Source organism: Streptomyces griseus (genome assembly GCF_900460065.1).
GTDB lineage: Bacteria > Actinomycetota > Actinomycetes > Streptomycetales > Streptomycetaceae > Streptomyces > Streptomyces griseus.
In genome coordinates, this window is record NZ_UAVD01000036.1 from 114,899 (window position 1) to 160,285 (window position 45,387).

Here is a 45,387-nt window from a genome sequence, read left to right on the forward strand (position 1 = left end):
GCCTCCTGTCAGGGGTTGCAGCGGTGGGTGCGGGCGGCGAGTTCGGCGGCGGGACGGCCGTGGTAGTCGGCGGAGAAGTCGCAGCGGGGTGCGGTGCAGGCGGCGACGTGCTTGGTGCGGCCCCGGCCGTCGTAGTAGGTGCCGACCTGAACGGGGCCGAAGCGGACCACGTTCGTGAAGCGGTTCGGGCGCGGCATCGCATGAACCTCCTTGCGTGTTAGGCGAGTTGGGTGGTGATGGCGTCGGCGAGGGGTGCGGGGACGCCGAGGCGGGCGCGCAGGGTGGCCGAGTCGATTCGGGCACCGGTCGCGGTCCGGTGGGCGTCGGCCAGCTTCCGGGCGTGGTCGAGCAATGCCGGAGGAACCGCCGCCGAGGCAGGAGCCGGAACAGGCACTGGGGTGGGCTCGGCGGCCGGTGCTGGCGGAAGTTCCGGAGCCGGTTCGGGAGCCCGTTCCACCGTCACGTCCGGGACCGGATCAGTGGCCGGGGCAACCGGCGGTGCGGCAGCCGGGACGGGGGCCGGTTCGGCGGGTGCGGTGGTGGGGGTGTGGACGAGGAGGGTGCCGCCGAGGAAGGCGAGGGCGGGCCATCCGGCGACGAGGATGCGGAGCCAGGCGGGAACGTCGTTGAGGTCGAGGAGTCCGGCGGTGGCGACGTTCGCGCCGAGCGAGGCGGCGAGGGCGATGATGAACCAGGCCCAGGCGGCGCGGTTGTCGGCGGTCGTGCGCATGCGCCGCCAGGCCGCGACCAACAGGAGATCGACGCTGATCGGGTAGGCCCAGGCTTTCCAGCCGTCCTGCCCGGCGGCTTCGGCCAGGTCGTGCAGGTGGGCGAAGGACAGGGCACCGGCGATCACGGCCTGGATGAGTACGGCGTCGATGCGGATGCGGGACACAGGGGTTCACCTCCTTTCAGGGGTGGGCCGGTGCCGGGGCGGGGAATGGGCCGCCGCCGGGCACCGGGCGGGGAGGGGTGGTCAGGCGTCGGGGTTGGTGCCGGTGCCGAGGCAGTTGAGGCAGAGGCCGTCCTGCTGTCCGACCGGGCGGCGCTTGCGTCCGACCCGCACCGTGATCGCGACGTTCCCGGTCCCGCCGCACGGCTGACACAAGGCCGGTTCGACCGGGGCAGGGGCGGTTGTGGTCGGGGTTTTGGTGGTGGTCCGACGGGTTGCCATGGCGGTGGTTCCTTCCGGTTCCGGGCATGGGTGGGGTAAGGACCCGGCGCGAAGCAGTCACGCCAACTGGACTTGCAGGTGCGGGAGTTAGCCGGTTGCCGGGCTGGGCTTGAGGAGCGGTGAGCCCGGGGCCGGGGTGGCGGAGAGGGCCGGCCGGAAGGGTGCCAGAGCGGCAAGGTGCGGGGTGAGGTGCGCGTACTCGTGGCAGACGGCCACGGCTTGGGCGGGGGTCATGGCGGGGGTGCGGATGCGGGACCAGCCGCCGGAGGAGTCCCCGGCCACCGCGACCCCGGGACGGTCCGGCGGGATGGTGGTTGCGGCGAAGACCGCTTCGGGGGCGATGTCCCCGAGAGCCATCTCGGCGGTCTGCTTGTCGTTGACCCGGTGCACCACCCGCCCGGTGAGCTGAGCCCGCAGGGCGGTGGCTCCCTTGCCGAGGTCGGAGCCGAAGCGCTGCCCACAGACCTCCAGGAAGATCCCCACGGCGCGGGCCATCTGCGCGAGCCGGATCATCCGCATCACCATCCGGTCCCGGCGTTCCTCGTCCTTCTTCACGGCGACGAGGAACAGCTCGGCGACCTCGTCGACCAGGACGACCAGCGGCACCGGACGCACCTTCGCAGGCAGGGCCCACAGGTCCGAGACACCGTGGGAGCTGAGGAGGTCGAAGCGCTCTTCCATCTCGCCAACGAGGGCTTCCAGCAGGCCGTCCGCCTCGTCCGGTGTGATCGCGAGGGCGGAGAGGCGGGGTGCGTAGCCGTGCTGTTCCACCCCGCGTTTGCAGTCGATGCCGACCAGGCCGACCGGGAGCTTGGCGAGGCCGGAGATGAGGTTGCGCTGATACATCGACTTGCCCGACTGGTTCGCGCCGACCGTCAGGGCGTGCGGGACCTTCTGGTAGTCCCGGACGAACGCCGTGCCGTCCTCCCGCAGCGCCACCGGCACGACCAGCGGACCGGCGATGATGTTGCGGGGCAGGCAGCGGGGCATCTTCACGCGGCGCAGGACGTCGTAGCCGGTCATCCGCAGGTCCACGAACCCCGGCTTCACCTCGACCACGTGGACGGAGTGGACGCCCCAGGCGTGGCGGAGCCGTTCGGAGGCGGCGGCAACGTCGGCAGGCTCCAGACCGGCCGGGAGGCGAAGCGTCGCCTTCATGCCGGTGGTGGAGTAGCGGACGCGGCGGACCTGCGGGGGAACGGGCTGGACTTCCTGGCGGGCGACGTTGCGGACCATGAATGCCCGCAGGCGGGACGGCTGGACCGTCAGCCCGCACACGTCCATCGTCGCCCGGTACGTGACCGAGAAGCGGACCCGGGCGACGGGGGCACCGACCAGCGACCAGAACACCCGAGGAGACCGGGCCTTGGCGTAGCCGAGGCCCCCGGCGGCCGATAAGGCCCCCGCAACCTCGATCACCGTGGACAGGTCCGACATGATCAGGCCCCCAGCGGAGTCACAGCGACCGCGCGGAAGCTGATCCCGTGCCGGGTCTGGCCGTTGAACGTGTTCTCCCAGTCGCGGGCCTTGAGGCCGACGACCGTGACCGGTGTACCGGGGGCCAGGTTCTCCGGGACACCCGTGTTCGGCACGGTCACCTGGTACAGGTTGCCCTCACCCTCGTCCGCGACCAGCAGACCCACCGTCGCGAGCGGGGCACCGGTCTCCCGGTCGATCGCGATCTCACCGGTCTGCTTGCTCACGAGCTTCGGCGTCGGAGGCGTCGCCACGAACACGACAGCGGTCGAAACATCGATCTTGAAGGACGGCATGAGCGTCTCCCTCATCGCGTGGGGCAGCACGAGAAGCGCCAGCCCCAACTGGCTTGAGCCACTTACTGGCTTAAGCCAGTTGAGCACGTTGCCCGAGGCGCCGTCAAGCTTCTGGCTTGAGCCAGTTGCTACGCTGTCGGCATGACCTCGTCCGAGCCCTCTACTCAGCAGCCAGCAAGCAGACGCATCGCGGAAGAACTACGCCGACGGATCCGCGACGGAGAGATCCCGGCCGGTGAGAAGTTGCCTTCGGAGCGCGTCTTGGCCGAGGAGTACGGAGCCGCTCGCAACACGGCACGCGAGGCTGTGCGACTGCTTGCGGAGCAGGGTCTCGTGACTGCCAAGCACGGGCGGGGGGTATTCGTCCGCGAGCCGCAGAAGCTGTTCAGATTCGGGAGTGATCGGTACTCGATCAAGAACCGGGAGACCGGGCTAACCCCGTTCCGGCTGGAGGCACAGCGCCAAGGGAAGACGCCCAGGATCGACGTGCTGTACATCGAGCGCGAGACGCCGCCGCTTGACGTGGCGGAGCGCCTCGGTGTGGCCTCGGCCGAACAGAGCGTCGTGCACCGGGAAAACCACTACTTCGCAGACGACGAACCCGTTCAGATCGTCTCGACGTACCTCCGGTGGGACGAGGCGCAGGGCACCTTGCTCATGCAGCCGAAAACCGGCAAGGACGGAATCTACGGGCGGCTTGAGGACCTAGGTCACGTCATGACGCGGGTCCGTGACGAGATCAGCGCGCGGATGCCGACGCCGGAGGAAGCCCGGTTCCTCCAATTGCTGCCAGGCGTGCCGGTTCTGGAGGTGCTCCACACCAGCCTTGATCAGGACTTGCAGCCGTTCGAGGTGTCCAGGTACGTACACCGAGCCGACCAAACAGGACTGCTCTACGAACTGCCGGTTGAGTAGACCGCACTGGAGGGGGAAGCGCATGTCAGCAGCCACAGTTCGCCCGCGTGAGTCACGTGACCTTGCGGAGGCGGCAACGGTTCTCACCGCCGTACACGAAACAGACGGATACCCAGTCGAAGGGGTGAAGGACCCAGAAGCTTGGCTGTCTCCAGATGGACTTCTGGCGGCATGGGTCGCGGAACTCGATGGACATGTGGTGGGGCATGTCGCCATCAACAGCCCGCAGCCGGGGGAAGAGGTAGCTCGGCTCTGGAGGGAAGAGAGCGGTGACGACGACTCCCACATCGGGGTCCTGGCCCGACTCTTCGTGGCGCGTCAAGCACGAAAGGCGTCCGTCGGCAAACTCCTCATGGAAGCCGCTACGGCCTACGCCCGAGACAGGCACCTGCGCTTGGTGCTGGAGGTCTTGACGAAGGACGCAGCCGCGATCCGCCTCTATGAACGCCTCGGCTGGCAACGCATCGGCGAGGCCGTCCACACCTTCGGAGGCAAGCAGGTCGACGCCGTCTGCTTCGTGGCACCCGCCTGACGACGAGAGCTGTTACAGGTTTCTCTACCTCATCAAGGCACCCGGCTGCGCTCCGCTCCGCCGGGCGCGCTTCCCGGCTCTGGCTGCGCCCGCGCTCCTGCCTTCGGCCCGCTCGGCGCTGCCGCCGCCGACGCGCGCCCGCTGTGTAGGCCCGTTGGGCATGAGACGAGAACCAAGTCCGCGGCTTCACGACGATGCCTCCGGCGGGGGCGCTCAGACTCCGGGATGGACGGGGCACCGCTCGCGAGTGCCGGCCGGAGCGGGGCGAGCGTCGAGGGGGCTCCCATCCCGACCACCTTCGACCCAGGCAGAGCCGAGCAGTCGCGGCCCAGGGCGTCAAGGTCGTTCGTACAGTGGCGCGCTCCACCTTGACGCCCTGAACCACGACCGCTCCACGGTGTGTGGGTCGAAGGCGGACGGGATGGGAGCTGGGGTGAGTGGTGGGTCCTGGTGCGGAGTCCCTATAGCGCCGAGAGCACAGGCATGAACTGCTACCACGCATGCGTCCCGCCACTCGCAATGAGCAACGGGACGCTGGGGGTGTGTTGACCACGGGTCTGAGTCCGCCGGAAGCGTGTCCCAATTTAAGTCACGTATAGGCCACAAAGCAAGGCGCCTGAGGGACAGAATCAGTCGACCTGTGCTGCGACAGAACCAACGACCTTCTCCGCTAGCAGCGGCGGCACGCAGTTGCCTACCTGCGCTTGCACCGAGGTGCGCTTCCCCACGAACTCGAATTCATCGGGAAAAGTGAACAGACGCTTCAGCTCCGGTACCCGAAGGCGCCTGTTCTCCCAGTGAAACGGTCCGATATAAGGGCCAGGCTGAGCCTGGATAGTGGGAGCAGGGCGATTGGGATCCAACTTGAGCAGGAAGGACCAATACTTCGATCGCCACTTGAATTCAGGGTTCTGATGCCCACGCTCTTCGGTGTAATGGAGATAGTTTTCCCCTGGGGGAATATCGGGCAACAGGTGACCGTACTTTCCGGCGACGACTTCGCCCGGCTCCGGTTCTGCCATCAGCCCCTCGAGCGCCTGACTCGTCGTAACGTGAGGCTGCTCCGTTGTCCCGGTGGCGCGGCGCTCCCACTTTCCGCCATGAGTTGGATCTGGATGCTGGGGAACTTTTTTGCCTTTAGGCACCCCAATCAAAAAGAGCCTTGGCCTAGCCTGTGGAACACCAAAATCTGCCGCATTCAGAACTTTCGACTCACATGCGTAGCCAGCCTCGTCGATTTCCTTGAGCAAACGCTCATACGCAGGCCGCGACGCCTTATTGTTAAACGTTAGGGCGTAGACGTTTTCCAGGACGAAGGCACGCGGCTTTCCTTCGCGCAAGATTCGCGTATAGGACTGCAGCAGGGAAGCTCCGGGATCGAGACCCTTGCGCTTGTACTCAAGCCAGAAGCCAGACTTAGAAAATGGGGTGCAAGGAGGGCCGCCCACCAGTAGATCTGGACGCTCACGACCCTTGAGGCCAGCGGCGCCGAGAAGCTCCTTTGTGGGGACTTCCAAGATGTCTCGCTGGATCACTTCGGACTGGAGGTGGGAGAAGTTCTTCTCCATCGTGGCCACGGCGTCGGCGTTGTGCTCGACAGCGGCACGTACCTCGTAGCCCGCCGCTTCCACACCGAGGTCGAGTCCGCCGGCGCCGGAGAACAATGAGATTGCGATGCCATGACTTGTCACAGAGGACAGAGTGCCAGACGTGACTGACATCGAGGGCCGAGACCCTCGAATCTGCACGCTGCGTGTTGAGCTGCGGGCGCAGAGTACCTAGAGGAGGGCAGGTGTGCGACCCTGGGCGCCGTCACGCCAAGTCGACCATGACGCTCGGGGAGAAACATGCCGCAACACGGGGGCAAAAAGGTACTCAAGGTAAATAAGGGACAGGCGCAAGCCAAGTTCCTCGAAGCGCTTGCGCTTGCTCAGTCTGGAAGTGACGAACTTCCCAACGAGTGGATCGTACGTACTCGCCAGGTTGGGCACGCTAGCAACGCAACGAACACGCCCCTTCTGGGGACAGCACTGCTAGCCAAAGCAACCAACAAAGACATCAACGCTCTTGCCCTCCAAACCGCGGTTCACCGCGGTTACTCCGCCCGTGGCGTGGCCAAGGGCGTACTGGTGCCGATGTGTGTCGAGCATCAGATCGACCTCCGGACAACCGGGGCTGAACCGCTAAACAATCAGCCTTTCTTCTCCAAGGCGCAGGTGATTAAAGATCTAATTCCAGAAAGTAAGCCCACAGCCCGAAGTGAACTCGAGTTCTTGATTCAATGCCTCGAAGCTGCCGACTACCTGGAAGGAGAAAGCGCACTATACGCCCTTGCCGCCTTCCTACGGGTACGGATCGAGGACGGCAATAAGGCCACCGTTCTTACGCTGGCGGGAAGCATTCTGACGCTTCCCATACTGAGCGGGCTGACGCGAGATTTTATTAACAAAAACCGCGAGGGAGGTCGCCGGGGTCAAGCCTTGGTGGCAGCCTGCCTGGACCTCGTGCATCCAGGAATGGTTCGCGCTGACGCGATCAACGACCCTAGCCGAAAAATCCCAGGCGACGTGGCGATCGAGATCACAGAAGAACCTAACGGCGCGGACTTGCTAATTCCCTTCCCTGAAAAACATGAATCGACCAAGGAATCAAAAAACACAACTGTCGTATTGAGCGCAGAAGCAAAACAGAAAGTGGTCACGCAAAGCGAAATTCTGCAATTCGCTGAACGTCTAGCAGCGGCAGGGATCGGTAAAGGCTTGTACGTCGCAGTAGATCCTAACCAAGCAGACCTAGAAGTTGAGGAACTCACACAAAAGACGCAGGACCGTAACGGTGTCACTTTGAGGGTTATCACCGATCCAGAGCGACTACTAGAAGAGGCCATCCAGTGGTCACCCTTCCCGCTTGAGCAGTGCCTCCAGTCTTTTCCTCAGCTACTCGTTCAACGGCTGAAAGACTTCCATTGTGGAAAAGACAGTCAATACGAGTGGGCAGACTTGCTCTCCGCCGCTGCCTCGGAGGCCGATCTTGATCAGTGATCCCAGACTCAGAGTCAGGTAGGAGCCAGCGTCCCGATGAGTGTCTAACTGCGTGACAACGCAGGCAGCCGGCTGCGGACAACCACGGATGCCGGTGGATGATCAGCCCAGGCCAGAGGACCCCGGGCCCCAGGTCGAGCACTCCCCGAGTTGCTTCGGGACGAAGAGGTCGTGGGTTCAAATCCCGCCACCCCGACAGCTGAAATAGCAGGTCAGGGGCCTGATCCACTTAGTGGATCAGGCCCCTGACTCGTTTCTGGGGACGTCTTGGGAGCCATTTGGGAGCCGATCTCGGAACCCGGCTCCCAAACGGCTACTCCGCAGAATCCCCTACAAGGCCGCGCTGAGCGCTCAAAGCACGGCCGCCCTCGCCCCTGGCACCCTGTAGGCCGGTGGCCGCGCGGGCGTGTCCGCTGTCAGCCCAGCGCACCACAGCCACCGTGATTCGCGGCAGGCTGAAAGGCGGGGCGGCGACCGTTACCCGTGGTCACTGTCGGCGCCGGTAGCTGATCCGCATGGCGTAGCGCCGACTGGCATCAGTCACAGGGGACCGTGTAGGTGAGCTCGCGGCAGGAATGCTGGACATGGAGGGCGTGGCGCCCCCACCTGCAGGGCGCGGACGCGCAGCGCAGTCTTGACGACATCCACGCGATGGCCGGTGGGGCTGCCCCCATCGGGCGGCGTCTCGCTCGTAGGACCAGAGCATGGGGCCGTCACCGAAGAATTCGACGCAGCGGTCGAAGACAGCAGCGCGCATGCCTTTACCCTCCACGCCGGCGATCTCGTCGAACCAGACGCGACGATCCCTACGTCGCTCAGGTACTCGTCTCATCGGAGCACCGCGAGAGCGTTGACCACATAGTCCAAGGCCCGGCACGCCGCGCGAGTGAGGGTTCAGCGTCGGGGAGCGCACTACTCGGGCAGTTGTCGAGCCGTGGATGAGCAGCATGGCGCTGATGGCGATGGGCGCCTCACGCTGATCATGCCCGCTCACGCTGACCTACATTCCGTGTCACCGGAGGGTCGTCCCCGGACTGCCCCTTCCACCGTCACGGTTCCACATCAGGACTTCCCAACTCCATTATTAACTCAGTAAGCTACATAGTTATGGACTTCACAATTATCAAGCACGCGGTCGAGGTCGACCACGGCATCAAGCGCCTCTCCATGCACTTCATCAAGAAGCACGCTGCACCGGAACGAGCCCGGCTGAGCGCGGAGTTGTGTGCACAGATCGGTGAGGAGTTCGACAGGCTCGGGCTCTCCACGCTGCCGCGAACGCTGCCGACTTCTGAGAATGAGTTCGTATGGGTCATCCAGCGCGACAGCGTTCTGGGCGAAGTCGCGGATGTCGCCGCCGCCTTGGCGCATCTGGACAAGCTCGGGATGAATCCTCTCCCCCAGGTGTTTGACAACTACCCCAAAGCCAAGAGCAACCTGAGCTGAAGGGACGTACAAGCGCCACGTACAACTCCCACATGCCGCGTACAGCAACAAGCGTATCTATGTTTCCTGAGCTAAAAAGTGACCTCGTGTGCTCGCGACTGGCCCGTATGGTGGTCTCAACAGGCGTCACAGGCAACCTTGGTGACGCCACAACACCTAGCCTCTTAGGCAACGGCACCGTCAGGAGTCACAGATGAGCAACGCTGACGAGATACGCATCCCGCGTGACGAACCCATTTTCATCGTCGGTACCTCCGGACGGCTGCCACTTCGGACCATATGCGTGCTTGAACTGATGGGCTCAGAGGTTCCGTGGTACCGACATAGATGGATCACTCTTCTCGGTGACCGTCTACGAATTGCCACGACAGAGCCGATACCACATCCAAGCAGGATCGTCAACGGCAAGTATGGCGCCCGTACGAGGTCTGTCAACGTGAGAGCAGCGCAAGCGCTTGGCCAGCAGTGCGCCAGGCGATTCGCCGAGGCGCTGGATGAGTTCCCCAAACCTCTCATCGCCCACATGCCCAAGCAACACTCGCAGCAGGCCGAACAGCGCATGCTCAGGTGGCTGTGCACTCGGCTCGCCGGACGCCCTTCAGGGCTGGCCGTCATCCATACCAGTCAGGGGATTACGTGGTACCGCCTCACGACGGACGGTCCGGTTTTGGAACCGCTGCCTCCGGAATCACCTGCACTGATGGCTCTCCCCTGCCCTGCTGCTGAGGTGGAGCTACTCCTGACACCCGCAAAACTCGGGGCTTACGCCGCTTATCAACATCGGTGCTACCCACACGTGAGCTACAGGCCGACCTGGCTCCCCCTTGAGCTGCCTTGGGCAGATGAGGATATCGCACAAGAAATCTTGACATAGCGGCCCGGCGGCGAGTTCACGCGACTCGCCGCCCTCCGCTATGACCGCTGCAGACCAATTTGGACACAACATTGGAGATCTGTGCCCATGACCACTGGCAAACCCGCTTCCCTTTCCATCGACGTCCCCTGGGGGACGGACGCAATCCGGGTAACCAACATCTCGCCCCACCTCCCTGCCGACTCGACGGACAGCCATGGCGAGGTGGTGACCGCAGCAGGCCGGGCCAATCCGAGCACCTGGCTGCCGGACACTTCATGGGGAGCCATAGCGCGTGCAACAACTCGCCCCGACGCATTGGCGGTTCAGCTCCGCCCGACGGCGGACGAGCCCTCGGGTCTCCTGATGATCGAAAACGTCGAAGGAGCGACACTGCGGTCGGTTGTCACCCGTGTCCTGCTGAGCGAACTGTTCCCCGGTCCACAGCCCCGTACTGGCATGGAGGTATCGGAGGTTCCCGACCCGCAGGTACACGGGATCATCCATGAGGGCCGTCCCGGTGCGATCGTGCAGTACCGCTACGAGAGCCTCGCCCACCTTCGAAACCACGTGTGGCAGACCATCCACGCGACGCTGTCACTGAACAGCTACGCGACTTCCATCCTCACACGCTCCGTCACCCGCAACCTGATCACCCATCCTGTCGAGATCGTCTTCGAGGACGGTACGGAGGCGATCCACCTTCTCGTCGTCCGTGACGGCATCACGCGACTCGCCAGCGCCTGGGCGGTCCTAGCCGGGCATGGGGCCGACCCCGCCTCGGTAGCCACCCTGGCCACCGAGGCACTGCTCGGCAGCCCTTCTGCGGCAGGGACGTCTACAGGCCCCGGTCTCGGACAGCGTCTGGCAACCAGCCGGGCTCAGTGGCGGCAGGAACTGCGGGAAGAATTCCAAGATGAGATGAAGGGGGCCACGCCCGGGCTTCGGGCCGCTCAGATTGCCCAGTCCTACGTCGTTCCGGCGCAGATCGCCGTCGGGGTCGAGGGGCACGAGGGCCGCGTGCTGTCTCCCGAGGACATTTTTGACGACGCCATTCGTTCAGTACTGGCTTCTGTACACGTCGAGTTCAAGCAGTGGGACGCGGCGGCCCAAAATGTCGAGGTCGTCACCCGAGCCCTGAAGCGGATCATCCAGCAAGGCGACCCGCGATGGAACACAGCCGAACTCCAGGCGGTCTACGGGCTTGCCGTCGGCCGCATCCCCGTGGCCGAGCTCCCACAGCTATTCGGAGGTAACCCGGCTCCTCCCGGGACTGCTCTCTGGCGTGCCATCTACCTGGTCAGCGCCCTGACGCGGCCGGATCTCCTGGAGCTTCTCAAGGACCAGGCCAAGGCCATCAAGGGCGGCCAGCGAATGAGCATGAAGGGGTTCGGCGAGCTGCTCGGTCCGATCATCGATCTGCCCTGGCGCGCGAAGAAGAAGCTCGTCACCAAGCAGGCCCGAAATGCATGGAACAACGGTGGTGTGCTGTCGAAGGACGTCACCGAGGGTTGGACTCCGCAACCCACTGACGATTTCACCGAGCTGATCGCATTGGCCATGAACGGCGACGATGACGCCCGACGCACCCTGGCTGTGGCCGGCGGTGTCGCGCTGATCGCCGACAAGCTCCTGACCAGGAATGTCGGCTCATCGCTAGGGGCCAAGAAGGAGAAGGGCGGCGTCCCTTTCCGGTCGGACGTGAACAAGGTCATCGAGGGACTCTCGCGGCCAACGAACGAACTTGGCCTGTGGACCCTCGCGCTCGCCGCCAATGCGTTCCGCAGTGACGACCTGCCACAGAACTCCGTGCCCAAGCAGAGCCTGACCGGCAAGGAGTCGACAACGTCCGCTGAGCCTCCTTACGTGCACTTCAGGGCCGATCTCGATGCCCCGGACCGCATCGCCCGCGACGCCAATGGTGTGCCGATCCCCCTTTACGAGTGGGATGTCGTCGCGGCCTCGGCCCCGGAGCGTGCGGCACAGGCTGTACCACAGCCACTGATCACTGGTCCGGTGACGGTTCTCGTTCCGGCCACCCCCTCTTCGGACGATGAGACTGCACGGGCCGACGGCGACGCCACTACCAGTGGCCCTACCGACGAGGAGTCCGTCACAACGACAGACCCGGTGGCGGAGCAGGGGGCCGAGGGCGCTTTGTCCACCATCCCCGCCCAGCCTCACCCCGCAGAAGGCGCTCCACTGCCTCCCAGCCAGCGCGCCGCCACACATCGGGAGGCCCTACACCTCGGAGTGCAGGGCGCCCGGGACGCCCTCGACCATTTGCATGCCCTTGAGCCGGAAGTTGGGGACCACACGCCGATCGTCCCGGTGAACCAGCTGGACGAGTTGCACAACCTGCTGGTCGGCATTCTGACTGACGTAGAGAACCTACGGCGCAGGACGGTAGAGGCTCGTGCCTCAGAGGGGGACATCTCGGAATGTGACGATTCCGAGGAGATGGTCTTGGGCTGACCAGCAAACGCTCGTAGCTCAAGTTTCCCCGCGACAGCAAAACGGGTAAGGATCGGTGCTGGGATCACACCGTCCCTGACTCGCAACCGAAGGAATCGAGCGCCCCAAGTCCCCTCGGCGTGGTCAGGATCGCTGGGCGGTCCAGGCCCTTCGAGCGACGACGAAGCGCCTGTGCGCCTCTACCCCACGGGGTAGAGGCGCACAGCTGGTGCTATTCCAGGTCACGTGCTTGCCTGCGTGCGTACAGAAGGTCGCGGAGCACGCGCACCGATGACGTAGGACACATGGCCAGCCGCGAGTCGAGAGCTGCCTCCCACTGTCCGGACAGGCCGTGCATGAGCCGCTTTCGCATGCCCGGAGTGACGTGGGCGTAGCGCGCAGATACGGAGCCGTCGATATGGCCCATGCGCTGGTCCATGAGGACCTTCTCGGTACCGATCCATCACGGTTCTATGGGTGTGGCGCAGGCCGTGGGGTGTGAGGCCCTTGGCGATCGGGAGCCAGCAGGCGTCGGCCCGGTTGCCGGCGCCGCGCCCCCGCACTGGCACGCCGGGCCACGGCTCGCCGAGCAGGGGAACGGGGCGCGCTTCTTGCGGGGCCTTCTTCGGGTACCAGCCTGACACCGCCGGGGTGAACAGCCAGGTCCCGAAGCCGTTCCTGCGCCAGTGCGCCGCATGTTCCGCCACGACTCCGCCACGCACGAACCCGAGGTCGTTGACGGCCCTCTCCACCCGTGTGCGGGTGGCGTCGGCGACGCGGTCAGGGTGGTTGAGGACGTTGGAAATCCTGCTGGCCACCCGGCTCGACGGTCGCGGCCTCGATACGGCGGGCAGCCAGCTCGTGGTTCCCTCCGACCGCTGCGGGGCCAGGTACGTCAGTGCGATCACCCGCGTCTGGGCGGGCCCCTACGGGTCCCTGACGGCATGACACGGGTCGGCGACCGGGTGGAAACCCGGCGTCGCCGCCCTCACCCTTCCGGGTGAAATCGTCGCTGCGGCGAGGCGCCAACAGCCCCTTCCGCACCGCGCGCCGCCGTCCACCCGAACCCTTCCGGACGCACAGGATTTCCCCGAACTTCGGTGTTCCGGCACGGAGTTGAGGGTTTATCTACGCGCGGAGCACAGGACACCGAACGATCATTCGGGCATATCAGACGACTTCTCGCACGGGCATTACCGGCTGGTACCGCGAGCTGCTAGAAACTGCATCGCTCCCCCCAACCCCCCACCTGTCCCCCACAGCTCGTTCTTCCATCCCCTCATCCCCCCACGTTTCGAAGGGCTGGCAGCCATGTCAGTACGAAGAATTCGCGCGTCCGTCGTCACTCTCGCGCTGGCCGCCGCGGCCGCGCTCGGCGTCGCGGGGCCCGCCTCCGCGACCGACTCGGCCGCCGCGGGCGGCTATGCGGCACTCGGCGACTCCTACTCCTCGGGGGTCGGCGCCGGAAGCTACCTCTCCGACAGCGGCGACTGCCGACGCAGCACCAACGCCTACCCCTACCTGTGGCAGGCGGCGAACTCTCCCGCCTCGTTCGACTTCGTCGCCTGTTCGGGAGCGACCACCTCGTCCGTGGCGAGCAGCCAGCTCGGTGTGCTCAACGCGTCCACCTCCCTGGTCAGCGTCACCGCCGGAGGCAATGACGTCGGGTTCGCCGACGTCATGCAGGACTGCGTGCTGTCCAACGAGGCCACCTGCATCAACAGCGTGAACAACGCCGTCTCGCAGATGAACAGCACCCTGCCCGGCAGCCTCGACGCGCTCTATGACGGCATCCGGGCCCGCGCCCCGCAGGCCCAGGTCGTGGTGCTCGGCTACCCGCGCTTCTACCAGCTGTCCGGCAGCTGCGTCGCCGGACTCTCCGAGGCCGAGCGGACCGCGATCAACAACGCGTCGGACGTGCTGAACGACGTCATCGCCAAGCGGTCCGCCGACGCCGGGTTCACCTTCTCCAGCGTGGTGGACGAATTCACCGGACACGAGCTGTGCTCCGGCGACGCCTGGCTCCACAGCGTCACGGTGCCGGTCTACAACTCGTACCACCCCAAGGCGGCGGGGCAGTCGGGCGGCTATCTGCCCGCCTTCCGCTCGGCGGTGTAGGACCTCCGGGAGCAGGCGGCGGTTCACCGGGCGACCGGTGGGCCGCCGTTCTCAGTAGCGCTCGACCAGGTGCTCCCGGCCGGCCGGAGGCTCGTACGACTCGGGCCAGAAGTCCGTCACCCCGGTGATCAGCCCCTCCTCGTCGAACGTGAAGAAGTGGATCGCGTCCAACTCCTCGCCCGGATCCCCCTCCTGGTCCCCTGTCACCGTGAACCCGGTCCTGGCCGCGGCCTGCCGGCCCTCCGCGTCGGCGACGATCCGCTCGACCCGGACGTGCCAGTCGCCCGGATACTCCTGGTTGAACCGGAGATACCGCTCCCTGCCGAGGATCCGCTCCCGCGTCTGCGGCAGTTCGTACACCACGTCCTCGGCGAGGGTCGCCCCGAACCCGTCCCAGTCGCGCGCCTCGGCCGTCGACCAGTACGTCTCCACCGCCCCGCGCAGCGCGGCCGTCGTCGTCCCCGAACCGCTTCCCGTCATCTCGGTCATGAGGAAGAGTGTGGGCCCCACCACTGACAATCGGCCGGAGAAGCCCCGCGGGGCGGCCCCCACCTGCGGTTATCCCTGATGCTCCCCCGGACGCGACGCCTTGATCGAGTACATCAGCGGGATCCTCGGCCGGCCCGCCCGGAAGCGGTAGTGGCCGTCCGCGTGGCGCTCCAGCGTGTCGAACCGCGGGACCAGCGAGACATCGTGCTCGTGGAGGAACTCGATCCGCAGCCCCGCCGACGCGAGCGCCGTCACCACCCGGCCCACCGGGTGCTGCCACTCGACGCTGCGGTTGTGCACGGTCGGCGCGTCGAGGTCGGCGTACGTCCCCGGCGTCTCGTCCACCCAGGCGTCGCGGCTGAAGTAGTCGTCGGTCACCACCGAACCCGTCTCGTCCATCGAGTCGGTCAGCGGGTGGAACTCCGCCAGGTAGAGGAACCCGCCGGGCGCGACCAGCGACGCGGCGGTCTCGGCCCAGCGGTCGATGTCGGGCAGCCAGCCCAGCGCGCCGATGCCCGTGTAGACGATGTCGTACGCGGAGTCCGGGACGGCGGCCGGGGCGTCGTACAGGTCGGCCGCGACGAACGCCGCCCGGTCCGGGCCGAGACCCAGCGACCCGGCCAGGCCCCGGGCGGTCTCGACGGCGGGCTCGGAGAAGTCGAGGCCCACGACCTGGGCGGCGCCGTGGCGTGCCCAGGACAGGGTGTCCATGCCGAAATGGCACTGGAGGTGCAGCAGGGTCTTCCCCCTGACGTCCCCGACCTCGGCCAGCTCGAAGGCGCGCAGCGCGTCCTTGCCCGCCAGGAACGCGTCCAGCTCGTAGTAGTCGCTCGCCACATGGATCGGCACGCGCTCGTCCCAGCGCGCGCGGTTGGTCGCGTGCCAGTCGTCCGGGGTCGGAGAGTACATGTCCGGCAAGCTACCGACGGGCGGGCCCGGGGCGCGAGTGGATATCCGACGCCCTCGGGATCCCCGCGAGTCATCGGGTTGGATGGGGGCATGACGACTGATCCTGTAGCCGCGCCCGACTGGGAGAAGCGGTTCCGCGCGCCCCGTGTCTCCCTGCCCGACTGGGCCGAGGACGCCCCCGACCGCTCCCTGTTCGTCTCCAACGCCACCGGGACCTACGAGCTGTACGCGTGGGACCGGGCGAGCGGGCGGCAGCGCCAGGTCACGGACCGGCCGAACGGCACGACGGACGGCGTGCTGACGCCGGACGGCGAAGCCGTCTGGTGGTTCAGCGACACCGACGGCGACGAGTTCGGGGTGTGGATGCGCCAGCCGTTCGGCGGCGGCGACGACGAGCCGGCCGCCCCGGGCCTCGCACCCTCCTACCCGGCCGGCCTGGCCATCGGGCGGGACGGTTCGGCGGTGATCGGCCGCTCGACCGACGAGGACGGCACGACGATCCACCTGGTGCCGGAGCCGGGCGGCGAGCCGGTGGAGATCTACCGGCACCGGGAGTCCGCGGGGGTCGGGGACCTCTCCCACGACGGGACCCTGATCGCGCTGGAGCACACCGAGCACGGCGACGCGATGCACTCCGCGCTGCGCGTGGTGCGCCCCGACGGCTCCACGGTGGCCGAGCTGGACGACACCGAGGGCGGTACGAAGGAACTGGGCCTCGCCGTGCTGGGCTTCGCCCCGGTGGCCGGGGACACCCGGCTCCTCGTCGGGCACCAGCGCCGGGGCCGCTGGGAGCCGATGATCTGGGACCCGGTCGCGGGCACGGAGACCGCGCTGTCGGTCGACCTGCCGGGCGACGTGGGGGCCGAGTGGTATCCGGACGGCTCCGCGCTGCTCGTCGAGCACGGCTTCGAGGCCCGCAGCGAGCTGTGGCGGTACGAGCCGGGGGCCCCGGCTCCCGTGCGCGTGGAGACCCCCGCCGGTACGGTCTCGGGCGCCACGGCCCGGCCGGACGGCACCGTGGAGTACCTGTGGTCCTCGGCCGCGCTGCCGCCCGTCGTGCGCTCCACGAGCGGCGCGGTGGTCCTGGACCCGCCGGGCGCGAAGGCCCCGCCGTCGGTGCCCGTCGAGGACGCCTGGGTGGAGGGGCCGGGCGGCCGGATCCACGCCCTCGTGCAGAAGCCCGCGACCGGCGAGGGCCCCTTCCCCACGATCTTCGAGATCCACGGCGGCCCGACCTGGCACGACAGCGACGCCTTCGCCTCCGGCCCCGCCGCCTGGGTGGACCACGGCTTCGCGGTCGTCCGGGTCAACTACCGGGGCTCCACCGGCTACGGCCGCGCCTGGACGGACGCGCTGAAGCACCGCGTCGGCCTGATCGAGCTGGAGGACATCGCGGCCGTACGCGAGTGGGCGGTGACGTCCGGGCTCGCGGACCCGGAGCGCCTGGTCCTGGCGGGCGGCTCCTGGGGCGGCTATCTGACCCTGCTCGGGCTCGGCACCCAGCCGGACTCCTGGTCGCTCGGCCTGGCGGCCGTGCCGGTCGCGGACTACGTCACGGCGTACCACGACGAGATGGAGGCCCTGAAGGCGATGGACCGCACGCTGCTGGGCGGCACGCCGGAGGAGGTCCCCGAGCGTTTCGAGGCCTCGTCCCCGCTGACGTACGTCGACGCGGTGCGCGTCCCGCTCTACATCTCGGCGGGCGTCAACGATCCGCGCTGCCCCATCCGTCAGGTGGAGAACTACGTGGACCGGCTGGCGGCGCGCGGCGCGGTCCACGAGGTGTACCGGTACGACGCCGGTCACGGCTCGCTGGTGGTGGAGGAGCGGATCAAGCAGGTGCGGCTGGAGTTGGAGTTCGCCCTCAAGCACCTGGGAGGGGGGCCGGTCCTCGCCTCCGCGGCCCCCGGGACGGGCGTAAAGGCCGAATAAATCACGGACCCCGCCCCGGAAGCCCGGGGCGGGGAACCGTACCTTGGAGGGGTGTACCGGTTCCTGCTGACCCCGCGATGGTGGGGGATCAACCTCTTCGTCGTGCTGGCCATCCCGTTCTGCGTGTTCATGGGCACCTGGCAGCTCGGCCGCTTCGAGGACCGCGTGCAGTCGCACGAACAGGCGGAGAAGCAGCCCGATCCGAGCACGCGGGCCGCGAAACCCCTGGACGAGCTGCTGCCCGTCGACAAGGTGACGTCCGGCCGCCCGGCCGTCGCCACCGGCACCTACGCCGACCAGTTCCTGGTGCCGGGCCGCCTGCTCGACGACCGTCAGGGCTTCTACGTCCTGAACATGCTGCGCACGGACAGCGGCAAGGCCCTCCCGGTGGTCCGGGGCTGGCTGCCCGGTTCCCCGAGCGGTGCCCGGGTGCCGGTCGCGCCGGAGGGCGAGGTCACGGTGACCGGCGACCTCCAGGCCTCCGAGAACGCCCGCAGCAAAGGCGTGGACGTCCGGGGCGGGCTGCCCGAGGGGCAGATCGGCATGATCAGCGCCGCGACCCTGGTGAACCTCGTGCCGTACGACGTGTACGACGCCTGGGTGACGCTTCCCGAGGCCGAGGCGGGCGGTACGGGCGGTGCGATGAAGCCGGTGCCCGCGGCGGCCCCCGAGGGCAGCGGACTCGATCTGAAGGCCTTCCAGAACCTCGGGTACACGGGCGAGTGGTTCGTCTTCGCCGGCTTCGTTCTCTTCATGTGGTTCCGGCTGGTGCGCCGCGAGGCCGAGGCCGTGCGCGACATCGAGCTCGGTCTCGTACCGGAGGATCCGGCCGCGGACCCGACGGCTGCGGACCCGGCGACGGCGGAGGCGCGGGAGGAACCGGGCGACCCGGCCGCCCCTGAGGGCTCCGAGGCTCCTGAGGCGGCTCGGAAGGCCCCGGCGGCACCGTAGGACGACCCGACCCGGCCCGGTGCCGGCCCCGTGGCAGGGCCCGGCGCCGCCGGGCTCGTCGCCCGACCGGCCGGGCGGCCCGGCGCAGGACTACGACGTGGCGAGCACACCCGTCCGGTAGATCGTGCCCGAGCAGGCGTTGGGGATCTTCGTCTCCGCGGTGGGCGCTCCCGTCTCCGGGGTGTGCGTCACGGCGACGCTGCCCTCCGCCGCTCCCCCGCCGTCCTCGTTCAGCGACTGCGCGTCGACGCCTGAGGGCTGATCGGTGCCCCCCTCGCCGACCGACCCGCCGGCCCCGTCCGTCGGCGGGGTCGGGCTCGGTGACGGCCCCACGGCCGGACAGGTGTCGGTCGGCACCCAGGCGAACCGCACCTCGTACGCCATGGTCGGCTTCAGCAGCACCGTGCCCGGCTCCTGCGAGGGATCGGGCAGACCGGACGCCGCGTCGCCCGCGGCGTGCTGGACCACGCCGATCTTGAGCGGGTCGGCCGCGCCCAGGGCGGTGAAGCCCACCGTGCCGTTGCTGCTGACCGTGCAGTCCGTGCCGGACACGTTGGCGATCTTGAAGCTGCCGTAGACCGTGCCGTCGGCTCCCGGCGCGTCGGTGCCCGCGGAGGCGACGCCGAGCTGGCTCGGGTCGCAGACCGGCAGGGAGGCGAACTCCGCGCTCGGGGAGCCGGTCTCCTCGCCCGTCACCGTGCCGTCGGGGTCGCTGCCCTCGGCGGCGGTGGGGCTGGGGGCGGGGTCGGCCTCGCCGGCGCTGCCCTCGCTCTCCCGCTCCGTGGGCTCCACGGACCGCCGGCCGGGCGCCTCGGGGCCGGTCTCGTCGCCGTTGCCGCCCTGGGCCTGCTCGCCGTGTCCGGCGATGGCGGGGCGGGCGGCGGACGGGCCGTCCGAGGTCGCGACGTGGACGAAGGCGGGGACGGCGGTGCCGATCAGCAGGGCCGCCGCGGCCGCGCCGACGACGGCCTGGCGCCGCCTGGCCCGGCGGGCGGGGACGGCTCGGTGGAGGTGGTCCAGGGTCCCCTCGGAGGGGGCCAGCTCCCGCACCGCGCCGTGCAGCATGCGGCGCAGGGCCACCTCGTCCAGCGCTTCGGTGGCGGGGGCGCCCCGGTCACGGGCGAAGAGGTCGGTCAGCGTGCCGAAGACCTCGTCGTCGTCCGACGCCCCGGAGGCGCTCCCGAGGGCCTTGGCGGAGGCGCTCCCGGGGGCCTTGGCAGAGGCGCTCGCGGACGCCTTCCCGGCGTCGGGGATCTCGCTCGTACCGACCGGGAGGGTCTCCGCGGCGGCGTCCGCCCCCGGGGCCTCGCTCGCAGCGCCCGCGGAGGTCTCCGTACCGCCGGCCGCAGGGGTCTGCGGGCTCACGCCCGCCGCAGAGGTCTCCGTACCCGCCCCCGGGGCCTCGCTCGCAGCGTCCGCCGCGAGGGGCTGCGCACCAGCGTCCGCCGCGCTCTCCGGCTCCCCGGTGCCCGGCGTGGCCTCCGTCGTCCCCGGGGCCTGCTCGTCGGGGTCCTCGGCGGCCTCGTCGTCCACCCGCGCGGGGGGCGTCGGTTCCGGGGCCTCGCCGGTCTCGCCCGGCTCGGGCCCCGCGCTCTCGCCGTGCGGGCGGTCCGGATCGGTGTGCGGAGTCTTCTCCGGCCCGTGGTTCACAATTCCGTTTCCCGTCGGGTCATTCTCGTGCCTGTGCTCGTCGCGCTGCTCGGGCCCGCTCATGCCTGGGCCTCCATCACCACACGCAGGGCCGCGATGCCTCGCGAACCGTACGCCTTGACCGAGCCCAGCGAGACGCCCAGCGTCTCGGCGACCTGGGCCTCCGTCATGTCCGCGAAGTAGCGCAGCACCAGCACCTCGCGCTGGCGCCGCTGGAGCCCCTTCATGGCCTTGATCAGCGCGTCCCGCTCCAGCTGGTCGTAGGCGCCCTCCTCCGCGCTCGCCATGTCCGGCATGGGCTTGGAGAGCAGCTTCAGCCCGAGGATGCGGCGGCGCAGCGCGGAGCGCGACAGGTTGACGACCGTCTGCCGGAGGTAGGCGAGGGTCTTCTCCGGTTCGCGGACCCGGTTGCGCGCGGAGTGCACGCGGATGAACGCCTCCTGCACCACGTCCTCGCAGGACGCGGTGTCGTCCAGCAGCAGGGCCGCGAGGCCGAGCAGGGAGCGGTAATGGGCGCGATAGGTCTCGGTGAGATGGTCGACCGTGGTTCCCGCTGCCACCGTCTCTTCAGCATCCCCGCGCTGCGAGGGCAACTGTGCCGGGCGCGCGGCGGGCATGGGCGCGATCACCGGCATACCACCGGGCGCACGGGGCCGCCGGAGCGGACGCACCGACGCGCCTCGCAACGGGCCCACCACTGTGATGTCGAGAACCTCTGCCACGCCTGTTGGACACGCTGCCCCCCGTCAGGGTTGTACGCGTACGGCGTCACGTTCGACGCTGTGCGACATGCCCTCATACGTACCTGCTCTTCCCCAAATGCCCCGTCATAGCGTCTGGCCACGCAAGAAGTGACCGCATAGACGCAGCCCGACCGAGATGCGGTTGCAGATGGCCGGGAGATCATCGTCGGATACGACAACGTCCCAGCTCAAGAGGTTCAGACCAGCAAATTGCTCATAGGGCGTTCACAGATCCTACAAAACAAGTTCGATCACGCCCGGGGGAATTCGGCGGCGACCGATTCGGCGATCTGCGCAACGTTCAAAGCCGCACCTTTTCGGAGATTGTCCCCGCAAAGGAACATTTCCAGGGCATGCGGATCGTCCATCGAACGCCGGACGCGGCCCACCCAGGTGGGGTCGGTGCCCACCACGTCGGAGGGGGTGGGGAAATCGCCGGACGCCGGGCTGTCGAAGAGGACGACGCCGGGGGCGGTCGCGAGGATCTCGTGCGCCTTGCCCACGGCGACCTCGTTCTCGAAGCGGGCGTGGACGGACATCGAGTGCGTGGCGATCACGGGGACGTACACACAGGTCGCGGTGGTCTTCAGATCCGGCAGGCCCAGCACCTTGCGGCACTCCTCGCGGATGGCGATCTCCTCGGAGGACCAGCCGTCGCCGGCGTCCGTACCGGCCCAGGGCACGACGTTCAGGGCGACGGGTGCGGCGAACGGGCTCCCCGTCGCCTCCGCGCTGTCCCCCAGGGCCCGGCGCACGTCCCCGGGCTGAGTGCCCAGCTCCGTACCGGCCACCAGCGCCAACTGCTCGCGCAGGGCGGCGACGCCGTCCCGGCCGGCGCCGCTGACCGCCTGGTAGGAGGAGACGATCAGCTCGCGCAGTCCGAACTCGGCGTGCAGCGCGCCGACCGCGACGATCAGCGACAGCGTGGTGCAGTTCGGGGACGCGACGATGCCGCGCGGCCGGAGCCGGGCGGCATGGGGGTTGATCTCCGGGACGACCAGCGGCACGTCGTCGTCGAGCCGGAAGGCGGCCGAGTCGTCGATGACGACGACGCCCTTGGACGCGGCGATCGGGGCCCAGCGGGCGGACACCTCGTCCGGCACCAGGAAGAGGGCCACGTCGATGCCGTCGAACACGTCCTCGGCGAGCGCGAGGACCTCGCTCTCCTCACCGCGCACGACCAGCTTGCGGCCGGCCGAGCGCGGTGAGGCGACGAGTCTGACCTCGCCCCAGACGTCCGCGTGCTGCGACAGGATCCGGAGCATGACACCGCCGATCGCCCCGGTCGCACCGACGACCGCGAGCGAGGGGCGGTGCCCGGTCATCGGCCGGTGCCTCCGTAGACGACGGCCTCGTCGGAGTCACTGTCCAGACCGAAGGCGGTGTGCACGGCGCGCACGGCCTCGTTGACGTCGTCGGCGCGGGTGACGACCGAGATACGGATCTCGGATGTCGAGATCAGCTCGATGTTCACGCCCGCGTCGGACAGCGCCTCGAAGAATCCGGCCGTGACGCCCGGGTTGGTCTTCATTCCCGCGCCGACCAGGGAGATCTTCGCGATCTGGTCGTCGTAGCGGAGCGAGTCGAAGCCGATGACGCCGCGGGCCCGCTCCAGGGCGTCGATGGCCTTGCGGCCCTCGGCCTTGGGCAGGGTGAAGGAGATGTCCGTCAGGCCGGTCGACGCGGCGGAGACGTTCTGCACCACCATGTCGATGTTGACCTCGGCGTTCGCGATGGCGCGGAAGATCGCGGCGGCCTCGCCCGGCTTGTCCGGGACGCCGACGACGGTGACCTTGGCCTCCGAGACGTCATGGGCGACTCCGGAGATGATCGCGTGCTCCACCTGCTGGTCCCCTTGCGGCTCGTTGCTGACCCAGGTGCCGCGCAGTCCGGAGAAGGACGAGCGGACGTGGATCGGGATGTTGTAACGGCGTGCGTACTCGACGCAGCGGTGCAGCAGCACCTTGGAGCCGGACGCGGCCAGCTCCAGCATGTCCTCGAAGGAGATCCAGTCGATCTTCTTCGCCTTCTTCACGACCCGGGGGTCCGCGGTGAAGACGCCGTCGACGTCGGTGTAGATCTCGCAGACCTCGGCGTCCAGCGCCGCGGCCAGCGCCACGGCGGTCGTGTCCGACCCGCCGCGGCCGAGGGTGGTGATGTTCTTGCCCTCCTGGCTCACGCCCTGGAACCCGGCGACGATGGCGATGTTGCCCTCGTCGATCGAGGTCCGGATGCGGCCGGGCGTGACGTCGATGATGCGCGCTTTGTTGTGGACCGAGTCGGTGATGACACCGGCCTGGCTGCCCGTGAACGACTGGGCCTCGTGGCCCAGGTTCTTGATCGCCATCGCCAGCAGGGCCATGGAGATCCGCTCACCGGCGGTCAGCAGCATGTCGAATTCGCGGCCGGTAGGCATCGGAGACACCTGCTCGGCGAGGTCTATCAACTCGTCCGTCGTGTCGCCCATCGCGGACACCACGACAACCACCTGGTTGCCGTTCTTCTTGGCGTCGACGACTCGCTTGGCGACCCGCTTGATGCCCTCGGCATCGGCTACGGAGGAGCCTCCGTACTTCTGCACGACAAGGCCCACGTGCGCTCCTCGCTCAGTCATTACTGCGGTCGGCTCAGTTTAACGAGCGGTCCGGAATAGACCCGCCCATATCGCATGATGAGATGTCCCGCTCATCACCCGGTACGGCGTGTCGACCCGAACCGCTCGTACGGGGCTGTTGCCCACCCAGCCGGGGAGCACTCCCGTTTGTGTCCCAGCCCACACGATCGGGTACACCCAGCCCACACGATCCGGCGGGGGCGGGCGAGCCGGGAAGGTCAATCGGCGTACGCGCCCGGTCCGCGCGCTCCCCGGGCTTCTCGCGAAGGACCCGCAGCCGGGATCTCCCGGGCGCTCACCGGCGCGGCCTCGGGGCCGGAAGGACCGGGCGGACGGTGGCCGAGCGGAGTTCGGCCATGCGGGCGGCGACGTCGACCTCGGCGCGCGGCCGGGCCAGGAAGGTGTCCGGCACGTCACCGGTCAGCCCGGCCGCCTCGTCGCGGGCGATCTCGGCGCGGCACTCGCCGCAGACGCCGTGGTCCAGCGTGGTCGTCGTCTCGTCCTCGTCGCAGAAGAGGCACATCATCACCATGCCCACGATCTGCTCGCCCGGGTGGTTCTTCTCCGGGTGGGGTGCGGGGCTCGGCGGCATCTTGGTCTCCAGTCGTGTGCGGAGGAGGGGCCCGGCGGAGTGCACGGACACCGGCAGGCCCGAGGTCAGGGCCGAGGTGAGCTGTTCGCGGCCGACGCCGCGCGCCAGCCACTCCCCGACCAGGTGTTCCAGCGCGACGCAGTCCCCCTCGGAGAGCTGGAGCCGGGGCTCGCGGCGTCCCAGCCCGGCGAGGATGTCGTACGCCTCCGAGCGCGGAGCGCGGACGCCGGGCCCGGGCTCCTCGGCCGTTTCCACGGCGGCGGGAGCCGAGGACGTGCCGGCGGGAACGGGGGCCGGGGGCTGGCCGGGCGCGTCCACGCCCCGGACGAACCGCACATGGGCGGCCCACCAGTCGGCGTCGCGGGCGGTCCGGGAGAAGTACGTGCGCGTCACCCAGCGCATCTGGCCGTCGGACAGGGTGACCTGGACCCTGACGCGCCGCAGGTGTCCTTTCCGGGTCAGCAGGTCGAGCGAGCTGCGGCACGCCTGCTGCCCGTAGTCCGGCAGCTCCTCGGCGAGCACCTTGTAGCCGATCGCCGCCCCTTCGGGGAGCCGGTCGATGTACCCGGCGATGGCCGCCTCACGCGGCTCCAGACCGCCGAAGTCGTCGGCGCGGGGCGGGGCCTGGTCGGGGGCGTGGCGCTTTCCGTACCCGGCTTTCGCCATGGGGTGGGCGGGAGCGCGCAGAGCGGCACTAAGGTTGGCGGCAGCCATGAGGGATCGAGCCTTTCTAGCAGGCGATCTCGTACGGTCAGACCCCGGTCGGTGTTGCGAGCACCACCGGGGTTGTCCGTTTTTACGGATAGTGGGTTGCTGAGCGTGAACCTAGAGCGTGCGTACGCTCCGGCGCAACCTGGTCACCAAACGTCACCTCCGGTCGAATTCGCGCAGCCCGCAGCGCGGTTCGGAACCCGGCCGGGGAGGGAGGGTGGGTGGGTTGAACCCAACCGCCCTTTCCTACAGAGAGGGCTCGAAGCCCGACGCTCGGGGCTCGGAGCCCGGGGCCCGGAGCTTGAGGCTCGGGGCTTGAGCCTCGGGACGACCTGCGGGATCACGCCGAAGCCGGTGCCGGTTCAGCCCGCCGTCAGCGTCTCCACGTCGAGGACCTGGGTGTTCTGCGCGGCGGCGATGCGCCAGACCCCGTCGTCCTTGGCGAGTACGTACGTCGGGGTGCCCGGAACCGCCTCGGGATGGGCGGCCATGAGCGCGGACGGGTCCTCCTGGCCGTGGAAGATCTCGTCCAGGAACCGGCCGTCGTCCCGGGCGACCGGGCGCTGGCGGATCTTGACGGCGGCGATGTCGGGGCGGACGAAGAGGATCAGGTCGACCGTGTACGTGGCGGTCACCGGGGAGTCCGCCTGCGGGGGCAGCACCTTGCGGGTGAAGGCGCTGATCTCCGGCAGGCCGGTCAGCCGCTTGCCGTGGGCCGTGGTCCAGATGGCGTCCTCGCGGAAGCCGTCGAGGAAGGCGTCCGGCAGCGCGTTCCGCTGGGCGTGCTGCACACCGGCGACGAACGCGACGATGGCGTCCACGTCCTCCTGCGGAGCGGGCACGCCGATGACGGTGGGCGGGGAGGCGGGGGGCGTGGAGGCGGGGGGCGTGGAGGCGGGGGGCGTGGCGGCAGAGGGCGTGGCGGCAGAGGGCGTGGTGCTCATGAGGCGTCTCCTGGTGGGGTGCGGCCGTTCTGTCGGCCGTTCACCAGGAGCCTCACCCCTCAAGCGCGGTTGAGGTCAAGAGGCGGCGATCCCGCCCAACCGGCTTGATATCAAGCTTGGTTGAGGTCCTAGCGTTCCCGGCGTCGAACGAACAGCGACCGGACAGAGGAGCGCTCGACGATGATTTTGGTGACCGGTGCGACCGGGAACATCGGCAGGGAGCTGCTGCGGCAGCTGGACGGGGCCGACGTCCGGGCCCTGACCCGGGACGCGACGCGGGCCGCGGCCGGGATGCCCGCCGGGGTCGAGGTGACGGAAGGCGACCTGGGGCGGCCCGATGCACTGAAGTCCGCACTGCGCGGGGCGCGTTCCCTCTTCCTGATCCCGGGCGTCGGCGACGACACCGGAACGCTCGACGCCGCCCGGGACGCGGGGGTGGAGCACGTGGTGCTGGTCTCCTCCATCACCGTCATGACCCATCCGCACCTCGGACCGGCGCGGGCGAACCTCGCCGTCGAACGCCGGCTGCGGGAGAGCGGGATGGAGTGGACCGTGCTGCGGCCGACGCAGTTCGCCTCCAACACCCTCTGGTGGGCGCGGTCCGTGCGTGACGAATCCGTGGTGCGCGTGCCGTACGCGGACGTCGGACTGCCGACCGTCCACCCCGCCGACATCGCCTCGGTGGCCCGTGCGGCACTGACCGGGCCGGAGCACCGGGGGCGCACCTACCCGCTCACCGGACCGAAGCGGATCAGCCCGCGGCGGCAGGCCGGTGAGCTGGGACGGGTGCTCGGCCGGGAGGTGGCCTGCGTCGGGATCACGCGGGAGGAGGCGTACCCGCCGATGGCCGCGATGATGGGGAGCGAGGTCGCCGACAGCGTCCTCGACCTGATGGGCGGCGACGTCAACGACGCGCTGCTGGCCGTGCACGACACCGTGGCCCGGGTCACCGGCTCTCCGGCCCGCCCCTACCGCCGCTGGGCCGAGGAGAACGCCGACGCGTTCAGGTGACCCCGCCCGCTCCGGCGCCTTCCTGCGCCCGCCTACTTCACCGGGCGCAGGCCCAGCGGACCCGCGATCTCCTCCAGCATCACGCGGCCCGCCTCCTCGGCGAGGTCCTCCTCGCCCGGGTCCTGGTCGGTGTCCAGGCCGTCCAGCTCCTCCAGGGGCTGGCCGAGGCGGATGTGGGCGACCAGGGACTGGAGGGCGCGCAGGGCGGCGGAGGCGGTGGAACCCCAGTTGGAGAAGTACGAGAACTGCCACCACCACAGCGCCTCGGCGGTGCGCTCGGCGTCGTAGTGCGCGAGGCCGTGGCCGAGGTCGGTGACCAGGTCGGCCAGGTCGTCGGAGATCCGGTGCGGGACCGGGGCCTTGCGGGGCTCGTACGGGTCGAAGACCTCGGAGTAGACGTCGATCGGCTCCAGCAGCACCGCGAACCGCTCGCGCAGGCCGTCCGCGTCCGGCTCCGCGCCCAGGTCCGGTTCGTACCGCTCGTCGGGCAGGACGTCCTCGTACGCGCCGAGGCGACCGCCCGCGAGCAGGAGCTGCGAGACCTGGAGGAGCAGGACCGGGACGGCCTCCTCCGGCTCGTCGACCTTGGACACCTCCGTGACCGCGACGATGAACGTCTTGATCTGGTCCGCGATCTGGACGGCGAAGTCGCCCGGGTCCTGCGTGACGGAGTTCAGCGTGGCGTCAGACATCGAGGGGACCTCCCGTGGGCGCGGTCACAGACGGTGAAGCGGACGACGAAGGGGATGGCGCGGGAGACGGAGAAGCGCACGGCGAAGCGGGGTGCGGCACCTGACGGGGGCGTACGGCGGTGGTGTCAGACATCGAGCAGCCGCCTCCCCTCGAAGGCGCGGCCCAGGGTGACCTCGTCGGCGTACTCCAGGTCGCCGCCGACCGGCAGGCCGCTGGCCAGCCTGGTCACCCTGAGGCCCATCGGCTTGACCATCCGCGCCAGGTACGTCGCGGTGGCCTCGCCCTCCAGATTGGGGTCGGTCGCGAGGATCAGCTCCGTGATGGAGCCGTCCGCGAGCCGCGCCAGCAGCTCACGGATGCGCAGGTCGTCCGGGCCGACGCCCTCGATGGGGCTGATCGCCCCGCCCAGCACGTGGTAGCGGCCCCGGAACTCACGCGTTCGCTCGATCGCCACGACGTCCTTGGGTTCCTCGACCACGCAGATGACGCTCCGGTCGCGGCGCGCGTCCCGGCAGATCCCGCACTGCTCCTCCTGCGCGACATTGCCGCACACCTCGCAGAACCGGACCTTGTCCTTGACCTCCAGGAGGGAGTGCGCGAGCCGGCGTACGTCCGTGGGCTCGGCCTGCAGGATGTGGAAGGCGATCCGCTGCGCGCTCTTGGGACCGACGCCGGGCAGCCTGCCCAGTTCGTCGATGAGGTCCTGAACAACGCCTTCGTACAACGGAACGCCTTTCCTTGCTTCCTGCTCCGTACCGTAGTGGGTACGGGTCGGTACCAGTAGGCCCCGGTGGGCCTGTGCGACCTACCGGCCTGCGGCCGGTCCGGTCAGAACGGCAGACCGGGGATGCCGCCCCCGCCGCCCAGGCCCTGGGCCAGCGGGCCGAGCTTCTCCTGCTGGAGCGCCTGCGCGTTCTCGTTGGCCGCCTGGACCGCGGCGACGACGAGGTCGGCGAGCGTCTCGGTGTCCTCCGGGTCCACCGCCTTGGGGTCGATCACCAGGGCGCGCAGCTCGCCGGAGCCGGTCACGGTGGCCTTCACGAGACCGCCGCCCGCCTGTCCGTCCACCTCGGTCCTGGCGAGTTCCTCCTGGGCCGCTGCGAGATCCTGCTGCATCTTCTGGGCCTGCTGGAGCAACTGCTGCATATTGGGCTGGCCACCACCGGGAATCACGGTCACTCCTGGCATTTCGACGACAAATGTTTCGGTAAGCCGAGCCTACGTGCTCCCCGGTCACCGCGCTCCACCCACCAGGGACCAACTCTTTCGGGTGAGATTCAGGAACCGGCGTGAGTGCTCCTATACCTGACCAGCGGCCGTGCGCAGGCGGGAATCCCGCGATTTCGACCCCACGGCCCACCATTCGGCGGTAGGAAGGGCATGCGCATCGATACACGAGCGTGCATGTGCGGTGACGCAGAGTTACCCCGCGGGGGTCGTCGGTCGCGCGGACCGCCCCGCCCTCTCCGGGCCGGTCGGGTCCGGCTCCGGGAAGCCCTACGCGTCCGTCCCGTCCGTTCAGAGTGCAGAGGAGTGCCCCGGTGAGTCAGCCGGAGATGCAGCCCGAGGGGCCGCCCCGCAAGGAGTCCGATGCGGGATCCGGTGAAAACGGAGTTGCGCATTCCGATTCCGGTCCGGGCAGGGGACGCCCCGCCGGGCGCGATCTGACCGGGCGCCCGTTCCCCCTCGGTGACTGGGGCGAGCCGGCGGAGCGGCTCGACGAGCTCTACCGCTGGGTCGAGACCGGGGCGCTGGACACCGCCGACTGGTATCTCAACGACCGGGTCTGGAAGCGGCGGGCCGCCAGGGCCCTGCGGATGGGCACCGCGGCCGGGGTGGTCGCCGGGGCCGCGCTGCCGCTGCTCGACCTGACCGGCACCCTGAGCGGCTCGGCGGGCTGGGGCTATCTGTCGCTGCTGCTGGGGGCCGCCTGCATGGCCGGCGACCGGTACTTCGGTCTCACCTCCGGGTGGATAAGGAACCTCGCCACGGCCCAGGCCGTGCAGCGCCGGCTCCAGGTGCTCCAGTTCGACTGGGCCTCGGAGTGCGTACGGGAGATGCTCGGGCCGACCGAGGGCACGGCCAGCGAGGCGGCCGAGCGGTGCCTGGGGGTGCTGCGGAGGTTCTCCGAGGACGTGACCGAACTGGTGCGGTCGGAGACGGCGGACTGGATGGTGGAGTTCCGGGCGGGACCCGCGCCGATGGGGATGCAGGCCCTGGCGACGGGTAGCGCCGGGGGGCGCGGCGAGTCGGGGGCGGTGCCGGGGCGGTTCTCGATGCCGTCGGTGGCGGCGCGGCCGAACATGCCGCGGCAGCGGCCACCGGAGTCGCCGCGGTGAGGACTCCGGGGCCGGGGGTGCGGGCCGGGGGTGGTGCGGGCTAGGTCCTGTCGTCGAACTGCCGCCCGCCCCGCGGGGCCGCCCTCCGGGCGACGACGGCAGTCTGACGACAGGACCTAGCTGAAGATGATCATTGAGCCCTGGGCCAGGCTGCGGGTCGCCGCCGCGTGGAGGCCGAGCCAGACGTGGCGTTCCCGGGCGAAGGGGCTGTCGTCGTAGGGGATCGGGTCCGCCGGTTCCTCCAGGGCCGTGGGGCCGGAGGGCGGCAGCGGAGCGGCCGGCGGGTTGGCCGGGTCGATGCCGATGGACGGGGCGACGAACTCCAGCTCGCGCAGCAGCCCGTGGGCCGAGCCCAGGGGTCCGCCGCCCGCCAGGAGCGCGTCGTCGGACAGGGGGGCCGGGAAGTCCACCGGGACGTACGCCCCGGCGTGGTCGTAGTGCCAGACCAGATGCGACTGCTGCGCGGCCTGTTCGAACATTTCGAGGAGTTGCTCGTAGTCGCCGTCGAGACCGGCGACGGGCGTGACGGCCAGGCCGCTCAGCTGGAGCAGGTAGGCGCGGCGCAGGAAGTGCAGGGCGTCGTAGTCGAAGCCGGCCACGGGGGCGACTTCCCCGTTGAGGCCCGGCATGTAGGCGTAGACGGGGACGGGCGGCAGCCCCGCGTCGTTCAGCGCCTTGTCGTAGACGGCGATCTCTTCGGCGAACGGGTTGTCGGCGCTGTGGCACAGCACATCGACGAGGGGGACCAGCCACAGGTCACAGGCCACGAAGTCTCGCTCTCGGAAGGGTTCGGGCGATCGTCGGGACAGCGTAATGCGGGGCGAACCTCACGCACAGTGCCCCGGGGCCTCCGGCGGCTCGGCGGCCCCTTGGGACGTCCCGGACTCACCCGGCTCCGGGGGGAGCCGCGGCCCGGGGGCGTCTCCCTCGGCAGCCTCCGCCTCCAGCCGGTCCGCCCAGGCGAGCGCGTGCGCGTAGTAGGAGTGCATGGCGGCGTGGACCTGCTCGTGGTCGCCCCGGGCGATGGCCTCGACCAGGTCCTCGTGCCCGAACCACAGCACGTCCTCGTCCATGCCGTCGCGGCGCAGCCGGTGCACGGCGAACACCCAGGCCTGGACGCGGAGCCGGGTGAGGAAGTCGGCGAGGTACGGGTTGAGGACGAACTGCCCCAGCTCCCGCCAGAACCGCAGGTCGTACCCGATCAGCACGTCGAGGTCGCCGCCCTTCGCCGCGCGGACGGCCTCCGCGGCCCGGCGGCGGATCGAGGCGAGCCCCTCGGGCCGCACGGCGACCCCCTCGGGGTTGCGGAAGAGTCCCTCGACGACGAGGGCGCGCGCCTCGGCCATCGCCCGGTAGTCGGCGACGCCGAACTCGCGCACCTGGAAGCCGCGGTGCTGGTCGGAGGCGAGGAGCCCCTGTGCAGAGAGGTCGAACAGCGCCTCGCGGACGGGCGTCGCGGAGACCCCGTACTGCTCGGCGATCTGCTTGACGGTGAACTCCCGGCCCGGCGGAAGACGCCCTGCCAGCACCTCGTCACGCAGCGCGTCGGCGATCTGCTGGCGCAGGGTGTTGCGCGTCACACCTCCGCTCGGACTCATACCGGCCCCCATCCGTTGGTTCGTCCCTGTGCGTCCCCGAACCCCGCGCACCGGCCGCTCGCGGCGCCGGCCGTTTCCGGCGGGGGTCATTTCTGGTTCGGGTCACCTTAAGCCAGCGCCGACGCCGTGCCCGATTCCGGGCACGGCGGGAGGCGCACAGGGTCGATCACGTACGGAACCGGGCGGTCCGGTTACCCGGCGTGCGGGCCGGGTGCGCCCTTACGCGCCTTGCACCGTATAGGTGTCGGCGACGGAGAGCGCGACGTCCAGGGCCGCGAGCCCCTCCTTGGCCTCGGCCTCGGAGACGTTGCAGGCGGGGACGGCGTGGGTCCGGTTCATGTTGATGAACGGCCACAGCCCCTGCTTCTTCGCCGCCGCGCCGAAGGCCGCCATGGGGGCGTTGGCCTCGCCCGAGGCGTTGTACGGGACGAGCGGCTCGCGGGTCTCCCGGTCGCGGACCAGGTCCAGCGCCCAGAACGCGCCGAGGCCGCGCACCTCGCCGACCGAGGGGTGGCGTTCGGCGAGTTCGCGCAGGCCGGGGCCGAGGACGGTCTCGCCGATCCGGGCCGCGTGCTCGACGACCTTCTCGTCCTCCATCACGCCGATGGTGGCGACGGCGGCGGCGCAGGCCAGCGGATGCCCGGAGTAGGTGAGTCCGCCGGGGTAGGGGCGGGTCTCGAAGGTGGCGGCGATCTCGGCGCTGATGGCGACGCCGCCGAGCGGTACGTAACCGGAGTTGACGCCCTTGGCGAAGGTCAGCAGGTCCGGCACGACGTCGAAGTGGTCGGCGGCGAACCAGGCGCCGGTGCGGCCGAATCCGGCCATCACCTCGTCGAGTACGAAGACGATCCCGTACCGGTCGCAGATCTCGCGGACGCCCGCGAGATAGCCCGGCGGCGGGGTCATGATGCCCGCCGTGCCCGGGATGGTCTCCAGGATGACGGCGGCGACGGTCGCCGGCCCCTCGAAGGCGAGGGTGTCCTCCAGGTGCTGGAGGGCGCGGGCGCACTCCTCGGCCTCGTTCTGCGCGTGGAACGGCGAGCGGTAGAGGAACGGGGCCCAGAAGCGCACGACGCCCGCCGAGCCGTTGTCGGAGGGCCAGCGGCGCGGATCGCCGGTGAGGTTGATCGCGGTGGAGGTGGCTCCGTGGTACGAGCGGTAGGCGGAGAGCACCTTCGTGCGGCCGGTGTGCAGCCGGGCCATGCGGACGGCGTTCTCGACGGCCTCGGCCCCGCCGTTGGTGAAGAAGATCTTGTCCAGGTCGCCCGGGGTGCGCTCGGCGATGAGGCGCGCGGCCTCCGAGCGCGCCTCGATCGCGAACGCGGGCGCGAAGGTGGCGAGTTTGCCCGCCTGCTCCTGGATCGCGGCGATCACGGTGGGGTGCTGGTAGCCGATGTTGGTGTAGACGAGCCCGCTGGTGAAGTCCAGGTAGCGGTTGCCGTCGTAGTCCCAGAAATAGGACCCCTCGGCGCCGGCGACGGCGAGCGGGTCGATGAGGCCCTGGGCGGACCAGGAGTGGAACACGTGCGCGCGGTCCGCGGCCTTCACGGCCGCACCGGCCGCGGGGTCGGCGGACGGGGCATGAGGGGCATGAGGGGTCATGCGGCGAGCGTAGGCGCTGGTGGGGGGCGGCCTCCATGGCCACCTTGTACGGCCTGGGGCGGATGGTTCGGCAAGGTGTCGCCTCCCGCCCCCGCCCCCGCCCGTTGACAGCACACTGTCGACATGACAGCCTTCTGTCATCGAGCCGAGGAGGTCATCATGACCAGCAGCAGCGACAGAACCGTGCATCTCGCCGTCTACGACACCTTCGCCGACTGGGAGACGGGTCACACGACCGCCCATCTCACCCAGCACGGCTACACCGTGCGGACCGTGGGGCCGACCCGGGAGCCGGTGACCACCATGGGCGGCCTGCGAATCCAGCCGGACCTGGCACTGGACGAACTGCGGGCGCGGGACAGCGCGTTGCTGATCCTGACCGGCGCGGCCGGCTGGGACACCGGCGAGACGCTGGCCCCGTTCGCACGGGCGGCCCGGGGCTTCCTGGACGCGGGGACGCCGGTCGCGGCGATCTGCGGTGCGACGGCCGGGCTGGCCCGGGAAGGGCTGCTGGACGACCGGGCGCACACGAGCGCGGTCTCCTTCTACCTCGCGGCGACGGGGTACGCGGGCGGTGAGCGGTATGTGGACGTCGACGCGGTCACGGACCCCGGCACGGACGGGGGCGGGCGCCTGGTCACGGCCGGGCCGACGGAGCCGGTGGCGTTCGCGCGGGAGGTGTTCGGGCTGCTCGGGGTGTACGACGCGAAGAAGCTGGACGCGTGGTACCGGCTGTTCCACGACTCGGACGCGAGCGCGTACGAGGTGTTGCAAGGGTGAGCAGCGAGGGCGCGAGGCGCGTCTCGTCCGAGCAGGAGTTGCTGAGCCGGGCCGCGGTGACGGCGTTCCGGCTGAACGGGCAGTTCCTCTCGGTGGCCGACGAGATGGCGCGGTCGGGCGGGCTCACGGCGGCGCGGTGGCAGGTGCTGGGGGCGGTGCTGGTGGAGCCGTTGCCGGTGGCGGGGATCGCCCGGGCGATGGGGATCACCCGGCAGAGCGTGCAGCGGATCGCGGACCTGCTGGTCGAGCGGGGTCTCGCGGAGTACGCGGAGAACCCGGCCCACCGCCGGGCGAAGCTGTTGCGGGCGACGGCGGCGGGGCGCGAGGCGGTGACCCGGATCGGCCCGCCCCACGCGGAGTTCGCCGCCCGCCTGGCGGGAGAGCTGGGGGTGGAGAACCTGGCGGCGACGGTGGACGCGCTGGACCGCCTGTCGAAGGCGCTGGACACCTTGGCCGCTGCGGACAGGGGCACTTCCACGCCCAACCCGTCCGACGCCTGAGCCGCGCGCCGGGGGCACTCCCAGCCCGCCCGGCACCCGGACGGCGGACCGGGCACCGCCTTGGCCCGTCCGGCGTTCGAGGGCAGAACCCCTGACCCCGCGAGGGCGGTGCGCATGCCGGGGCGCTGCCCCCGGGGTACGCGGCGTGTTCGGGCGCTGCCCCGGGGTACGCGGCGTGTTCGGGCACTGCCCCGGGGTACGCGGCGTGTTCGGGTCGGGGCCCGACACTTCGACGGTTCCGTCCCGGAACGCCGGACGGGCTGGGGAGGGTGCGGGGCTCGGCGTTATTCTCGTGCGGGCCGCACGGGGAGGTAGCTCAGCATGGACAAGCTCGGGTCCGACGACCCGCACCGCATCGGGGCGTACCGTCTCCTCGGCCGCCTGGGCGAGGGCGGCATGGGGCAGGTCTTCCTCGCCCGGTCCGACCGCGGCCGGACCGTCGCCCTCAAGCTCGTCCGCCGCGAACTCGCCGAGCAGCCCGAGTTCCGGGCCCGCTTCCGCCAGGAGGTCCGGGCCGCGCACCAGGTCGGCGGCGCGTGGACCGCACCGGTGCTGGACTCCGACACCGAGGCCCCCGTCCCCTGGGTCGCCACCGGCTACGTCGCCGGGCCCTCCCTCCAGCGCATCGTCTCGGGCCGCCCCGGCGCCCCGGTCACGGACTCGGGGGCGTACGGGCCGCTGCCGTTGCGTTCCGTGCGGTTCCTCGGCTCCGGGCTCGCCCACGCGCTCCAGCACATCCACGGGGCCGGGCTCATCCACCGGGACCTGAAGCCCTCCAACGTCCTGATGACCATCGACGGCCCCCGGGTCATCGACTTCGGCATCGCCCGCGCCCTGGAGTCCGTGCCCGGCGGCGAGCTGACCCGCACCGGGGCTCTGGTCGGCTCGCCCGGGTTCATGGCCCCGGAGCAGGTGCGCGGGGAGCGCGTGACCACCGCGTGCGACGTGTTCTGCCTCGGGTCCGTCCTCGCGTACGCCGCGTCGGGGCGACTGCCGTTCGGTACGACGGAGAGCGGCGGGGTCCATGCCCTGATGTTCCGGATAGCCCAGGAGGACCCGGACCTGACCGGGGTTCCGGAGGATCTGACCGGCATCGTCCGGGACTGCCTGGCGAAGGACCCGGCGGACCGCCCCGGCACCGGCGAGATCCTGGCCCGTCTGGGCGAGGCGGAGGCGGACGAACCCTGGCTGCCCGCCACCCTCATCGCCCAACTCGGCCGCCATGCCGTGGGGTTGCTCGACGCGGAGGACCCGGAGGACCCGCGCGGCCGGCAGGCCCCGCCCGGCGCCCGGGAAGCCCACGGACCGGAGCACCCCCAGCGCCCCCGGCCTCCTCAGCACGCGCAGGCCGCCCCGACGGGCCCGGAGACGCCCGCGAGCCGGACGCCGCCGCCCGCCGCCCCGATTCCGCCCGCGCCCCACCCGTACGGACCGCACCACTCGCCGTACGGCGCCCCCACCCACCAGCAGCCGGCCCCGCACCCGGCCTCCGGCCGCACCGCCGAACAGTCCTACCCCCCGGCCTACTTCGCCCCCGCCCCTCCCCCGCCCGCCCGGGAGCGCCGCTCCGCCGGGGCCACCGCCGCCCTCATCGCGGTCGCCGCGGTCGTGGCGATAGGGGCGGGCGGATCGGTGTACGCGTTCATGAACGGCACCGCCCCGGGGAAGACCGCCTCCCCCGGCCCGTCGGGCTCCGCCGGACCCGGCGGCGGGGAGCAGGACGGCGGGGGAGCCGTCCCGAAGGGCTTCCTGGGGACCTGGACCGGCTCCATACCCGGCGAACAGGGCGCTTCCTCACGGACGTTGACCATCCGGCAGGGGAACGTGGGCGACCAGGTCCTCGTCCTCACCGCCGAGGGCCCCCTCGCCTCCGGATCCACGTACCACTGCGAGTTCACCGCCTCCCTCGCCGACCGGCCCGCCGAGGACGGCCCGGTCCGCATCGGGCCCTCCACGGTGTCCTCCGGCCGCCCGGCCGCCTCCTGCACGCCCGGGAAGCCCACGGAGCTGACGCTGCTGCCGGACGGGGACCTGCGCCGGTCCACGGCGGGCACGGGCGAGAGCCTGATCTACACCAAGTCGGAGTGAGAGGCCCCCGGGAGCCTCTCACCGGGCGGCTCCTCGCCCGCCCCGGCGTTCGGCGTCCGCAGCGCCCGGGTGATCAGCGCGGCGCCGCCCAGCAGCACGAGCACCACCACCATCGCGTTCCGCAGCCCCACATGGTCGGCCAGGAAGCCCAGTGAGGGCGGGCCGACCAGGAACGCCGCGTAACCCGCCGTCGACACCGCCGCGACCCGGGCCGAAGCGTTCCGCACGCCCTCGCCCGCCGCCGAGATCGTGACCGGGAACCCCAGCGACGCGCCGAGGCCCCACAGCACCACCGCGGCCCCGGCGAGCAGCGCGTTGTCCGAGAAGACCACCAGCGCCACCCCGACCGCCGCCACCAAGGCGCTGGCCCGGACCACGGCCGCCGGGCCGTAGCGCACGAGCAGGGGCCCGCCCGTGAACCGGCCCGTCGTCATCGCGACGGCGAACAGCATGAACGTCAGCGAACCCGCCGTCGCACTCGTCCCGTGCCCGTCCACCATCAGCAGCGGCAGCCAGTCGTTGGCGGAGCCCTCCGCGAACGCCATGGCCAGCACGATCAGGCCGATCAGCACCAGCCGACGGTCCCGCCAGACGGCCACCTGCGCGCGCCACCCGCCGGTCCGCCCGTCGTCACCGGCCGCCGGCTCCTCGCGCCCCGTGCCGGCCGGGATCGCCCGTACGGTCCACACCCCGGCCGCCGCGACGGCGAGCGCGACCACCGCCAGATGCCGGCCGACCGGGAAGTGGACCGCCGTCAGCCCCATCCCCAGCAGTGCGCCGACCACGGTCCCCAGGCTGAAGCAGCCGTGCAGCACGGGCAGCACCGGCCGGCCCAGGGTCCGTTCGACGGCCGCGCCCTCGATGTTGAACGCCACCTCCGCCAGGCCCATCCCGGCCCCGAACAGGGCCAGGCCGCCGAAGACCCCGGCGGAGACCTCCAGCGCCGCGCCCCCGGCGATCACCAGCAGCCCGGCCACGAGCAGCCCGGCCCCGACGGCGATCACCCGACGCCCGCCGTGCGCCCGCACCAGCCCGCCGGAGGCCAGCACGCCCGCCATCGAACCGATCGAGAGCCCGAACAGGACCAGCCCCATCGATCCCGTGGACACGTCCAGGGCGTCCCGCACGGCCGGAGTCCTGGCCACCCAGGACGCCATGCTCACCCCGGTGGCGAGCATGAAGAGAAAGAGCGCCGCACGCCAGCGGCGGGTGGCGGCGTCCATGACCGGCGGGTTCTTCATGGGAGTCGGGCCTCGGCAGACAGGTGGGGGATCGCTTCCGGCGTACGAGCGTACGCCCGAGGCGTACGCTCGTACATTCTCCTCGGCCGCCCCCGCCGGGCGCCCCTCCCCCGCGCTCTATGCTGCGAGGAGGACCGAGCCCACCGAGGAGGCCGCGTGGCGACAGGGCGCACCGACCCCGAACGGCGGGACCGCATCATCGACGCCGTGCTGGACCTCATCGTCGACGAGGGCGTCGCAGGCGTCTCGCACCGCAAGGTCGCCGCCCGCGCGGGCGTTCCGCTGGGCTCGATGACGTACCACTTCTCCGGCATGGACGAGCTGCTGCACGAGGCGTTCACCCGCTTCTCCGGCACGATCGTCGCCGTCTTCGAGGAACGCCTCGGCGCCGCGAGCACCCCCGACGAGGCGCGCGAGGCCGTCGCCGACCTCGTCCACCACCTCTCCGGCGGCAACCAGCGCGAGCTGATCCTCACCCATGAGCTCTACACCCTCGCCGCGCGGCGGCCCGCGTACCGCGAGCTCACCCGCACCTGGATGGGCCGCAGCCGCCGCGCCCTGGAATGGCACTTCGACCCGGCCACCGCCCGGCAGCTCGACGCGCTCATCGAGGGCCTGTCGATCCACCGCGCCCTGGAGACCGAGCCGCACGAGCGCGCCCTGACGGTGGAGGCGATCGCGCGGATCACGGCGCCGGACCCCGCCGGGCCCCGAGGGGCGGAACGCGGCTGAGGCCGTTGCCGTCTCCCCGCCCCAGGTAATTGCATGGGCATGTATCTTGTTGCTATCGCAGTCAAGCAGGGGAGCCGTCCGTGACGATCCACCAGCAGCCGCGCGCCGCCTCCGACCAGACCATGTGGGAGGCCGTCCTCGGCCTGCACACCTTCGTGGAGCGCCAGCTCGCGCACACCCTTCAGCGCCGCTTCGGCGTCGGCCTCTCCGAGTACCGCGCCCTGGAGACGCTCACCCGGGCCGAGAACGGCGAGTACCGCATGCAGGAGCTCGCGGACCGCGTCGGCCTGAGCCAGAGCTCCGTGACCCGCCTGGTGGGACGGCTGGAGAGCGCGGGCTACGCCTACAAGGACCACTGCGCCGACGACAAGCGCGGCGTCTACGCCGTCATCACCGACGAGGGCCGCAAGCACTACCAGGACGCCCGCGCCACGTACGCCGAGATCCTGAGTTCGGCCCTCAACACGGCGAGCACCGACGACCAGCTCGCCCGCGCCGTGCAGGCGCTGCGCGGCACCGCCGCCTGACACGACCGCGCCGGACGGCGGGACCCGCCACCACCGGGAACGACCGTCCGGCGCACACCGCCCCCCACCCACCGAACGACGCAGAACGACTCCGGCCGGTACGCCGCAGGCGCCCGCGGCCCCCTCGTGAAGGGGCGGGCGGGCGCCTGCGGCGTACCGGCCGGAGAAGCGTCAGACCCGGAGCGCGCCGGCCCGGTCGGCGACCGGCTCGGTACGGGGCACGGGCGCCGCCTCCGGCTTCGTCCGGTCGGCCAGCTTGAGCCAGATGACCCCGGCGATGATGACCGCCAGCCAGATGCCCTTGGCCGGGGTGAGGGTCTCGTCGAAGAAAAGCGGGCCGAGAACCGCGGCGCCGACCGCGCCGATCCCCGCCCAGACGGCATAGCCGATGCTCACGTCGATCGTGCGGAGGGCGAGGCTCAGCGCATAGAGCGTCAGCAGGAAGAACACCACGGCGACCAGGGACCAGGTCAGGACGGTGAAGCCCTCGCTGCCGCCCACGGCGAGCGCGTACCCGATCTCGAAGACTCCGGCGAGGAGGAGCGAGAGCCAGGCGTTGGTGGAGGAAGTCTTGGCGGGGTTCGACATGGGAGGTCGGTCCTCTCTCGGGGGTGGCGTCAGGCGTTGCGCGGAAGGCGGTGTGTGCGAGGTGCGCGAGGTGCGCCATGTGTGCGACGCGTGCAACGCGTGCTACATGCCGATGTGCGCGACGAACTGGATGTGCGCGATGCAATCGATGCGGTGGCGTGCGGTGACGTGCCGTGGTCCGGGCGGCCCCGGACTCAGGCGGAGCCGCTCAGCTGCAGACCGACGACGCCCCCGATGACGAGGAGAATGCCGATCGCCTTGTGCGCGTTCAGCCGCTGGCCGAAGAACAGCGCGCCGAGCACGGTGATCCCGACGCCCGCGACGGACGTCCACAGGGCGTAGCCGACACCGACGTCGAAGGTCAGCAGCGCCTTGCTGAGGAAGAAGGTCGCGGCGGCACCGCTGGCCAGGGTGATGCCGGTCCACTTGCGGTTCTTGAAGCCCTCGGCCTTTCCGGCGGCGATGGCGACCAAGATCTCGAAGATGACGGCGACAGCAAGGTGGAGCCAGTGCATGGGAGGTCCTTCCGTGCGATGAGTTGAACTGCCCGTGCACGCTCATTTGCCTGCACATGCAAGGAAAAGTTTGGCGTGGGACTCCGCCGCAGCGGCTGACTCCCGGGCATTAATCTTGCATGTGCAAGTAATCAGTGTCAAGCAAGTGCCACCACAGGGGAGTTGCCCGGCGCCGAGCACCGGCCGCCGCCGGACGCGATGCACGGGGAGGGCCGCCCGGAACCGGCCGGAACCGGCCAGACGTGGCCGGAAGAGTCGGGAAACCTCTTGCGGGAGCGCTCCCGCACCTGAAAGATCCCCGCATGACTCCTCCGTCGCCCCTGCTGCGCCCGTACCGCCCCGAGGACCGCGAGGCCCTCTTCGACATCTGCATACGCACGGGGCACGAGGGCGGGGACGCCCGCCACCTCTACCCGGACCCGGACCTGCTGCCGAACATCTTCGCCGCGCCCTACGCCGCTCTGGAGCCGGAGCTGGCGTTCGTCGTCGAGGACGGCGGGCGCGCGGTCGGCTACATCCTCGGCACGGCGGACACCGCGTCCTTCGTCGACCGCTACCGCGCCGAATGGCTTCCCGGCCTCGCCGAGCGCTACCCGGCCCCCGTACGCGAGCCCGCCTCCCCCGCCGAGCGGATGACCGTCCTGATGCACGACCCGGAGCGCATGATCCTGCCGGAGCTGGCCGACCATCCGGCCCACCTGCACATCGACCTGCTGCCCACCCACCAGCGGGCGGGGCACGGGCGGCGGCTCATGGAGGACTTCCTCGCCGCCCTGGGCGAACAGGACGTCAAGGCCGTCCACTTGGGCATGCTCACCGCCAACACCCGGGCCCGCGCCTTCTACGACCGTGTCGGCTTCCACGAGATCGCCGTTCCGGACGCGGGACCCGTGACCTACCTGGGCCGCTCACTTCAGTAATGCGTAGGCCGCGTTGACGAGGATCAGCGTGTGCACGAACCGCCCCGGACGGGTCGGCGGGTACCGCCACAGCAGCGGCCAGGTGTCACCCCCGAGCGCGGGTACGGGAACGTAGCCGATACGGCCTGTGGCCGCGTTGAACGTCGTCACCACACGCGGCCACGGCCGCCCGGCCGTCGAGCCCGCCGGCACGAGGAAGTACACCCCGCGCCGCCCGTTCGACTCGGTGACGACGGGACCCGGTTCACCGCCGACCAATTCCTCCATCAGGTCGGCCAGCCGCCGCCCGTCCTCGCCGTCCACGCGGACGGCGTCGAATTGCACGCCCGCCTTGCGGAGATGAAATCCGGACTCCGGAATCCAGTCCGCCGTCAGACCACCATTAATTGCGTTCACGAGACGATTGTGACCCCGATCACCTGGCGTTCCCCTTACCTGCCGAGGTGCGTCGTACAGCCGTTGACCTGCTCGAACTTCTGTGAAGTGGGGTGGAATTCAACGACTTCACGTGGTGACCGGTTGAGTTCGGTTGAGTCGAAAAGAGATCGCGTAATGGCGAGTGCTGAAAACAAGCAGACCGCGAGCCCGATGGCTCTCATGGTCGCGGAAGTCGCCCGCACCCTGCGTATCCAGCGGGGGTGGACACAGGAACAGCTCGGTCACGAGCTCGGCTACTCGGCAGCGGCCGTGAGCGCCATGGAGACGTGCGCGCAGCCCGCGAGCGACGCGATGCCGGTCGAGTGGGAACGGGTGCTCGGCAACGGGACCGCATCATCGACGAGTCCGTCCTGTATCGCGTCATCGGCGACGAGGAGATCATGCGCGAGCAACTCCTCCCTCTCGCGCAGCGCGCGGGCCGCCGTCATGTCACGCTGCTGGTGCTGCCCCTGGACTCCGGCACGTACGGGGAGTGTGCGGGAGACCGCGGCTCGATGAACCTGGTGGAGACCCCCGCACACGAGCATCTCGTCCATCTGGAGCCGACAGGACGAGAGCATGCTGATCAGCGACCCGGCAGAGGTGAGCACCGCGGGCGGCGAGGTCGCCACCTGCCCCCACGCCGTCCACGTCCGTGACTCCAAGGTGACCGACGGGCCTGACTTCTCCGTCGCGCCGGAAGCCTGGTCCGCCTTCCTCGGCCGGGCGGGCTGACAGCCGGCACCACCACTCCCCCGTGCTCTGTCTCCCGGCGTGCGTCGCCGTGCCGGGAGACAGAGCGCTCACGGAAGGCGCGGCTCCGTCACGGGGCCAGCTTCACGGAGTTGATCGGCGTGAAGTCGTAGTCGTAGTACGTGCCGGCGGCCTGGTTGCCCCCGCAGCCGGTGCCGTTGGAGCCCGTGCACCGATACGCCTTGGCACCGCCGGTCTGGTTGTTGAACCAGCGCTTCATGCCGATCTGGTCGTAGATCCTGTGGGTCCCGTAGCTGTAGAACGCGTGGCTCGGGCGGTCGCCGTTCCAGCTCGCATCCGGGTAGAGACAGACGGCCCCGGACGGGCAGCCGTGGATCGTGGCCGCCGCCTCCACCGCGGTGGCGGTTCCACCCCATGTGAGTACGGCGCCGGTGGCAAGTGCCGTGGCGGCCACAGCAGTCCTGGTGATCGTGCTCCGAATCTGACGCATGCGCATTTTCCCCCATCTGGTCGGTCTTGGGTCGTTCATAGCTCGTTGAGGAGCTTCTCCCACGATGATGAGGAGGCCCGTGAAGACGGGTCCAAGGGTTTTCATCGCAGGGAAAACGGATGCGTTCATTCGGGGGATCCATGGAACTCCGTATCCATTTCACAGCAGACGACCTGACCCGCATCACGGTGGCTCCCCGCCCCGACCCCATGTGGGAGCTGGTCAACAGCCTGCATGTACTCCAGGCCCGGCAGACCGCCCCCGACCACGCCCCGTGGGTGGAGCATGTCCGGGGGCGGCTGGCCAGGAGCGACCTGAGGGAGCCGATCCGGCTGCTCACCACGCTGGTACCGGCCCGGGGGAAGTTCCCCGACTTTCTGACCCCGCCCACCCCGCCCCACAGGGGCGGAACAGAGGCGGCCCGTGACCTCATCCTGGCCACGCCGACGGATCGCGTGCGCGCCGAGCTTGCGGCGTGCTGCACGCGGCGGACGCCGCCCGACCCGCTCCGGCGGCTCGCGGCAGGCGACCGCGCCGCCCGGCAGGAGCTCGACGCCGCCCTCGCCGTCTACTTCCGCGAACTCCTCGCTCCACAGCGGCGGCTGATCGACGACGTGGTGCACAGCGACCGCGCGCACCACAGCCGGGACGTGCTGCGCGGGGGCGCCGAACGGCTGCTGAGCACGCTGTCGCCCCGCATCCGCTGGGAGCCGCCCACGCTGATCGCCGACTACCCGCGCGACGGCGACCTCCACCTGCGGGGTCGCGGCATCTCGCTGATCCCGTCCTTCTTCTGTACGCGGCGTCCCATCACCCTCATCGACCCCGACCTCCCGCCCGTTCTGGTCTACCCCGCGAGCCGTCGCTCCGAGAGGGCGGAAGCCTTCGACGCCCTGCCCGAACTGCTGGGCCGTACGAGGGCCATGGCCCTGTGCGCTCTCATCTGCGCGTGCTCGACGGGCGAACTGGCCGTAAGGATCGGCGTGTCGATCGCCAGCGCGAGCAAGCACGCGTCGGTGCTGCGCAAGGCGCGGCTCATCACCAGTACGCGCAGGGGGTGCGAAGTGGTGCACGCCCTGACGCCGCTCGGGCGTGAGGTGGCGCGGGGGCGCGGACCCGGGCCCTGGTGCGGTGAGTGACGGCCCGCCGGTGGCGCGACCGGCACCCGGGGCCCGCGCCCCCGCTCCGGCCCGGCGAGCCCCGGTACCGCCGCGTGGACCACTCGGCGAGCGACACGGGCGGCCCCGGGGACAGCGCTCAGGCCGCCGCGGCCAGGTCGCGGGCGTCAGGCCGCCGCGGCCAGGTCGCGGGCCCTCAGCGCAAGCCACAGGTCGTAGCGGGCGCTCGGGGGCCGGAGCAGGGAGCGCTGGAGGGCCGTTTCGAGGCGGGTCAGGCGTTTGCGGGCGCCGGGCACGCTGATGCCCAGCTCGGCGGCGGCCGGCCCCAGGCGGCCCTCGCAGCGCAGCCAGGTGCGCAGGGTCTCCTCGGCCCCGGAGACGGGCTCCAACTGCTGCTCGGCCCAGTGCAGTACGGCCGGGCAGCGCAGGATCTCGTCGAGTGCCCGCGCCGCCTCCCGCGGACCCGTTCCGGTGGGGGCGTACGGGGCGGGCTCGGGGGTGCACGCCGGAGCGGGGGTGGCCCGGACGCGCAACGCCAGGTCGAGGGCGGTCTGGTCGGCGAGCCGGTGCAGGTCGAGGCCGAGGAGTTCGCCGATGAGCCGCAGCCGGGCGGCCAGGGTGTTGCGGTGGACCTTGAGGTGGTCCGTCGCGTGCGACGAGAACGCGAGCCAGGAGCCTGCCGTGGCCACCAGCTCCTGCGCTCCGGGGTCCTGCGCGCGGCGGGGCACATGGGTCAGCAGCGGGGCCAGCAGGTCGTGCGCCCACTGCCGCCCGGCCGGTCCGACGACCAGCGCGGGATCCGGCGAGTTCCCGAACCGGGCGTGCCTGGAGCGCAGTTCGCGGGCGACGGCCAGGGCGTGGAAGGCCTGGCGGTAGCCGGTCGCGGTGTCGGCCAGCGGCACGGGTTCGCTGACGCCCACGACGCAGTCGCCGACCTGGGCGGCGACGGCCTCGTCGGCCGGGGCGGCCCCCTCCTCCGGCTCCGCCGCGGGCATCACCAGGATGAGGTGGCGGGCGTAGACGGGGCACCGCACGATCCAGGACCGGCCGCCGTCCGCGTCCACGCAGACCCGCGCCACCTCGTCGCGGCCGTCGGCCGGGCACTCCACGACGCACACCCGTACCGGGTCGGGCAGCCGGGGGCGCAGCGCACCGGCGACCTGCTGGGCGATGGAGAGCTGGCCCGTCATCAGCAGGTGCAGCACCGCCTCGCGGCCCCGGGACTCGGCGAGGTCGACGCGGCGGCGCTTGCGCTCCAGGGTCTCGGCCTGCCGGCACACGGACAGCGGCAGGACCACATCGGCCAGCAGCGTGGCGAGGCCGGCGGCCACCGGCCGGGGGGCGACGACGGCGAGCACGGGGGCGGCGCGGTCGTCGGCGCTGAGCGGGAACAGCAGGGCGGTGTGCGCGCCGGTGTCGAGGGAGTACGACCGGGCCGCCCGCTCCGTGAGTGCGCTCGCGCCCTCGGCGACGAGCCCCGCGATGTCGGGGACCACCGCCCGTGCCGTACGGGCCGCCGCGTGCAGCACGGTCCCGTCCGGGCCGACGAGCCCGGCCCAGCCGTCGGCCCGCCCGGCCAGCCAGCGCAGCAGCTCGGCGGTGCCGCCGGTGCGGGCCAGCCGGTGCATCAGCAGAAGGTCGTCCGCACGCTCCCGTGCTCGCACCCGTATCCCC

General features: G+C 70.4%; 44 protein-coding genes and 3 pseudogenes. 20 read left to right on the forward strand and 27 right to left on the reverse strand.

Annotation, left to right across the window (positions count from 1 at the left end; genetic code table 11):
• Positions 1-8: 8 nt before the first annotated feature.
• The 5 genes from DTB53_RS26285 to DTB53_RS26305 all read right to left on the reverse strand — a co-directional run bounded on the left by DTB53_RS26285 (position 9) and on the right by DTB53_RS26305 (position 2,946).
• On the reverse strand, positions 9-197 hold the full coding sequence (locus DTB53_RS26285; RefSeq protein ID WP_012379829.1) for a mobile element transfer protein: 189 nt from the start codon (positions 195-197) through the stop codon (positions 9-11).
• Positions 198-217: 20 nt separating this feature from the next.
• On the reverse strand, positions 218-895 hold the full coding sequence (locus DTB53_RS26290) for a DUF2637 domain-containing protein (protein ID WP_012379830.1): 678 nt from the start codon (positions 893-895) through the stop codon (positions 218-220).
• 81 nt (positions 896-976) lie between these two features.
• Positions 977-1,174 (reverse strand): hypothetical protein, encoded by a 198-nt coding sequence (locus DTB53_RS26295; RefSeq protein ID WP_012379831.1) that lies wholly within the window; start codon positions 1,172-1,174, stop codon positions 977-979.
• 87 nt (positions 1,175-1,261) lie between these two features.
• Positions 1,262-2,611, reverse strand: coding sequence for an FtsK/SpoIIIE domain-containing protein (locus DTB53_RS26300; RefSeq protein ID WP_012379832.1), 1,350 nt, complete (start codon positions 2,609-2,611; stop codon positions 1,262-1,264).
• Between the two features lie 2 nt (positions 2,612-2,613).
• Entirely contained in the window at positions 2,614-2,946 is a 333-nt protein-coding gene (locus DTB53_RS26305) for an SCO3933 family regulatory protein (protein WP_007452857.1), read from the reverse strand.
• Positions 2,947-3,087: 141 nt separating this feature from the next.
• On the opposite strand from DTB53_RS26305, the gene DTB53_RS26310 reads away from it, so the two are divergent.
• Positions 3,088-3,861, forward strand: coding sequence for a GntR family transcriptional regulator (locus tag DTB53_RS26310; RefSeq protein WP_012379833.1), 774 nt, complete (start codon positions 3,088-3,090; stop codon positions 3,859-3,861).
• Positions 3,862-3,883: 22 nt separating this feature from the next.
• Complete coding sequence (locus DTB53_RS26315; protein ID WP_012379834.1) at positions 3,884-4,393, forward strand: GNAT family N-acetyltransferase; 510 nt, start codon at positions 3,884-3,886, stop codon at positions 4,391-4,393.
• A 629-nt stretch (positions 4,394-5,022) separates the two neighbouring features.
• Here DTB53_RS26315 and DTB53_RS26320 read toward each other — a convergent pair.
• A complete protein-coding gene (locus DTB53_RS26320; RefSeq protein ID WP_236586392.1) occupies positions 5,023-6,084 on the reverse strand; it encodes a DNA cytosine methyltransferase in 1,062 nt (353 codons plus the stop codon).
• Between the two features lie 156 nt (positions 6,085-6,240).
• Here DTB53_RS26320 and DTB53_RS26325 point away from each other — a divergent pair, with 156 nt between their 5' ends.
• The 3 genes from DTB53_RS26325 (at position 6,241) to DTB53_RS26335 (ending at position 12,208) form a co-directional block, all read left to right on the forward strand.
• Positions 6,241-7,434 (forward strand): restriction endonuclease, SacI family, encoded by a 1,194-nt coding sequence (locus DTB53_RS26325; RefSeq protein ID WP_012379836.1) that lies wholly within the window; start codon positions 6,241-6,243, stop codon positions 7,432-7,434.
• Positions 7,435-8,541: 1,107 nt separating this feature from the next.
• Entirely contained in the window at positions 8,542-8,880 is a 339-nt protein-coding gene (locus DTB53_RS26330; protein ID WP_012379837.1) for a hypothetical protein, read from the forward strand.
• Positions 8,881-9,841: 961 nt separating this feature from the next.
• Positions 9,842-12,208 (forward strand): hypothetical protein, encoded by a 2,367-nt coding sequence (locus DTB53_RS26335; RefSeq protein WP_042496594.1) that lies wholly within the window; start codon positions 9,842-9,844, stop codon positions 12,206-12,208.
• Positions 12,209-12,419: 211 nt separating this feature from the next.
• On the opposite strand, the pseudogene DTB53_RS26340 reads toward DTB53_RS26335, so the two are convergent.
• Positions 12,420-12,993, reverse strand: a pseudogene (locus DTB53_RS26340) (helix-turn-helix domain-containing protein); the annotation flags it as partial.
• Here DTB53_RS26340 and DTB53_RS26345 point away from each other — a divergent pair.
• Positions 12,992-13,135, forward strand: a pseudogene (locus DTB53_RS26345) (molybdopterin-dependent oxidoreductase); the annotation flags it as partial. The pseudogenes DTB53_RS26340 and DTB53_RS26345 overlap by 2 nt on opposite strands.
• A gap of 363 nt (positions 13,136-13,498) precedes the next feature.
• On the forward strand, positions 13,499-14,305 hold the full coding sequence (locus DTB53_RS26350; RefSeq protein ID WP_003967500.1) for an SGNH/GDSL hydrolase family protein: 807 nt from the start codon (positions 13,499-13,501) through the stop codon (positions 14,303-14,305).
• A gap of 51 nt (positions 14,306-14,356) precedes the next feature.
• Here DTB53_RS26350 and DTB53_RS26355 read toward each other — a convergent pair whose 3' ends face one another.
• Positions 14,357-14,785: a nuclear transport factor 2 family protein gene (locus DTB53_RS26355; protein ID WP_172595296.1), complete on the reverse strand. Its 429-nt coding sequence runs from the start codon at positions 14,783-14,785 to the stop codon at positions 14,357-14,359.
• A gap of 78 nt (positions 14,786-14,863) precedes the next feature.
• Entirely contained in the window at positions 14,864-15,703 is an 840-nt protein-coding gene (locus DTB53_RS26360; protein ID WP_042496599.1) for a class I SAM-dependent methyltransferase, read from the reverse strand.
• 90 nt (positions 15,704-15,793) lie between these two features.
• Between DTB53_RS26360 and DTB53_RS26365 the strand changes: the two genes are divergently transcribed.
• Entirely contained in the window at positions 15,794-17,635 is a 1,842-nt protein-coding gene (locus DTB53_RS26365) for a S9 family peptidase (protein WP_012379843.1), read from the forward strand.
• A gap of 51 nt (positions 17,636-17,686) precedes the next feature.
• On the forward strand, positions 17,687-18,586 hold the full coding sequence (locus DTB53_RS26370) for an SURF1 family protein (protein WP_012379844.1): 900 nt from the start codon (positions 17,687-17,689) through the stop codon (positions 18,584-18,586).
• Between the two features lie 90 nt (positions 18,587-18,676).
• On the opposite strand, the gene DTB53_RS26375 is transcribed toward DTB53_RS26370, so the two are convergent.
• From DTB53_RS26375 to DTB53_RS26400, 6 genes are all read right to left on the reverse strand, one after another.
• Entirely contained in the window at positions 18,677-20,299 is a 1,623-nt protein-coding gene (locus tag DTB53_RS26375) for a hypothetical protein (protein ID WP_069631371.1), read from the reverse strand.
• Entirely contained in the window at positions 20,296-20,958 is a 663-nt protein-coding gene (locus DTB53_RS26380) for a SigE family RNA polymerase sigma factor (protein WP_075025223.1), read from the reverse strand. Before DTB53_RS26380 ends, DTB53_RS26375 begins: the two co-directional genes overlap by 4 nt.
• Positions 20,959-21,230: 272 nt before the next feature.
• Complete coding sequence (locus DTB53_RS26385) at positions 21,231-22,304, reverse strand: aspartate-semialdehyde dehydrogenase (protein ID WP_012379846.1); 1,074 nt, start codon at positions 22,302-22,304, stop codon at positions 21,231-21,233.
• Positions 22,301-23,572, reverse strand: a complete 1,272-nt coding sequence (locus tag DTB53_RS26390) for an aspartate kinase (RefSeq protein ID WP_003967509.1) — start codon at positions 23,570-23,572, stop codon at positions 22,301-22,303. Before DTB53_RS26390 ends, DTB53_RS26385 begins: the two co-directional genes overlap by 4 nt.
• A gap of 316 nt (positions 23,573-23,888) precedes the next feature.
• Positions 23,889-24,899: a hypothetical protein gene (locus tag DTB53_RS26395; protein ID WP_042496603.1), complete on the reverse strand. Its 1,011-nt coding sequence runs from the start codon at positions 24,897-24,899 to the stop codon at positions 23,889-23,891.
• 359 nt (positions 24,900-25,258) lie between these two features.
• Positions 25,259-25,840, reverse strand: a complete 582-nt coding sequence (locus DTB53_RS26400) for an SgcJ/EcaC family oxidoreductase (RefSeq protein ID WP_202549314.1) — start codon at positions 25,838-25,840, stop codon at positions 25,259-25,261.
• 180 nt (positions 25,841-26,020) lie between these two features.
• Here DTB53_RS26400 and DTB53_RS26410 point away from each other — a divergent pair, with 180 nt between their 5' ends.
• Positions 26,021-26,851 (forward strand): SDR family oxidoreductase, encoded by an 831-nt coding sequence (locus DTB53_RS26410; RefSeq protein ID WP_012379849.1) that lies wholly within the window; start codon positions 26,021-26,023, stop codon positions 26,849-26,851.
• 32 nt (positions 26,852-26,883) lie between these two features.
• Here the strand turns inward: DTB53_RS26410 and DTB53_RS26415 are convergent, their stop codons facing one another.
• The 3 genes from DTB53_RS26415 to DTB53_RS26425 all read right to left on the reverse strand — a co-directional run bounded on the left by DTB53_RS26415 (position 26,884) and on the right by DTB53_RS26425 (position 28,717).
• The gene (locus DTB53_RS26415) at positions 26,884-27,543 is read right to left on the reverse strand and encodes a DUF5063 domain-containing protein (protein ID WP_003967513.1); all 660 of its coding nucleotides are present in this window, start codon (positions 27,541-27,543) and stop codon (positions 26,884-26,886) included.
• Positions 27,544-27,668: 125 nt separating this feature from the next.
• Positions 27,669-28,268: a recombination mediator RecR gene (recR, locus tag DTB53_RS26420; RefSeq protein WP_003967514.1), complete on the reverse strand. Its 600-nt coding sequence runs from the start codon at positions 28,266-28,268 to the stop codon at positions 27,669-27,671.
• 104 nt (positions 28,269-28,372) lie between these two features.
• Positions 28,373-28,717 (reverse strand): YbaB/EbfC family nucleoid-associated protein, encoded by a 345-nt coding sequence (locus DTB53_RS26425; RefSeq protein WP_003967515.1) that lies wholly within the window; start codon positions 28,715-28,717, stop codon positions 28,373-28,375.
• A gap of 368 nt (positions 28,718-29,085) precedes the next feature.
• Between DTB53_RS26425 and DTB53_RS26430 the strand changes: the two genes are divergently transcribed.
• The gene (locus DTB53_RS26430) at positions 29,086-29,883 is read left to right on the forward strand and encodes an SLATT domain-containing protein (protein ID WP_012379850.1); all 798 of its coding nucleotides are present in this window, start codon (positions 29,086-29,088) and stop codon (positions 29,881-29,883) included.
• A 116-nt stretch (positions 29,884-29,999) separates the two neighbouring features.
• Here DTB53_RS26430 and DTB53_RS26435 read toward each other — a convergent pair whose 3' ends face one another.
• The 3 genes from DTB53_RS26435 to DTB53_RS26445 all read right to left on the reverse strand — a co-directional run bounded on the left by DTB53_RS26435 (position 30,000) and on the right by DTB53_RS26445 (position 33,083).
• A complete protein-coding gene (locus DTB53_RS26435; protein WP_003967517.1) occupies positions 30,000-30,650 on the reverse strand; it encodes a putative DNA-mimic protein in 651 nt (216 codons plus the stop codon).
• A gap of 60 nt (positions 30,651-30,710) precedes the next feature.
• Positions 30,711-31,481: a GntR family transcriptional regulator gene (locus DTB53_RS26440; protein WP_032773708.1), complete on the reverse strand. Its 771-nt coding sequence runs from the start codon at positions 31,479-31,481 to the stop codon at positions 30,711-30,713.
• Between the two features lie 219 nt (positions 31,482-31,700).
• Positions 31,701-33,083: an aspartate aminotransferase family protein gene (locus DTB53_RS26445; RefSeq protein WP_012379852.1), complete on the reverse strand. Its 1,383-nt coding sequence runs from the start codon at positions 33,081-33,083 to the stop codon at positions 31,701-31,703.
• 159 nt (positions 33,084-33,242) lie between these two features.
• Between DTB53_RS26445 and DTB53_RS26450 the strand changes: the two genes are divergently transcribed.
• The 3 genes from DTB53_RS26450 (at position 33,243) to DTB53_RS26460 (ending at position 36,451) form a co-directional block, all read left to right on the forward strand.
• Positions 33,243-33,863 (forward strand): DJ-1/PfpI family protein, encoded by a 621-nt coding sequence (locus tag DTB53_RS26450; protein ID WP_012379853.1) that lies wholly within the window; start codon positions 33,243-33,245, stop codon positions 33,861-33,863.
• The gene (locus DTB53_RS26455) at positions 33,860-34,363 is read left to right on the forward strand and encodes a MarR family winged helix-turn-helix transcriptional regulator (RefSeq protein ID WP_012379854.1); all 504 of its coding nucleotides are present in this window, start codon (positions 33,860-33,862) and stop codon (positions 34,361-34,363) included. The genes DTB53_RS26450 and DTB53_RS26455 overlap by 4 nt, the downstream gene beginning before the upstream one ends.
• Positions 34,364-34,684: 321 nt before the next feature.
• Positions 34,685-36,451, forward strand: a complete 1,767-nt coding sequence (locus DTB53_RS26460) for a serine/threonine-protein kinase (RefSeq protein WP_012379855.1) — start codon at positions 34,685-34,687, stop codon at positions 36,449-36,451.
• On the opposite strand, the gene DTB53_RS26465 is transcribed toward DTB53_RS26460, so the two are convergent.
• Positions 36,433-37,692, reverse strand: coding sequence for an MFS transporter (locus tag DTB53_RS26465; RefSeq protein WP_012379856.1), 1,260 nt, complete (start codon positions 37,690-37,692; stop codon positions 36,433-36,435). The genes DTB53_RS26460 and DTB53_RS26465 overlap by 19 nt on opposite strands.
• A 156-nt stretch (positions 37,693-37,848) precedes the next feature.
• Between DTB53_RS26465 and DTB53_RS26470 the strand changes: the two genes are divergently transcribed.
• Complete coding sequence (locus DTB53_RS26470) at positions 37,849-38,424, forward strand: TetR/AcrR family transcriptional regulator (RefSeq protein WP_012379857.1); 576 nt, start codon at positions 37,849-37,851, stop codon at positions 38,422-38,424.
• Between the two features lie 80 nt (positions 38,425-38,504).
• Positions 38,505-38,951 carry a MarR family winged helix-turn-helix transcriptional regulator gene (locus DTB53_RS26475; protein WP_012379858.1) on the forward strand — a complete coding sequence of 149 codons (447 nt, stop codon included), beginning with the start codon at positions 38,505-38,507 and terminating at the stop codon, positions 38,949-38,951.
• Between the two features lie 171 nt (positions 38,952-39,122).
• Here the strand turns inward: DTB53_RS26475 and DTB53_RS26480 are convergent, their stop codons facing one another.
• Both DTB53_RS26480 and DTB53_RS26485 read right to left on the reverse strand, forming a co-directional pair.
• On the reverse strand, positions 39,123-39,539 hold the full coding sequence (locus DTB53_RS26480) for a DMT family transporter (RefSeq protein ID WP_012379859.1): 417 nt from the start codon (positions 39,537-39,539) through the stop codon (positions 39,123-39,125).
• Positions 39,540-39,733: 194 nt separating this feature from the next.
• Positions 39,734-40,054 carry a DMT family transporter gene (locus tag DTB53_RS26485; protein ID WP_003967532.1) on the reverse strand — a complete coding sequence of 107 codons (321 nt, stop codon included), beginning with the start codon at positions 40,052-40,054 and terminating at the stop codon, positions 39,734-39,736.
• Between the two features lie 302 nt (positions 40,055-40,356).
• Between DTB53_RS26485 and DTB53_RS26490 the strand changes: the two genes are divergently transcribed.
• The gene (locus DTB53_RS26490; RefSeq protein WP_012379860.1) at positions 40,357-40,974 is read left to right on the forward strand and encodes a GNAT family N-acetyltransferase; all 618 of its coding nucleotides are present in this window, start codon (positions 40,357-40,359) and stop codon (positions 40,972-40,974) included.
• On the opposite strand, the gene DTB53_RS26495 is transcribed toward DTB53_RS26490, so the two are convergent.
• On the reverse strand, positions 40,963-41,370 hold the full coding sequence (locus DTB53_RS26495; protein WP_012379861.1) for a calponin homology domain-containing protein: 408 nt from the start codon (positions 41,368-41,370) through the stop codon (positions 40,963-40,965). The genes DTB53_RS26490 and DTB53_RS26495 overlap by 12 nt on opposite strands.
• A 344-nt stretch (positions 41,371-41,714) precedes the next feature.
• On the opposite strand from DTB53_RS26495, the gene DTB53_RS37570 reads away from it, so the two are divergent.
• Positions 41,715-42,050 carry a Scr1 family TA system antitoxin-like transcriptional regulator gene (locus DTB53_RS37570; protein ID WP_236586396.1) on the forward strand — a complete coding sequence of 112 codons (336 nt, stop codon included), beginning with the start codon at positions 41,715-41,717 and terminating at the stop codon, positions 42,048-42,050.
• Positions 41,998-42,126 (forward strand): annotated as a pseudogene (locus tag DTB53_RS37160) (DUF397 domain-containing protein); the annotation flags it as partial. The gene DTB53_RS37570 and the pseudogene DTB53_RS37160, both read left to right, overlap by 53 nt.
• Positions 42,127-42,214: 88 nt before the next feature.
• Here the strand turns inward: DTB53_RS37160 and DTB53_RS26505 are convergent.
• A complete protein-coding gene (locus tag DTB53_RS26505) occupies positions 42,215-42,595 on the reverse strand; it encodes a hypothetical protein (RefSeq protein ID WP_042496615.1) in 381 nt (126 codons plus the stop codon).
• A 140-nt stretch (positions 42,596-42,735) separates the two neighbouring features.
• Between DTB53_RS26505 and DTB53_RS26510 the strand changes: the two genes are divergently transcribed.
• Positions 42,736-43,734: an ArsR/SmtB family transcription factor gene (locus DTB53_RS26510; protein WP_012379864.1), complete on the forward strand. Its 999-nt coding sequence runs from the start codon at positions 42,736-42,738 to the stop codon at positions 43,732-43,734.
• Between the two features lie 146 nt (positions 43,735-43,880).
• On the opposite strand, the gene DTB53_RS26515 is transcribed toward DTB53_RS26510, so the two are convergent.
• Positions 43,881-45,341, reverse strand: coding sequence for a helix-turn-helix domain-containing protein (locus DTB53_RS26515; RefSeq protein WP_012379865.1), 1,461 nt, complete (start codon positions 45,339-45,341; stop codon positions 43,881-43,883).
• Positions 45,342-45,387 lie beyond the last annotated feature (46 nt).

Excerpts from the sequence above, each read along its gene's own strand:
- DTB53_RS26285 (WP_012379829.1), bottom strand. The coding sequence starts at position 197 with ATGCCGCGCCCGAACCGCTTCACGAACGTGGTCCGCTTCGGCCCCGTT.
- DTB53_RS26295 (WP_012379831.1), bottom strand. The coding sequence starts at position 1,174 with ATGGCAACCCGTCGGACCACCACCAAAACCCCGACCACAACCGCCCCT.
- DTB53_RS26300 (WP_012379832.1), bottom strand. The coding sequence starts at position 2,611 with ATGTCGGACCTGTCCACGGTGATCGAGGTTGCGGGGGCCTTATCGGCC.
- DTB53_RS26305 (WP_007452857.1), bottom strand. The coding sequence starts at position 2,946 with ATGCCGTCCTTCAAGATCGATGTTTCGACCGCTGTCGTGTTCGTGGCG.
- DTB53_RS26310 (WP_012379833.1), top strand. The coding sequence starts at position 3,088 with ATGACCTCGTCCGAGCCCTCTACTCAGCAGCCAGCAAGCAGACGCATC.
- DTB53_RS26315 (WP_012379834.1), top strand. The coding sequence starts at position 3,884 with ATGTCAGCAGCCACAGTTCGCCCGCGTGAGTCACGTGACCTTGCGGAG.
- DTB53_RS26325 (WP_012379836.1), top strand. The coding sequence starts at position 6,241 with ATGCCGCAACACGGGGGCAAAAAGGTACTCAAGGTAAATAAGGGACAG.
- DTB53_RS26330 (WP_012379837.1), top strand. The coding sequence starts at position 8,542 with ATGGACTTCACAATTATCAAGCACGCGGTCGAGGTCGACCACGGCATC.
- DTB53_RS26335 (WP_042496594.1), top strand. The coding sequence starts at position 9,842 with ATGACCACTGGCAAACCCGCTTCCCTTTCCATCGACGTCCCCTGGGGG.
- DTB53_RS26350 (WP_003967500.1), top strand. The coding sequence starts at position 13,499 with ATGTCAGTACGAAGAATTCGCGCGTCCGTCGTCACTCTCGCGCTGGCC.
- DTB53_RS26355 (WP_172595296.1), bottom strand. The coding sequence starts at position 14,785 with ATGACGGGAAGCGGTTCGGGGACGACGACGGCCGCGCTGCGCGGGGCG.
- DTB53_RS26360 (WP_042496599.1), bottom strand. The coding sequence starts at position 15,703 with ATGTACTCTCCGACCCCGGACGACTGGCACGCGACCAACCGCGCGCGC.
- DTB53_RS26365 (WP_012379843.1), top strand. The coding sequence starts at position 15,794 with ATGACGACTGATCCTGTAGCCGCGCCCGACTGGGAGAAGCGGTTCCGC.
- DTB53_RS26375 (WP_069631371.1), bottom strand. The coding sequence starts at position 20,299 with ATGAGCGGGCCCGAGCAGCGCGACGAGCACAGGCACGAGAATGACCCG.
- DTB53_RS26385 (WP_012379846.1), bottom strand. The coding sequence starts at position 22,304 with ATGACCGGGCACCGCCCCTCGCTCGCGGTCGTCGGTGCGACCGGGGCG.
- DTB53_RS26395 (WP_042496603.1), bottom strand. The coding sequence starts at position 24,899 with ATGGCTGCCGCCAACCTTAGTGCCGCTCTGCGCGCTCCCGCCCACCCC.
- DTB53_RS26400 (WP_202549314.1), bottom strand. The coding sequence starts at position 25,840 with ATGAGCACCACGCCCTCTGCCGCCACGCCCTCTGCCGCCACGCCCCCC.
- DTB53_RS26410 (WP_012379849.1), top strand. The coding sequence starts at position 26,021 with ATGATTTTGGTGACCGGTGCGACCGGGAACATCGGCAGGGAGCTGCTG.
- DTB53_RS26415 (WP_003967513.1), bottom strand. The coding sequence starts at position 27,543 with ATGTCTGACGCCACGCTGAACTCCGTCACGCAGGACCCGGGCGACTTC.
- DTB53_RS26440 (WP_032773708.1), bottom strand. The coding sequence starts at position 31,481 with ATGAGTCCGAGCGGAGGTGTGACGCGCAACACCCTGCGCCAGCAGATC.
- DTB53_RS26445 (WP_012379852.1), bottom strand. The coding sequence starts at position 33,083 with ATGACCCCTCATGCCCCTCATGCCCCGTCCGCCGACCCCGCGGCCGGT.
- DTB53_RS26450 (WP_012379853.1), top strand. The coding sequence starts at position 33,243 with ATGACCAGCAGCAGCGACAGAACCGTGCATCTCGCCGTCTACGACACC.
- DTB53_RS26460 (WP_012379855.1), top strand. The coding sequence starts at position 34,685 with ATGGACAAGCTCGGGTCCGACGACCCGCACCGCATCGGGGCGTACCGT.
- DTB53_RS26465 (WP_012379856.1), bottom strand. The coding sequence starts at position 37,692 with ATGAAGAACCCGCCGGTCATGGACGCCGCCACCCGCCGCTGGCGTGCG.
- DTB53_RS26480 (WP_012379859.1), bottom strand. The coding sequence starts at position 39,539 with ATGTCGAACCCCGCCAAGACTTCCTCCACCAACGCCTGGCTCTCGCTC.
- DTB53_RS26485 (WP_003967532.1), bottom strand. The coding sequence starts at position 40,054 with ATGCACTGGCTCCACCTTGCTGTCGCCGTCATCTTCGAGATCTTGGTC.
- DTB53_RS26490 (WP_012379860.1), top strand. The coding sequence starts at position 40,357 with ATGACTCCTCCGTCGCCCCTGCTGCGCCCGTACCGCCCCGAGGACCGC.
- DTB53_RS26505 (WP_042496615.1), bottom strand. The coding sequence starts at position 42,595 with ATGCGTCAGATTCGGAGCACGATCACCAGGACTGCTGTGGCCGCCACG.
- DTB53_RS26510 (WP_012379864.1), top strand. The coding sequence starts at position 42,736 with ATGGAACTCCGTATCCATTTCACAGCAGACGACCTGACCCGCATCACG.
- DTB53_RS26515 (WP_012379865.1), bottom strand. The coding sequence starts at position 45,341 with ATGCACCGGCTGGCCCGCACCGGCGGCACCGCCGAGCTGCTGCGCTGG.